Annotated in this window: 64 protein-coding genes, 1 tRNA gene and 1 pseudogene (2 of these 66 running past the window's edge); 7 read left to right on the top strand and 59 right to left on the bottom strand. The window is 68.4% G+C overall.

All coding sequences use genetic code 11. The annotated features are described in order from the left end of the window. Positions 1–291, top strand: the 3' portion of a protein-coding gene (locus CP982_RS25400; RefSeq protein WP_170316489.1) for a hypothetical protein. The gene continues 258 nt to the left of window position 1, outside the view; the window shows 291 of its 549 coding nt (coding positions 259–549); its start codon lies beyond the left edge, outside the window; it ends in the stop codon at positions 289–291. A 376-nt stretch (positions 292–667) separates the two neighbouring features. Here the strand turns inward: CP982_RS25400 and tsaE are convergent, their stop codons facing one another. The 5 genes from tsaE to CP982_RS25370 form a co-directional block, all read right to left on the bottom strand. Further along, entirely contained in the window at positions 668–1,183 is a 516-nt protein-coding gene (gene tsaE / locus CP982_RS25390) for a tRNA (adenosine(37)-N6)-threonylcarbamoyltransferase complex ATPase subunit type 1 TsaE (protein WP_150512599.1), read from the bottom strand. Positions 1,184–1,193: 10 nt separating this feature from the next. Beyond that, positions 1,194–2,393 (bottom strand): alpha/beta fold hydrolase, encoded by a 1,200-nt coding sequence (locus tag CP982_RS25385; protein ID WP_150512598.1) that lies wholly within the window; start codon positions 2,391–2,393, stop codon positions 1,194–1,196. Between the two features lie 13 nt (positions 2,394–2,406). Then, a complete protein-coding gene (gene alr / locus CP982_RS25380; RefSeq protein WP_150512597.1) occupies positions 2,407–3,564 on the bottom strand; it encodes an alanine racemase in 1,158 nt (385 codons plus the stop codon). Between the two features lie 291 nt (positions 3,565–3,855). Beyond that, entirely contained in the window at positions 3,856–5,322 is a 1,467-nt protein-coding gene (locus CP982_RS25375; protein WP_150512596.1) for an NAD(P)H-hydrate dehydratase, read from the bottom strand. Between the two features lie 75 nt (positions 5,323–5,397). Beyond that, positions 5,398–5,766 (bottom strand): holo-ACP synthase, encoded by a 369-nt coding sequence (locus tag CP982_RS25370; protein WP_150512595.1) that lies wholly within the window; start codon positions 5,764–5,766, stop codon positions 5,398–5,400. Positions 5,767–5,859: 93 nt separating this feature from the next. On the opposite strand from CP982_RS25370, the gene coaA reads away from it, so the two are divergent. Both coaA and CP982_RS25360 read left to right on the top strand, forming a co-directional pair. Continuing rightward, positions 5,860–6,858 carry a type I pantothenate kinase gene (gene coaA / locus CP982_RS25365; protein WP_150512594.1) on the top strand — a complete coding sequence of 333 codons (999 nt, stop codon included), beginning with the start codon at positions 5,860–5,862 and terminating at the stop codon, positions 6,856–6,858. A gap of 28 nt (positions 6,859–6,886) precedes the next feature. Beyond that, positions 6,887–7,837 (top strand): DUF389 domain-containing protein, encoded by a 951-nt coding sequence (locus tag CP982_RS25360; RefSeq protein ID WP_150512593.1) that lies wholly within the window; start codon positions 6,887–6,889, stop codon positions 7,835–7,837. Here CP982_RS25360 and glmM read toward each other — a convergent pair. From glmM to CP982_RS25340, 4 genes and pseudogenes are all read right to left on the bottom strand, one after another. Beyond that, positions 7,834–9,192, bottom strand: coding sequence for a phosphoglucosamine mutase (gene glmM, locus CP982_RS25355; RefSeq protein WP_150512592.1), 1,359 nt, complete (start codon positions 9,190–9,192; stop codon positions 7,834–7,836). The two genes, CP982_RS25360 and glmM, sit on opposite strands and share 4 nt — an antisense overlap. Positions 9,193–9,321: 129 nt before the next feature. Next, on the bottom strand, positions 9,322–9,837 hold the full coding sequence (rpsI, locus tag CP982_RS25350; protein ID WP_150512591.1) for a 30S ribosomal protein S9: 516 nt from the start codon (positions 9,835–9,837) through the stop codon (positions 9,322–9,324). 41 nt (positions 9,838–9,878) lie between these two features. Continuing rightward, on the bottom strand, positions 9,879–10,322 hold the full coding sequence (gene rplM / locus CP982_RS25345) for a 50S ribosomal protein L13 (RefSeq protein WP_150512590.1): 444 nt from the start codon (positions 10,320–10,322) through the stop codon (positions 9,879–9,881). Positions 10,323–10,532: 210 nt separating this feature from the next. Then, a pseudogene (locus tag CP982_RS25340) lies at positions 10,533–11,758 on the bottom strand (glycosyltransferase 87 family protein). A 74-nt stretch (positions 11,759–11,832) separates the two neighbouring features. On the opposite strand from CP982_RS25340, the gene CP982_RS25335 reads away from it, so the two are divergent. Further along, positions 11,833–12,681 (top strand): hypothetical protein, encoded by an 849-nt coding sequence (locus CP982_RS25335; RefSeq protein WP_170316488.1) that lies wholly within the window; start codon positions 11,833–11,835, stop codon positions 12,679–12,681. 21 nt (positions 12,682–12,702) lie between these two features. Here the strand turns inward: CP982_RS25335 and truA are convergent, their stop codons facing one another. From truA to CP982_RS25085, 48 genes are all read right to left on the bottom strand, one after another. Continuing rightward, on the bottom strand, positions 12,703–13,557 hold the full coding sequence (gene truA, locus CP982_RS25330; RefSeq protein WP_150512588.1) for a tRNA pseudouridine(38-40) synthase TruA: 855 nt from the start codon (positions 13,555–13,557) through the stop codon (positions 12,703–12,705). A gap of 71 nt (positions 13,558–13,628) precedes the next feature. Next, positions 13,629–14,129, bottom strand: a complete 501-nt coding sequence (rplQ, locus tag CP982_RS25325) for a 50S ribosomal protein L17 (protein WP_150512587.1) — start codon at positions 14,127–14,129, stop codon at positions 13,629–13,631. 137 nt (positions 14,130–14,266) lie between these two features. Then, positions 14,267–15,289 (bottom strand): DNA-directed RNA polymerase subunit alpha, encoded by a 1,023-nt coding sequence (locus CP982_RS25320; protein WP_016645160.1) that lies wholly within the window; start codon positions 15,287–15,289, stop codon positions 14,267–14,269. A gap of 122 nt (positions 15,290–15,411) precedes the next feature. Next, positions 15,412–15,816 (bottom strand): 30S ribosomal protein S11, encoded by a 405-nt coding sequence (gene rpsK / locus CP982_RS25315; protein WP_003948617.1) that lies wholly within the window; start codon positions 15,814–15,816, stop codon positions 15,412–15,414. 65 nt (positions 15,817–15,881) lie between these two features. Further along, on the bottom strand, positions 15,882–16,262 hold the full coding sequence (gene rpsM / locus CP982_RS25310) for a 30S ribosomal protein S13 (RefSeq protein WP_150512586.1): 381 nt from the start codon (positions 16,260–16,262) through the stop codon (positions 15,882–15,884). A 190-nt stretch (positions 16,263–16,452) separates the two neighbouring features. Continuing rightward, positions 16,453–16,566: a 50S ribosomal protein L36 gene (gene rpmJ / locus CP982_RS25305; RefSeq protein ID WP_003948619.1), complete on the bottom strand. Its 114-nt coding sequence runs from the start codon at positions 16,564–16,566 to the stop codon at positions 16,453–16,455. Between the two features lie 59 nt (positions 16,567–16,625). Then, entirely contained in the window at positions 16,626–16,847 is a 222-nt protein-coding gene (infA, locus tag CP982_RS25300; RefSeq protein WP_003948620.1) for a translation initiation factor IF-1, read from the bottom strand. A gap of 161 nt (positions 16,848–17,008) precedes the next feature. Next, positions 17,009–17,845, bottom strand: a complete 837-nt coding sequence (map, locus tag CP982_RS25295; protein WP_150512585.1) for a type I methionyl aminopeptidase — start codon at positions 17,843–17,845, stop codon at positions 17,009–17,011. Between the two features lie 150 nt (positions 17,846–17,995). Further along, positions 17,996–18,652, bottom strand: coding sequence for an adenylate kinase (locus CP982_RS25290; protein WP_150512584.1), 657 nt, complete (start codon positions 18,650–18,652; stop codon positions 17,996–17,998). Next, positions 18,652–19,965: a preprotein translocase subunit SecY gene (gene secY, locus CP982_RS25285; protein ID WP_150512583.1), complete on the bottom strand. Its 1,314-nt coding sequence runs from the start codon at positions 19,963–19,965 to the stop codon at positions 18,652–18,654. The genes CP982_RS25290 and secY overlap by 1 nt, the downstream gene beginning before the upstream one ends. A 246-nt stretch (positions 19,966–20,211) precedes the next feature. Then, the gene (gene rplO, locus CP982_RS25280) at positions 20,212–20,667 is read right to left on the bottom strand and encodes a 50S ribosomal protein L15 (protein ID WP_138961319.1); all 456 of its coding nucleotides are present in this window, start codon (positions 20,665–20,667) and stop codon (positions 20,212–20,214) included. A gap of 2 nt (positions 20,668–20,669) precedes the next feature. After that, positions 20,670–20,849, bottom strand: a complete 180-nt coding sequence (gene rpmD / locus CP982_RS25275) for a 50S ribosomal protein L30 (RefSeq protein WP_013001408.1) — start codon at positions 20,847–20,849, stop codon at positions 20,670–20,672. Between the two features lie 2 nt (positions 20,850–20,851). Next, positions 20,852–21,457, bottom strand: coding sequence for a 30S ribosomal protein S5 (gene rpsE / locus CP982_RS25270; RefSeq protein ID WP_144320461.1), 606 nt, complete (start codon positions 21,455–21,457; stop codon positions 20,852–20,854). Positions 21,458–21,497: 40 nt separating this feature from the next. Continuing rightward, a complete protein-coding gene (gene rplR / locus CP982_RS25265; protein WP_138961318.1) occupies positions 21,498–21,881 on the bottom strand; it encodes a 50S ribosomal protein L18 in 384 nt (127 codons plus the stop codon). A gap of 3 nt (positions 21,882–21,884) precedes the next feature. Next, complete coding sequence (rplF, locus tag CP982_RS25260; protein WP_030685454.1) at positions 21,885–22,424, bottom strand: 50S ribosomal protein L6; 540 nt, start codon at positions 22,422–22,424, stop codon at positions 21,885–21,887. A gap of 24 nt (positions 22,425–22,448) precedes the next feature. Continuing rightward, positions 22,449–22,847 carry a 30S ribosomal protein S8 gene (gene rpsH / locus CP982_RS25255; protein WP_018528360.1) on the bottom strand — a complete coding sequence of 133 codons (399 nt, stop codon included), beginning with the start codon at positions 22,845–22,847 and terminating at the stop codon, positions 22,449–22,451. 212 nt (positions 22,848–23,059) lie between these two features. Next, on the bottom strand, positions 23,060–23,245 hold the full coding sequence (locus CP982_RS25245) for a type Z 30S ribosomal protein S14 (protein WP_003948630.1): 186 nt from the start codon (positions 23,243–23,245) through the stop codon (positions 23,060–23,062). 5 nt (positions 23,246–23,250) lie between these two features. Continuing rightward, the gene (gene rplE, locus CP982_RS25240; RefSeq protein ID WP_030567269.1) at positions 23,251–23,808 is read right to left on the bottom strand and encodes a 50S ribosomal protein L5; all 558 of its coding nucleotides are present in this window, start codon (positions 23,806–23,808) and stop codon (positions 23,251–23,253) included. Next, the gene (gene rplX / locus CP982_RS25235) at positions 23,808–24,131 is read right to left on the bottom strand and encodes a 50S ribosomal protein L24 (protein WP_030685463.1); all 324 of its coding nucleotides are present in this window, start codon (positions 24,129–24,131) and stop codon (positions 23,808–23,810) included. The genes rplE and rplX overlap by 1 nt, the downstream gene beginning before the upstream one ends. Positions 24,132–24,133: 2 nt before the next feature. Continuing rightward, on the bottom strand, positions 24,134–24,502 hold the full coding sequence (gene rplN / locus CP982_RS25230; RefSeq protein ID WP_003974257.1) for a 50S ribosomal protein L14: 369 nt from the start codon (positions 24,500–24,502) through the stop codon (positions 24,134–24,136). 106 nt (positions 24,503–24,608) lie between these two features. Continuing rightward, the gene (gene rpsQ, locus CP982_RS25225) at positions 24,609–24,896 is read right to left on the bottom strand and encodes a 30S ribosomal protein S17 (RefSeq protein WP_016434628.1); all 288 of its coding nucleotides are present in this window, start codon (positions 24,894–24,896) and stop codon (positions 24,609–24,611) included. Further along, positions 24,896–25,120 carry a 50S ribosomal protein L29 gene (gene rpmC / locus CP982_RS25220; RefSeq protein WP_010036720.1) on the bottom strand — a complete coding sequence of 75 codons (225 nt, stop codon included), beginning with the start codon at positions 25,118–25,120 and terminating at the stop codon, positions 24,896–24,898. The genes rpsQ and rpmC overlap by 1 nt, the downstream gene beginning before the upstream one ends. Then, positions 25,120–25,539 (bottom strand): 50S ribosomal protein L16, encoded by a 420-nt coding sequence (gene rplP, locus CP982_RS25215; protein ID WP_030685469.1) that lies wholly within the window; start codon positions 25,537–25,539, stop codon positions 25,120–25,122. Before rplP ends, rpmC begins: the two co-directional genes overlap by 1 nt. A gap of 5 nt (positions 25,540–25,544) precedes the next feature. Then, positions 25,545–26,384, bottom strand: a complete 840-nt coding sequence (gene rpsC, locus CP982_RS25210; protein WP_087885483.1) for a 30S ribosomal protein S3 — start codon at positions 26,382–26,384, stop codon at positions 25,545–25,547. Next, the gene (rplV, locus tag CP982_RS25205; RefSeq protein WP_030685471.1) at positions 26,384–26,731 is read right to left on the bottom strand and encodes a 50S ribosomal protein L22; all 348 of its coding nucleotides are present in this window, start codon (positions 26,729–26,731) and stop codon (positions 26,384–26,386) included. The genes rpsC and rplV overlap by 1 nt, the downstream gene beginning before the upstream one ends. 42 nt (positions 26,732–26,773) lie before the next feature. Next, positions 26,774–27,055 carry a 30S ribosomal protein S19 gene (rpsS, locus tag CP982_RS25200; RefSeq protein ID WP_003948639.1) on the bottom strand — a complete coding sequence of 94 codons (282 nt, stop codon included), beginning with the start codon at positions 27,053–27,055 and terminating at the stop codon, positions 26,774–26,776. A gap of 12 nt (positions 27,056–27,067) precedes the next feature. Then, positions 27,068–27,904 carry a 50S ribosomal protein L2 gene (rplB, locus tag CP982_RS25195; protein WP_030685474.1) on the bottom strand — a complete coding sequence of 279 codons (837 nt, stop codon included), beginning with the start codon at positions 27,902–27,904 and terminating at the stop codon, positions 27,068–27,070. A gap of 38 nt (positions 27,905–27,942) precedes the next feature. Then, the gene (gene rplW / locus CP982_RS25190) at positions 27,943–28,359 is read right to left on the bottom strand and encodes a 50S ribosomal protein L23 (protein WP_030685476.1); all 417 of its coding nucleotides are present in this window, start codon (positions 28,357–28,359) and stop codon (positions 27,943–27,945) included. Further along, a complete protein-coding gene (gene rplD / locus CP982_RS25185; protein ID WP_144320458.1) occupies positions 28,359–29,012 on the bottom strand; it encodes a 50S ribosomal protein L4 in 654 nt (217 codons plus the stop codon). Before rplD ends, rplW begins: the two co-directional genes overlap by 1 nt. 7 nt (positions 29,013–29,019) lie before the next feature. Then, entirely contained in the window at positions 29,020–29,664 is a 645-nt protein-coding gene (gene rplC / locus CP982_RS25180) for a 50S ribosomal protein L3 (protein WP_030359023.1), read from the bottom strand. A gap of 14 nt (positions 29,665–29,678) precedes the next feature. Next, positions 29,679–29,987 (bottom strand): 30S ribosomal protein S10, encoded by a 309-nt coding sequence (gene rpsJ, locus CP982_RS25175; protein ID WP_003948644.1) that lies wholly within the window; start codon positions 29,985–29,987, stop codon positions 29,679–29,681. Between the two features lie 509 nt (positions 29,988–30,496). After that, on the bottom strand, positions 30,497–31,690 hold the full coding sequence (tuf, locus tag CP982_RS25170; RefSeq protein WP_030685484.1) for an elongation factor Tu: 1,194 nt from the start codon (positions 31,688–31,690) through the stop codon (positions 30,497–30,499). A 149-nt stretch (positions 31,691–31,839) separates the two neighbouring features. Continuing rightward, positions 31,840–33,966, bottom strand: coding sequence for an elongation factor G (gene fusA / locus CP982_RS25165; RefSeq protein WP_150512582.1), 2,127 nt, complete (start codon positions 33,964–33,966; stop codon positions 31,840–31,842). Between the two features lie 39 nt (positions 33,967–34,005). Beyond that, entirely contained in the window at positions 34,006–34,476 is a 471-nt protein-coding gene (rpsG, locus tag CP982_RS25160; RefSeq protein WP_003974303.1) for a 30S ribosomal protein S7, read from the bottom strand. Between the two features lie 2 nt (positions 34,477–34,478). Beyond that, positions 34,479–34,850 carry a 30S ribosomal protein S12 gene (gene rpsL / locus CP982_RS25155; protein ID WP_003948652.1) on the bottom strand — a complete coding sequence of 124 codons (372 nt, stop codon included), beginning with the start codon at positions 34,848–34,850 and terminating at the stop codon, positions 34,479–34,481. Positions 34,851–35,099: 249 nt separating this feature from the next. Beyond that, entirely contained in the window at positions 35,100–35,606 is a 507-nt protein-coding gene (locus CP982_RS25150; protein ID WP_229879051.1) for a DUF1707 and DUF4190 domain-containing protein, read from the bottom strand. A 117-nt stretch (positions 35,607–35,723) separates the two neighbouring features. Further along, positions 35,724–39,623: a DNA-directed RNA polymerase subunit beta' gene (locus CP982_RS25145; RefSeq protein WP_150512581.1), complete on the bottom strand. Its 3,900-nt coding sequence runs from the start codon at positions 39,621–39,623 to the stop codon at positions 35,724–35,726. A 94-nt stretch (positions 39,624–39,717) separates the two neighbouring features. Beyond that, the gene (rpoB, locus tag CP982_RS25140) at positions 39,718–43,203 is read right to left on the bottom strand and encodes a DNA-directed RNA polymerase subunit beta (RefSeq protein ID WP_150512580.1); all 3,486 of its coding nucleotides are present in this window, start codon (positions 43,201–43,203) and stop codon (positions 39,718–39,720) included. Between the two features lie 605 nt (positions 43,204–43,808). After that, positions 43,809–44,198, bottom strand: coding sequence for a 50S ribosomal protein L7/L12 (gene rplL, locus CP982_RS25130; RefSeq protein ID WP_144320454.1), 390 nt, complete (start codon positions 44,196–44,198; stop codon positions 43,809–43,811). A gap of 111 nt (positions 44,199–44,309) precedes the next feature. Continuing rightward, positions 44,310–44,837 carry a 50S ribosomal protein L10 gene (gene rplJ, locus CP982_RS25125; protein WP_150512579.1) on the bottom strand — a complete coding sequence of 176 codons (528 nt, stop codon included), beginning with the start codon at positions 44,835–44,837 and terminating at the stop codon, positions 44,310–44,312. A gap of 311 nt (positions 44,838–45,148) precedes the next feature. Then, complete coding sequence (locus tag CP982_RS25120) at positions 45,149–46,012, bottom strand: SCO4651 family lipoprotein (RefSeq protein ID WP_150512578.1); 864 nt, start codon at positions 46,010–46,012, stop codon at positions 45,149–45,151. 125 nt (positions 46,013–46,137) lie between these two features. Further along, complete coding sequence (locus CP982_RS25115) at positions 46,138–47,040, bottom strand: SCO4651 family lipoprotein (protein WP_150512577.1); 903 nt, start codon at positions 47,038–47,040, stop codon at positions 46,138–46,140. Between the two features lie 233 nt (positions 47,041–47,273). Beyond that, entirely contained in the window at positions 47,274–47,996 is a 723-nt protein-coding gene (gene rplA, locus CP982_RS25110) for a 50S ribosomal protein L1 (protein WP_150512576.1), read from the bottom strand. 79 nt (positions 47,997–48,075) lie between these two features. Continuing rightward, a complete protein-coding gene (gene rplK, locus CP982_RS25105; RefSeq protein ID WP_016645192.1) occupies positions 48,076–48,510 on the bottom strand; it encodes a 50S ribosomal protein L11 in 435 nt (144 codons plus the stop codon). A 291-nt stretch (positions 48,511–48,801) separates the two neighbouring features. After that, complete coding sequence (locus tag CP982_RS25100; RefSeq protein ID WP_150512575.1) at positions 48,802–49,329, bottom strand: hypothetical protein; 528 nt, start codon at positions 49,327–49,329, stop codon at positions 48,802–48,804. Positions 49,330–49,615: 286 nt separating this feature from the next. Next, positions 49,616–50,527, bottom strand: a complete 912-nt coding sequence (gene nusG, locus CP982_RS25095) for a transcription termination/antitermination protein NusG (RefSeq protein WP_150512574.1) — start codon at positions 50,525–50,527, stop codon at positions 49,616–49,618. Positions 50,528–50,604: 77 nt separating this feature from the next. Next, on the bottom strand, positions 50,605–50,892 hold the full coding sequence (secE, locus tag CP982_RS25090) for a preprotein translocase subunit SecE (RefSeq protein ID WP_150512573.1): 288 nt from the start codon (positions 50,890–50,892) through the stop codon (positions 50,605–50,607). Between the two features lie 107 nt (positions 50,893–50,999). After that, positions 51,000–51,072, bottom strand: a tRNA-Trp gene (locus CP982_RS25085). 202 nt (positions 51,073–51,274) lie between these two features. On the opposite strand from CP982_RS25085, the gene CP982_RS25080 reads away from it, so the two are divergent. Further along, entirely contained in the window at positions 51,275–52,501 is a 1,227-nt protein-coding gene (locus CP982_RS25080; RefSeq protein WP_030685517.1) for a pyridoxal phosphate-dependent aminotransferase, read from the top strand. A gap of 124 nt (positions 52,502–52,625) precedes the next feature. Beyond that, positions 52,626–53,645 carry an adenosine deaminase gene (locus CP982_RS25075; protein ID WP_150512572.1) on the top strand — a complete coding sequence of 340 codons (1,020 nt, stop codon included), beginning with the start codon at positions 52,626–52,628 and terminating at the stop codon, positions 53,643–53,645. Here CP982_RS25075 and CP982_RS25070 read toward each other — a convergent pair. After that, positions 53,635–54,246 carry a TetR/AcrR family transcriptional regulator gene (locus CP982_RS25070; protein ID WP_150512571.1) on the bottom strand — a complete coding sequence of 204 codons (612 nt, stop codon included), beginning with the start codon at positions 54,244–54,246 and terminating at the stop codon, positions 53,635–53,637. The genes CP982_RS25075 and CP982_RS25070 overlap by 11 nt on opposite strands. A gap of 83 nt (positions 54,247–54,329) precedes the next feature. On the opposite strand from CP982_RS25070, the gene CP982_RS25065 reads away from it, so the two are divergent. Further along, positions 54,330–54,968, top strand: coding sequence for an NAD(P)-dependent oxidoreductase (locus CP982_RS25065; protein WP_150512570.1), 639 nt, complete (start codon positions 54,330–54,332; stop codon positions 54,966–54,968). 36 nt (positions 54,969–55,004) lie between these two features. On the opposite strand, the gene CP982_RS25060 is transcribed toward CP982_RS25065, so the two are convergent. After that, positions 55,005–55,379, bottom strand: partial view of a UDP-N-acetylmuramate dehydrogenase gene (locus CP982_RS25060; RefSeq protein WP_150512569.1) — the 3' end only. The gene runs 681 nt beyond the window's last position; only the last 375 of its 1,056 coding nucleotides appear in the window; its start codon lies beyond the right edge, outside the window — the gene reads right to left on this strand; its stop codon occupies positions 55,005–55,007.

Genomic DNA, 55,379 nt, shown 5'->3' with positions numbered 1-55,379 from the left:
GCCAAGCGCACGTACCGCGTCACGCCGAGCACCGTCGACCCGGAGCCCGGCACGTACGAGGTCACGTCGCGCCAGGGTCAGGTCACCGGTTCGGACGGCAGGCAGATCGAGCACGTCGTGCGCTTCACGACGGTCGACGGCATAACGATCGGGTTCAGCGCGGCGCTCAACGGCTCCACGGAGAAGCCGGACCCCGCGAAGAAGACCGGCGGCATCCGCTCGTCCCGCGAGGACGGCAACGCGATGTGGGACTTCGCGACCATCGAGACGGCGGTAGTGGTCGTCAAGTAGCCGCTCAGGCGGCGTCCCGCCGCGGCTCGTCCACGGGGGCTTCCTGAGGCACAGGGGCGGCTGGAGGCGTGGAGACGGCGCTCGCGGCGGCGCACGACGCGAGCAGCTCACTCATCGAGCAGCTGGACGGCCGCGCCGCCGGCCCCTGCGGCCGGGGCTGTACGTCTCGTTCTGAAGCCGGCATGGACGCCTCCTGGGGCTTCGGGGGCAGACGTGGTTAGGTAGACCTAACCAGTACCGGTATCCATGTGAACACGCCCGGCACCCGCCATGCAACATCTTACCGACGCCTTGTCGGAAAATGTGGACGGAAAGAATCCCCACCAGCCGCAAAAAGGGCAAATGTAATCCCCCACTGAGGGCCGACGAACGGGCCTCAGCCGGCCAGAACGCTCAGATCGGCGTCCTGCCAGCGGACCCCGATCCCCCGCAGGGTCACCTCGCGCCCCTCGTCGGCGGTGTCTCCCACGGCCCGGTGGATGACCAGGTGCAGCCGGTCGTCCGACAGGTCCTCGACCTTGCCGTCGCCCCACTCCACGACGACCACGGAGTCCGGCAGGGACACGTCGAGGTCCAGGTCCTCCATCTCGTCGAGCCCACCGCCGAGCCGGTACGCGTCCACGTGCACCAGGGCCGGTCCCTCGCCGAGCGGCGGGTGGACGCGGGCGATGACGAACGTCGGCGAGGTGACGGCCCCGCGCACGCCCAGGCCCTCGCCGAGGCCGCGCGTCAGCGTCGTCTTGCCCGCGCCCAGCTCACCGGTGAGCATGACGAGATCGCCCGGACGCAGGATCTTGGCCAGGCGGCGGCCCAACTCACCCATCTGTTCCGGGGAGTTGACGGCGATCTTCAGGGTGGTGGCGGGGACGGCCGGGCTGTGCGGTGCTTCCATGGGACCCACGTTAACCGCTGCCGACCGCGCCCGTCCGTGCCAGCAGATCCGCCAGGCGGTCGGTCACCGCCTCGGGGTGCTCCAGCATGACCAGGTGACCGGCGTCCGGCACCAGGACGAGCTCCGCCTCCGGCAGCAGATCGGCGATCACCTCGCTGTGCTCGCTCGGCGTGACCAGGTCCTTGTCGCCCGCGAGCACGAGCACGGGCAGCTCGGTGAAGTGCTTGAGGGCGTCCGCCTTGTCGTGCTCGGTGAACGCCGGGTAGAACTCCGCGACCACGTCGATCGGCGTGGACTCGATCATGCGCTCCGCGAACCGCGCTACCGCCGGATCCACGTCCTTCGACGAGAACGAGTACCGCTTGATGATGCCCGCGAACAGGTCGGACGTGGCCCGCCGCCCCCGCTCGACGAGCTCGGCCTGCGAACCGAGCGCCCTCAGGACGCCGGGCAGCACGCGCCGCACGGCGTTCACCCCCGCCACCGGGAGCCCGAAGTTGACTTCCCCGAGCCCCCCGGCGGACGTGCCGACAAGGGCGACGCCCACCACCCGCTCCCGGATCAGCTCCGGGAACTGGTCGGCGAGGGCCATCGTCGTCATGCCGCCCATGGAGTGCCCGACGAGGACCAGCGGCCCCTCGGGCGCGGCCGCGTCGATGACGGCCTTCAGGTCCCGGCCCAGGCGGTCGATGGTGACCGGCTCGCCGTCACGGAGCTGGGCCGCGCCGCGCCCCGAGCGCCCGTGGCTGCGCTGGTCCCAGTACACGGCCCGTACGACGCCCCGCAGCGCGGCGCGCTGGAAGTGCCAGGAGTCCTGGCTGAGGCAGTAGCCGTGGCTGAACACGACGGTGACGGGAGCGGGCGCGCGCCGCCCGAAGAGCCGACGCCGCCGCGAGGCCTGGGCCCCCTCCTCACCGACCTCGTCGACTTCGAAGGCCAGCTCCGTGCCGTCGTCGGCGTACGCCTTGCCGGGCATGCCGCGCAGCGAGCCGTACGGGCCCGAGGCGTCGAGGGCGAGACGGGCCTTCTTGCGCATGCCGCGCCCGACCGTGAGCCGCTCGATGGCGACCCCGGCGGCGGCGCCCGCCGCGATGACTCCTATGGCGGCACCGGCGATCCCGGCCCGCCGCCAGGTCGTCGCCGAAGCGCCCGGCCGTCCCGCCACCGCCCCGACCACCTCGGCGGCCGCCCCCGTGCTGCCCTCGCCCACGTGCCGCTCCTCTTCAGTCGCCGGTGCCCGGCCGCTCGTTCACATAGACGCGCGGAACGCGCGCACCGATGCGGGTCACGATCTCGTACGCGATGGTGCCCGCGGCCCGCGCCCAGTCCTCGGCGGTGGGCTCCCCGCGGTCGCCGGGCCCGAAGAGCACCGCTTCCGTGCCGACCTCGGGCTCGTCCCCGCCGAGGTCCACCACGAACTGGTCCATGGCGATCCGCCCGGCGGCGGTCCGCCACTTGCCGTCGACGAGCACCGGGCCCGCGCCGGAGGCGTGCCGCGGGATCCCGTCCCCGTACCCGGCGGGCACCAGACCGAGCGTCGTCTCGCCCGCGGTGGTGTAGTGATGCCCGTAGCTCACGCCGTGGCCCGCCGGGGCGCGCTTCACGTGCGCCAGGGCCGCGGCGACGGTCATCACCGGACGGAGCCCGAAGTCCTCGGGCGTCCCGATCTCGGGGCTGGGCGAGACCCCGTACATCGCGATGCCCGGCCGCACCAGGTCGAAGTGCGTCTCGGGCAGGGTGAGCGTGGCCGGGGAATTGGCTATGTGCCGCACCTCGGGACGGACCCCCGCCTGCTCGGCGTACCCGACCATCTCCCGGAACGTACGCAGTTGCAGGGCGATCGACGGATGGCCCGGCTCGTCGGCACAGGCGAAGTGCGACCAGAGCCCGGTGACCTTCACCAGACCGTCGGCCTCCGCGCGCAGGGCCTCGCCCACGAGCTCCGGCCAGTCGTCGGGCATGCATCCGTTGCGCCCGAGCCCGGTGTCGGCCTTGAGCTGCACCCGGGCCGTACGCCCCGCGGCCCGCGCGGCGGCGACGACCTCGGCGAGCGCCCCCACCCGGCTCACCGACACGTCCACGTCGGCCTCGACGGCCTCGCGCCAGGGCGACCCCGGCGTCCACAGCCAGCACATGAGGCGCCCGCCGACACCCGCGGCACGCAGCGCGAGCGCCTCCTCGGGCGTGGCGGTCCCGATCCACTCGGCGCCCGCGTCCAGCGCGGCCTTGGCGCACGGGACCATCCCGTGCCCGTACCCGTCCGCCTTCACGACGGCCATGAACGCGGCGCCGGGCGCGTGAGCACGCAGCGTCCGCACGTTGGCCCGAAGGGCGGCGAGGTCGATCTCGGCGCGCACGCGCGGCAGTGCAGTATCAGTCATCGTCGAACAGTGTCTCAGAGCGAGCGAGAACCCCGGCGGAGAGCCACCGCACACGGGACGTACCGGACAGCTCCAGGACCGACGGAAAGCCGCCGACGAAACAGGAGGGGACGTGCCGGTATGTCCGCCCGCAGCACCCCGAGTGCACCGCGCCGGGCGGATGAACCGCCCCGCGCACATGACGGCGAGGACGGACATACCGGCGCGGCCCCGCCCCACGACATACGCCCGGCGCACCACGACGCCCCCGCGGACGCCAGCGACACAGCAACCCAGCCCCAAGCCCAGGCGCTAGCCCCGCCGCACGTCCCGCCACGCCGCCGGAAGGGCCTCCGCCACGTCCTGCGCCCCCACCGGCGCCCCCTCAGCCGCGAGCCGCCCCGCGAGCCCGTGCAGAAACGCCCCCACCGCCCCCGCGTCCCGGGCCCCGAGCCCCGCCGCGAGCAGCGCCCCGGCGAGCCCCGACAGCACGTCCCCGCTCCCCGCGGTGGCCAGCCACGCGGTCCCCGTCGGATTGACCCGTACGACGCCCCCGTCGGCCCCGGCGACCAGCGTCGTCGACCCCTTGAGCAGCACCGTGGCCGCATACCGCCCGGCCAGCTCCCGCACGGCGTCCAGACGGGAAGCCTCGACCTCCGCACGCTCCACCCCGAGCAGCGCGGCCGCCTCCCCCGCGTGCGGGGTGAGCAGCGTGGGAGCGCCCCGCTTCCGCACGGCCGAGGCGTCGGCGAGCCGCAGCCCGTCCGCGTCGATGAGCACGGGCACGTCCGCCGCGACCACGTCCCGCAGCCGCTCCCCCGCGTCCCCGTGCCCGTCCCCGAGCCCCGGCCCCACCACCCAGGCCTGCACCCGCCCGGCCTTGGGCACGGGCCCCGCGGACACCAGCGCCTCGGGGAAGCGGGCGATGACGGCGTCCGCGGCGGGCCCCACGTACCGCACGGCCCCGGCACCGCCGCGCAGCGCTCCGGCGACGGCGAGGACGGCCGCCCCCGGGTAGCGGGCAGACCCGGCGACGACACCGAGGACACCGCGCCGGTACTTGTCGCTCTCGCCGCCCGGCACCGGAAGGAGCCGCGCCACATCGGCGTACTGCGGGGCCTCCACCGCGGGCGCGTACGCGGAGAGTTCACCGCCGAGCCCGATGTCCACGAGCCGCAGGGCCCCGGCGTACTCCCGGGCGGGATCGACGAGGAGCCCCGGCTTGTAGGCCCCGAACGTCACCGTCGCGTCGGCGCGCACGGCGGCGCCGCGCACCTCGCCGGTGTCGGCGTCGACCCCGCTCGGCAGGTCGACGGCCACGACCAGGGCCCCGGACTCCTCGGCGGCGCGGGCGAGTTCGGCGGCGCCGGGACGGAGACCGCCCTTGCCGCCGATGCCGACGATCCCGTCAACAACAAGATCGGCACGCAGCACGGCACCACCGGCACCAGGCAAGTCACCCGAGCCGTCGACAACCCGCCCCCCGGCCCCCCGCAACGCCGCCACCCCACCCCCGTGCACCCGCTCGGGCGACAGCAGCACGGCCGTCACCCCGGCCCCGCGCCGCGCGAGCCGCGCCCCGGCGTAGAGCGCGTCACCCCCGTTGTCGCCGCTGCCGACGAGGAGCGCGACCCGCGCCCCGTAGACCTTGCCGAGCAGCTGCCCGCAGGCCGCGGCGAGCCCCGCGGCCGCCCGCTGCATCAGCGCTCCTTCGGGAACCCGCGCCATCAGCGCGCGCTCAGCCGCCCGTACGTCCTCCACGCGATACGCAGTACGCATCCACCAAGTCTCGCGCACCCCGCGGACCACGGCAGCAGCGCGACGGACGGCGCAACGGACGCACGACGCCCCGGCCTACCCCTCGGCGACGACCACCGCGGAGGCCACCCCCGCGTCATGGCTCAGGGACACGTGCCAGCCACGCACGCCCAGGGACTCGGCCCGCGCGGCCACCGTCCCGGAGACCCGCAGCCGGGGCTGCCCGGTCTCCTCCACGTACACCTCGGCGTCGGTCCAGCGCAGCCCGGGCGGCGCCCCCAAGGCCTTGGCCAAAGCTTCCTTGGCGGCGAACCGGGCGGCGAGCGAGGCGACACCGCGCCGCTCCCCGCCGGGCAGATACAACTCCCGCTCCACGAAGAGCCGTTCCCGCATCCCCGGCGTCCGCTCCAGGGAGGCGGCGAACCGGTCGATCTCGGCCACGTCGATGCCCACACCAATAATCACGGCGGCAGCTAACCACGGCGGCCCGGCGGCGGAGCACCACGGGGGTGACACACCCCACCCGCACGGACGTTCAAACTCCCGTAACAATGGACTGTGATCTCTTTGGTCTCCTCGCCGCCACGGGGCGCCAACCGGCACAAGCCGGAGGCGACCCCCTACGTCGACCTCACCCGTGCCGAGTGGAGCGCGCTGCGCGAAAAGACGCCGCTGCCCCTGACCGCCGCCGAGGTGGAGAAGCTGCGCGGCCTCGGCGATGTCATCGACCTCGACGAGGTGCGGGACATCTACCTCCCGCTCTCCCGTCTCCTCAACCTCTACGTGGGCGCCACCGACGGCCTGCGCGGAGCGCTCAACACCTTCCTCGGCGACACCGGCGAGAAGGGCTCGCAGTCGGGCACGCCCTTCGTCATAGGGGTCGCGGGCTCCGTCGCCGTCGGCAAGTCGACCGTCGCCCGGCTGCTCCAGGCCCTGCTCTCGCGCTGGCCCGAGCACCCGCGCGTGGAGCTGGTGACCACGGACGGCTTCCTGCTGCCCACCAAGGAGCTCCAGGCGCGCGGCCTGATGTCGCGCAAGGGCTTCCCCGAGTCGTACGACCGCAGGGCGCTCACGCGCTTCGTCGCCGACATCAAGGCGGGCAAGGACGAGGTCACCGCGCCCGTCTACTCACACCTGATCTACGACATCGTGCCCGGCCAGCGCCTCACCGTGCGCCGCCCGGACATCCTCATCGTCGAGGGTCTGAACGTGCTGCAGCCCGCCCTGCCCGGCAAGGACGGCCGCACCCGCGTCGGCCTGGCCGACTACTTCGACTTCAGCGTGTACGTCGACGCCCGCACCGAGGACATCGAGCGCTGGTACCTGAACCGGTTCCGCAAGCTGCGCGAGACCGCCTTCCAGAACCCGTCCTCGTACTTCCGCAAGTACACCCAGGTCTCCGAGGAAGAGGCGCTCGACTACGCCCGCACCACCTGGCGGACCATCAACAAGCCGAACCTGCTGGAGAACGTGGCCCCCACCCGCGGCCGCGCCACGCTCATCATCCGCAAGGGTCCCGACCACAAGGTGCGAAGGCTCAGCCTGCGCAAACTCTGACCGCCGGGCCCCGCGTTAAGGTGCGGGCATGCTCCATCTGCGGCTGATCACCCCGGCGGACCGGACCGACGCCGTGGTGCGCCTGATCGAACGGACGCCCGGTACGACGCACCTCGCCGTCGTACCGGGCGCGGCCCGCAATCCGTCGGGCGACATCGTGCTGTGCGACGTGGCCCGGGAAGCGGGCGACGAGCTGCTCGGCGGCCTGCGCGCCCTGGAGATCGACAAGCACGGCTCGATCGCCCTGGAGAACATCGACCTGTCGCTGTCGCTCCGCGCCGACAAGGCCGAGGACGAGGCGCCGGGCGAAGGCGCGGACGCGGTCCTGTGGGAGCACCTGGCGGACGCCACGCACGAGGAGTCCACGCTCTCCGTCACGTACGTCGCCTTCATCACGCTCGCCACGATGATCGCGGCCTGCGGCGTCGTCCTCGACAACGCGATCCTCATCGTGGGCGCGATGGCGGTGGGCCCGGAGTTCGGCCCGCTCGCGGGCTTCTGCACCGCGCTCGTGCGGCGCGCCCCGCGGCTCGCGCTGCGCTCCATGGTGGCGCTGATCGCGGGCTTCGCGATCGCCATGGCCGCGACGGTGGCCTTCAGCTTCTTCATGGACGCGGTGGACCTGTTCCACCAGTCGTCCCTGAAGGCCGAGCGGCCCAACACCAACTTCATCTACCGGCCCGACTGGTTCTCCTTCGTCGTGGCCGTCCTCGCGGGCGCGGCGGGCACCCTGTCCCTGACCTCGGCGAAGTCGGGCGCGCTCGTGGGCGTCGCCATCTCCGTGACGACGGTCCCCGCGGCGGCGAACGCCGCGGTGGCCTTCAGCTACGACGAGTACCGCCAGGCCTGGGGCTCCACCGAGCAGCTCCTGCTCAACCTGCTCGGCATCGTCCTCGCCGGTACGCTCACGCTGCTCGCCCAGAAGCTGCTCTGGGCGCGGCAGCGCGAACGTACCGCGAAGAAGCCCGGCATCTCCTAGCCGAGCGCGGACTTCACCACGTCCGCGAGGCGCCCGGCCACGGAACGGGCCTGCTCGATGTCGGCGGCCTCCACCATCACGCGCACCAGCGGCTCGGTGCCCGAGGGACGGAGCAGCACGCGGCCGGTCTCGCCCAGCTCGCGCTCGGCGTCGGCCACGGCGACGGCCAGCTCCGTGGAGGTCCGCACCCGGGACTTGTCCACGTCCGGCACGTTGATGAGGACCTGCGGAAGCCGCTCCATGACGGCGGCCAGGTCCTTGAGGGTGCGGCCGGTCTCGGCGACGCGGGCCGCGAGCAGCAGGCCGGTGAGCGTGCCGTCCCCGGTGGTGGCGTGGTCCAGGGCGATGACGTGCCCGGACTGCTCGCCGCCGAGGGCGTAGCCGCTGGCCTTCATCTCCTCCAGGACGTACCGGTCACCGACGGCGGTCTCGACGAACCGCAGGCCCTCGCGCTCCATGGCGAGCTTGAAGCCCAGGTTCGACATGACCGTGGCGACAACGGTGTCGCGGCGCAGCACACCGCGCTCCCGCATGCCGAGCGCGAGCACGGCGAGGATCTGGTCGCCGTCGACCTCGGCGCCCGTGTGGTCCACGGCGAGGCAGCGGTCGGCGTCGCCGTCGTGCGCGATGCCAAGGTGGGCGCCGTGCTCGACGACGGCGGCCTGGAGCTGCCCCAGATGGGTCGAGCCGCAGCCCTCGTTGATGTTCAGACCGTCGGGGGACGCGCCGATGGTGACGATCTCGGCACCGGCGCGCGCGAAGGCCTCCGGCGAGACCCGGGCGGCGGCGCCGTGCGCCTCGTCCAGGACGATCCTCAGCCCGTCGAGACGGTTCGGCAGCACCCCGATCAGATGCGCCACGTACTGGTCGAGCCCCTGGTCGTACGAGGTGACGCGGCCGACGCCCGCCCCGGTGGGCCGCTCCCAGGGGGCGCCGGTGCGGTGCTCCTCGTAGACGGACTCGATGCGGTCCTCGAGGTCGTCGGCGAGCTTGTGGCCGCCACGGGCGAAGAACTTGATGCCGTTGTCGGGCATGGCGTTGTGGCTGGCGGACAGCATCACGCCGAGGTCGGCGCCCAGCGCACCGGTGAGATGGGCCACCGCCGGGGTGGGCAGCACACCGACGCGCAGGACGTCCACACCGGCGCTCGCCAGGCCCGCGACGACCGCGGCCTCCAGGAACTCCCCGGACGCGCGCGGGTCACGCCCCACCACCGCTGTCGGGCGATGGCCCTCGAAGGTACCCGCTTCGGCGAGCACGTGTGCCGCTGCGACTGAGAGACCGAGCGCGAGCTCCGCCGTCAGATCGGCGTTGGCGACACCGCGCACGCCGTCCGTGCCGAAGAGTCGTCCCACTGCTGTCCTCCGAACATTCCGACATTCCGAGCGTCCACCCCGGATCGACGGGGCGCTGATAGACGAAACGCCCCGGCAGCACACAGGGTGCCGCCGGGGCGTTCGTGAAGTACTAGCAGGCAGCGACGATTAGCGCTTGCTGTACTGCGGGGCCTTGCGGGCCTTCTTGAGACCGGCCTTCTTGCGCTCGACCGCACGGTCGTCGCGCTTGAGGAAGCCGGCCTTCTTGAGGGCGCCGCGGTTGTTGTCCACGTCGGCCTCGTTCAGGGCGCGGGCCACGCCGAGGCGCAGGGCGCCGGCCTGACCGGAGACGCCGCCACCAGCGATGCGGGCGACGACGTCGTAGCGGCCCTCGAGCTCGAGAACCTTGAACGGCTCGTTGACTTCCTGCTGGTGCACCTTGTTGGGGAAGTAGTCCTCAAGGGTGCGACCGTTGATCTTCCACTTGCCGGTGCCCGGGACGATCCGGACGCGGGCGATGGCGTTCTTGCGACGGCCCAGGCCGGCGGCCGGCTGCGGGTCGCCGAAGCGCGCGGCGTTCGACTCCGAGGTGTACTCGCCCTCGACGGGCACCTCGGACTCGGTGGTGTAGTGCTCGATGTCGACAGTCTCGTCGATCGGCTGCTCAGCGGTGGTCTCGGCCACGATGATCCTCAGATTCTCTTCGTCTTAGGGGGTGGCCGGAGTTACTGCGCGACCTGGGTGATCTCGAACGGCTGCGGCTGCTGCGCGCCGTGCGGGTGCTGGTCACCCTTGTAGACCTTCAGCTTCGAGAGCATCTGACGGCCCAGCGAGTTCTTGGGGAGCATGCCCTTGATGGCCTTCTCGACGGCCTTCTCGGGGTTCTTCTCGAGCAGCTCGTCGTAGCGCACCGAGCGGAGGCCGCCCGGGTAGCCAGAGTGGCGGTAGGCCATCTTCTGGGTCTTCTTGTTGCCGGAGAGGTGGACCTTCTCGGCGTTGATGATGATGACGAAGTCGCCCATGTCCATGTGGGGGGCGTAAATCGGCTTGTGCTTGCCGCGCAGGAGAGAGGCGGCGGTGGTCGCCAGACGTCCCAGGACGATGTCCTGGGCGTCGATGACGTGCCACTGACGGGTCACGTCGCCGGGCTTGGGGCTGTACGTACGCACTTCGTAGCCTTCGCTTCTTCAGTGGATGGGGTCCAGACACACGGCACCCAGGAAGCGATCATGCAGCTGGGGCTCACAATGCCGGGGACGCTGCCCGTATGCGAGCCACTGGTAACTGCTCCAGGGAACCTACGTATGGGCCCTTTCGCGTGAGAACGAGGAAGCCAATACGTATCAGTCCCCGAGACTACCCGCGCCGCCCCGTATGGGTCAAAACGCGGCCCTGGAGACCGGCACCGCCGACCCCACCGCCTCGGGCGGTCCTGCCGGTCCTGCGTCATCCACAGTAACCGCCCTCGGCCGCAGACAGCACCGCGCGACCGCGAAGGCCAGCACACAGAGCGTGACGCAATCCTTGAAGGCCCGCCGCACCCCGGGCTCCAGACCCACCCACGTGAACCCGGGCACCTGCGGCACGAGGGCCACCCAGAACCCCGCCCCGCGCACCACGGCCCCCTCCTCACCCGCCCCCGCGAGCAGCAGCGGCAGCACGACGAGGAGGTAGTGGTCGTAGGAAGGACGGGACACCAGGAAGGCGGCCAGCATCAGCGCCACCGCCGTCTCCGCGACCCGCGCGGCCCCCGCGTCCCCCGCCCCCACCTGCGCCACGCACACCACACCCCCACCAGCGCCCCCGCCCCCGCCACCAGTGACGCCGCGACCCCCGGCACCCCGATCCGCGGCAGCACGGCCGCGGGCGAGGCCTCGTAGAGCCGTACGAAACTGTCGCCGCCGCGCAGCAGGAAGGGGAGCGTGCGGGTGAGGAAGCCCGCCGGGTCCGGCAGCAGCAGCGCCGCGGCGGCCGAGACCGCGACCGGCACCCCCACGGCGACGCCGAGCGCCCGCCACCGCCGCGCGAAGACGAAGAGGAGCAGCACCGGCACCAGGAGCGGCTTCACGGCCACCGCGGCCCCGATCACCGCCCCCGCCCGCCCCCACCGGCCCCGGCAGGCGCACAGCAGCGCCAGCGGCAGGGCGAGCGCCGACGCCACGGTCCAGTTCCCGAGCTCCACCAGATGCCCGAAGGGCGCGAAGCCGAGGGCGAGCCCGAGCAGACCGAGCACCGCGAAGCGACTCCGCCACGGCACCCCGTGGAGGCGCAGCGCACACCCCCAGCCACCGGCGAGCGCCCCCACCACCCCCACCGGCACCAGGACACGCACCAGCCCCTGTGGCAGCACGGCCTGGGGCAGGGCCGCGAGCACGGCCCCCGGCAGGTAGAGGAAGTGCCGGTCCGCGTACGGCGAGCGCCCTTCCAGCCACGCTCCGGCCGCCCGCGCCACGATCCCGTTGTCCATGCCGCCGTCCGGCACCCGACAGGCGACGCGCAGCACGAGCGCGCCGAGGACCACCCCGAGCACCGCCCACGCCTGCCACGCGGCGGGCCGCAGCCACCACCCCGTAACACCGGAAACATCACTTTTGCCCGCGTTCATGCGGCTCAGGCTAGGGCGAGAACCCGCCTCGGCCCCGGCTCAACATCCCCACCGCCCCGTCTAAGATGCCGCGCATGAGCTTTGGGCAAGGGGGACCTCAGTGGGGTCCGGGGGGCTCGCAGACCCCGGACTGGGCGGCACTGGCCGAAGCGTCCGAGAAGCGCGCCCGCCGCCGCAAGTGGCTCCTGATGGGCGGCGGCGCACTCGCCACCATCGGCGTCGCCACGGCCGTGGCCGTCGCCGTCGTCTCCGCCAACGGCGACGACGCCTCCGCCTCCGACAAGCCCGCGAGCGGGCTGCCCTCGTCCCCGGAGATCCCCGGCGCCTCCTCGCCCCCGGAGCCGTCCTTCGAGGCGACCACTCCCCCGCCCCCGCCGGATCCCAAGGACTACATCTCCAGCGCGGACAAGGACAAGGCGCCCCTGAGCGCCGCGATCCTCTTCCCCGGCACGAAGCTGACCTCCGGCGACAAGGTCTACAAGAAGGGCGCCACCGCCGACACCAAGCGGTGCGCCTCGGTCACCCAGCCGGTGCTCGGCCGCGTCCTCACCAAGAACAAGTGCACCGAGCTGATGCGCGTCACCTACGCCCGCGGCGGCGTCGCCGTCACCGTCGGCGTCGCGGTCTTCGACACCGAGGCCCAGGCCACCAAGGTCAAGCAGCAGGCGGACAAGGGCCTGGTCACCTCGCTGCCGGGCAAGGGCGTCGGCACGTTCTGCCGCACGACGGTCTGCCGCGGCACGTACAACGCCTACGGCCGCTACGCGTACTTCACGACGACCGGCTTCCTCGCCGCCAAGGACGTCACGAAGAAGGACCGCAAGGCGTACGAGGTCGGCGACGACCTCGCCCGCTTCGCCTTCAACCAGATCAACCGCCGCGGCGAGACCCAGGCGTCGGCCGCCGCCAACAACCCCGAATAGAACGAACGCTCTATCCGGAGCTCAGCAACATCCCGCCGACGGCAGCGATCGCTTGTTGCGCGCCTCCACGCTGCGCGCCGCGAGCAGCTCGTCCGCCGGATAGCCGACTTCCTCAAGGGTGAGCCCGTGCGGCCGCACCACGTGCACCGCCGAGTCCCGCACACCCGCCGCGAGCACCTTGCCCGGCCAGTCCGGCGGCCGGTGCCCGTCCCCCACGAACAGCATGGCCCCGACCAGGGAGCGCACCATGTTGTGGCAGAAGGCATCCGCCCGCACGGTGGCTTCAAGGATGCCGTCGGGCCGCCGCTCCCACCGCAGCTCCTGGAGCGTACGGATGGTGGTCGCGCCCTCGCGCCGCTTGCAGTACGCGGCGAAGTCGTGCTCGCCGATGAGCGCCCGCGCGGCCTCGTTCATCGCGTCCAGGTCGAGCGTCCAGTCGTGCCAAAGCACGTGCCCGCGCAGCAGCGGGTCGACGCCGCCGGGGTGGTCGGTCACGCGGTACGCGTACCGGCGCCAGATCGCCGAGAACCGCGCGTTGAACCCGGCAGGAGCCTCCTCCGCCCGCCAGATCCGCACGTCGTGCGGCAGCCGTCCGGCGAGCCGCCGCAGCAGCTTCTCGCGGTGTTCGGCCCAGGCGCTCTCCGGCAGGTCGACGTGCGCGACCTGGCCGCGCGCGTGCACCCCGCTGTCGGTCCGCCCGGCCACGGTCAGCTCGTACGTCTCACCCGACCGCGTGACCGTGCGCAGCGCGTCCTCGATCTCGCCCTGGACGGTCCGCTGACCTTCGCGCTGCTTCGCCCACCCGGAAAAGTCCCGGCCGTCGTACGACAGGTCAAGGCGCACCCGGACGAACCCGGGCTTCACTTCCTCACTCACACCGCAATCCTCTCAGGCACACGAAAGCGGGCCCGCCCCGAAGGGCGGACCCGCTTCACGAAGGCTCAGCCTCAGGCGTCCTTCGACTCCTCGGCCGGGGCCTCGACGGCCTCGTCGGACTTGGCCTCGACGGCCTCGTCCTTCTTCAGGGCGTCTTCCTTGACGGCACGCTTCGTGGCCGCCTCGGCCTCACCGGTGGCCTCCTGGGCCACGGTCAGGGCCTCCACCAGCTCGATGACGGCCATGGGCGCGTTGTCGCCACGGCGGTTACCGATCTTGGTGATACGGGTGTAGCCACCCGGGCGGTTCTCGTAGCGCGGGCCGATCTCGGCGAAGAGCGTGTGGACGACGCTCTTGTCCGTGATGATCTGGAGCACCTGACGGCGGTTGTGAAGGTCGCCCTTCTTCGCCTTGGTGACCAGACGCTCCGCGAACGGACGCAGGCGGCGGGCCTTCGCCTCGGTCGTGGTGATGCGGCCGTGCTCGAAGAGATCCTTGGCGAGGTTCGCCAGCATCAGCTTCTCGTGCGCGGCGCTGCCGCCCATACGGGCACCCTTGGTGGGCTTCGGCATGGTGTTTCTCCTTGTGTTCTGCCCCGGCCGTATCAGGTACCGAGGTCAGCGGTACCGCGCCCCGTAAGGGGCGCGGGGAACTGCGCGCGCAACCACAACGCGCGCGCAGCCGACATCAGACCGTCGGGCCCGAGCTCTCAGTACTGCTCGGTCTCGACGAACCCGGCATCCGCGTCGTCATCGGCGCCGAAGGCGTCCGCGGCGGCGGTCGGGTCGAATCCGGGCGGGCTGTCCTTGAGGGCCAGACCCATCCCGTTGAGCTTCATCTTGACCTCGTCGATGGACTTCGCGCCGAAGTTGCGGATGTCCAGGAGGTCCGCCTCGGAGCGGGCCACGAGCTCACCCACGGAGTGGATGCCCTCACGCTTGAGGCAGTTGTAGGAGCGGACCGTGAGCTCCAGCTCCTCGATCGGCAGCGCCAGATCGGCGGCGAGCGCGGCGTCCGTCGGGGACGGACCCATGTCGATGCCCTCGGCGTCGATGTTGAGCTCGCGGGCCAGACCGAACAGCTCGACCAGGGTCTTGCCGGCGGACGCCATGGCGTCGCGCGGGCGCATGGCCTGCTTGGTCTCGACGTCGACGATCAGCTTGTCGAAGTCGGTGCGCTGCTCGACTCGGGTGGCCTCGACCTTGTAGGTCACCTTGAGGACCGGCGAGTAGATGGAGTCGACCGGGATGCGGCCGATCTCCTGGCCGACCTGCTTGTTCTGCACGGCGGAGACATAGCCGCGACCGCGCTCGACGGTCAGCTCCATCTCCAGCTTGCCCTTGCCGTTGAGCGTGGCGAGGACGAGGTCGGGGTTGTGCACCTCGACACCGGCCGGGGGCGCGATGTCGGCGGCGGTGACCAGACCCGGGCCCTGCTTGCGCAGGTACATCACGACCGGCTCGTCGTGCTCCGAGGAGACGACCAGCTGCTTGATGTTGAGGATCAGGTCGGTGACGTCCTCCTTGACGCCCGGCACGGTGGTGAACTCGTGCAGGACACCGTCGATGCGGATGGACGTGACCGCCGCACCCGGGATCGAGGACAGGAGGGTCCGGCGCAGGGAGTTGCCGAGGGTGTAGCCGAAGCCCGGCTCCAGCGGCTCGATGACGAACCGGGAGCGGAACTCGTCGACGACCTCTTCGGTCAACGAGGGACGCTGAGCAATCAGCATGTTGCGATCCTTCAGTCAGGGGCACCCACTATTTGATGCCCTGATGTTGTTACAAGGGTACGGGCGATACGGCCCGTGAGAGCCGTACCGCCCGGAACCTCAAGTCAAGCGACGTACGAACGTCAGACGCGACGGCGCTTGGGCGGACGGCAGCCGTTGTGCGGCGTGGGCGTCACGTCCTGGATCGAGCCGACCTCGAGGCCCGTGGCCTGGAGGGAGCGGATCGCGGTCTCGCGGCCGGAGCCCGGACCCTTCACGAAGACGTCGACCTTGCGCATGCCGTGCTCCTGCGCGCGACGGGCAGCCGACTCGGCGGCCATCTGCGCGGCGAACGGCGTGGACTTGCGCGAGCCCTTGAAGCCGACGTGGCCGGCGGAGGCCCAGGAGATCACGTTGCCGGTCGGGTCCGTGATGGACACGATCGTGTTGTTGAACGTGCTCTTGATGTGCGCGTGGCCGTGAGCGACGTTCTTCTTTTCCTTGCGGCGCACCTTCTTGGCAGCGCCCTGACGACCCTTGGGGGGCATCTCTTACTCCTACGGGAGGTGGTCGGTCCTGCAGCGTCAGCTGTCGATAGACCGCTGAGCGAGGACTACTTCTTGCCCGGCTTCTTCTTACCGGCGATGGCGCGACGCGGGCCCTTGCGGGTGCGAGCGTTGGTGCTGGTGCGCTGACCGCGGACGGGCAGACCACGACGGTGGCGCAGACCCTGGTAGCAGCCGATCTCGACCTTGCGGCGGATGTCGGCCTGGATCTCGCGACGGAGGTCACCCTCGGTCTTGATGTTCTGGTCCACGTACTCGCGGATCTTGACGAGGTCTTCCTCGGTCAGGTCGCGAACACGGGTGTTGCGGTCGACACCAGTAGCGTCCAGCGTCTGCTGGGACAGCGTCCGGCCGACACCGAACACGTAGGTGAGGGCGACCTCGATGCGCTTGTCGCGCGGGAGGTCAACACCTTCAACGCGTGCCATTCATGGCTCCTGTGAATCTTCGGAGGTCTTCAGCAGAACCACTCCCAGCCGCCGTATGAGGTACGTACTGGGTCCCCGGCCTCCGACCGGGGGTGCCGCCCTCCATTACCTGATGGACCTGAAGAGGGACGGGCTCTGCATATGTGCTGTTACGTGCGTCGCGCGAAAATCTGCGAGTGCAGTACGTGCGTCAGCCCTGGCGCTGCTTGTGGCGCGGGTTGTCGCAAATGATCATGACCCGGCCGTGACGGCGGATCACCCTGCACTTGTCGCAGATCTTCTTGACGCTCGGCTTGACCTTCATGGGTGTGAGGTTCTCCGGGTCAGTGCCACCACCCCGCGCGAGCGGGATACAGGCAAGATCTACTTGTACCGGTAGACGATCCGGCCACGCGTCAGGTCGTACGGAGACAGCTCCACCACGACCCGGTCGTCAGGGAGGATGCGGATGTAGTGCATGCGCATCTTGCCGCTGATGTGTGCCAGGACCTGGTGGCCGTTCTGGAGCTCCACCTTGAACATGGCGTTCGGAAGAGACTCGACGACAGTGCCTTCGATCTCGATGGCACCTTGCTTCTTGGCCACGCTTCGCCCTTCGAATCGACTACCTTGATCGACTCAGTTCCCCGTATGCAGACACACGGATGCACGAGAGCCGACGCGTCAGTCTACGTCAGTGCACCCGGAAAGACGAATCGAGAAAGAATGCCCGCTCCGGAAGATCCTTAAGCAGCACCGGCGGGAGCCTAGCCCAGCGGGTCGGGCGCGGCGGTGACGCCGTACTCGGCGAGCTTCGCCTTGCCGCCGTCGGGCGCGGTCAGCACCAGCGGGCCCTGCTCGGTCAGCGCGACGGAGTGCTCCCAGTGCGAGGACCAGGTGCCGTCCGTGGTGATGACCGTCCAGTCGTCCGAAAGGACCTCGGTCTTCGCCGTGCCGAGCGACACCATCGGCTCGATCGCGAGGCAGAAGCCGGGCACCAGCTTGGGCCCGCGGCCGCGCCGCCGCTCGACGTAGTTCAGCAGGTGCGGGTCCATGTGCATCTCGGTGCCGATGCCGTGGCCGCCGTAGTCCTCGATGATTCCGTACTTGCCGGAGGCCGGACGCGGCTGGCGGCGGATGTACGTCTCGATGGCGCGGGAGACGTCGACGAGCCGGTTGCCCAGCTTCATGGCCGCGATGCCGGCCCACATCGACTCCTCGGTCACCCGGGAGAGCTCGACGAGCTCCGGAGCGTGACCGCCGCCCACGAACGCCGTGAAGGCGGCGTCGCCGTGCCAGCCGTCCACGATCGCGCCCGCGTCGATGGAGATGATGTCGCCGTCCTCCAGGACGACCTCGTCGCTCGGGATGCCGTGCACGACGACCTCGTTCTTCGAGGTGCAGATGGTCGCGGGGAAGCCGCCGTACCCGAGGAAGTTCGACTTGGCGCCGTGCTCGGCGATCACCTTGCGCGCCACGTCGTCCAGGTCCTTGGTGGTCGCGCCCGGCACCGCCGCCGCCCGCGTGGCCTGGTGGATGGCGGCGACGACAAGTCCCGCCGCACGCATCTTGGCGATCTGCTCGGGAGTCTTGATCTGCACCATGTCCGGCCTGAGCCTTTCTGAACCTACGACTACGACGTACGGCAAACGAGGAGTACTCACCACGATACGGCCGCGGCGGCGCCCCTCGCGCTCCGCCCACAGCTCGGCCGCGGCACCCGCCCGGGGTGCCGCGGCCCAGTCACAGCTGTATCAGGCGCTCTCGCCCTGCAGGGCGGACATCGCGCGCTGCGTGACCTCGTCCACCTTGCCGAGGGCCGAGATCGTGACCACCAGGCCCTGGGCCTTGTAGTGGTCGATGATCGGCTCCGTCTCGCGGTGGTAGACGTCGAGCCGCTTGCGCACGGTCTCTTCCTTGTCGTCCCCGCGCTGGTAGAGCTCGCCGCCGCAGACGTCACAGACGTCCTGCTGCTTCGGCGGGCTGTACGTCACGTGGAAGACGTGGCTGGAGTCGTTCCGGCAGATGCGGCGGCCCGCGATGCGCTTGACCACCTCGTCCTCGGGGACCTCCAGGTCGAGGACCGCGTCCAGCTTCTGGCCGTCCGCCTTGAGGGCCTCGTCCAGGGCCTCGGCCTGCGACACGTTGCGCGGGAAGCCGTCCAGCAGGAAGCCGTTCTCCGCGTCGGCCTGCGCCATGCGGTCCTTGGCCATGCCGATGGTCACCTCGTCCGGGACGAGGTTTCCGGCGTCCATGTAGGACTTGGCCAGCTTGCCGAGCTCCGTCTGCTGGCTGATGTTGGCGCGGAAGAGGTCGCCCGTGGAGATGTGCGGGATCGACAGGTTCTTGGCAAGGAACGCGGCCTGCGTTCCCTTGCCTGCACCGGGCGGCCCGACGAGGACGATTCGCATCAGCGGAGGAACCCTTCGTAGTTGCGCTGCTGGAGCTGGCTCTCGATCTGCTTCACGGTCTCCAGGCCCACACCCACGATGATGAGGATGCTCGTTCCACCGAAGGGGAAGTTCTGGTTGGCCCCGAAGCCCACCAACGCCATCGTTGGCACAAGAGCGATCAGACCCAGATACAGCGAGCCCGGCCAGGTGATCCGGTTGAGTACGTAGCTCAGGTACTCAGCGGTCGGTCGGCCAGCCCGGATGCCCGGGATGAAGCCACCATACTTCTTCATGTTGTCCGCGACTTCCTCCGGGTTGAAGGAGATCGCCACGTAGAAGAAGGCGAAGAAGACGATCAGGACGAAGTAGGTGACGATGTAAATCGGGTGGTCACCCTTGGTCAGGTTCTGCTCGATCCACGTCTTCCAGCCGGACTGACCACCGGCGAACTGGGCGACGAGCGCGGGGATGTACAGCAGCGACGAGGCGAAGATCACAGGGATGATGCCCGCCTGGTTGACCTTCAGCGGGATGTACGTCGACGTACCGCCGTAGGACCTGCGGCCGATCATGCGCTTCGCGTACTGCACCGGAATGCGGCGCTGGGCCTGCTCGACGAAGACCACCAGGCCGACCATGAACAGGCCGACGAGGATGACGGTGCCGAACTCGATCCAGCCGTCGGCCAGGGAACCCGACTTCTTGATGCCCCACAGGGCGGCGGGGAAGGTCGCGGCGATCGAGATGAACATCAGGATCGACATGCCGTTGCCGATGCCGCGGTCGGTGATGAGCTCACCGAGCCACATGACGGCGGCCGTACCGGCGGTCATGGTGATGACCATCGTGATGGTGACGAAGATCGACTGTTCGGGGACGATCTGCGAGGCGACCGAGCAGCCCTGGAACAGGGTGCCGGTGCGAGCGGTGGCCACCAGGCCGGTGCCCTGCAGGACGGCAAGGGCGATGGTCAGATAGCGCGTGTACTGCGTGATCTTGGCCGTGCCCGCCTGGCCCTCCTTCTTGAGGGCTTCCAGGCGCGGGATCACCACGGTCAACAGCTGCAAGATGATGCTCGCCGTGATGTACGGCATGATGCCGAGCGCGAAGATCGTGATCTGCAGCAGTGCGCCACCGCTGAACATGTTGACCAGGCCGAACAGGCCCTGGTTGGCGTTCGCCTGGTCAATGCACTTCTGGACATTCGTGTAGTCGACGCCCGGGATCGGGATATGCGTCCCGAGCCGGTAGATCACGATGATGCCGAGCGTGAAGAGCAGCTTCTTGCGCAGGTCGGGCGTCTTGAACGCCCGGGCGAACGCGGTGAGCACGGTGCCTCCTGCGACCCCCGCGCTACTGCGTCAGAGGTGACGGTGGTGAGTCCGACGGATAAGTACGTGTGTGTAGCTAAAAGCCAAGATCCGCCCGGTCGGTCGCGAGGACAGACCGCGCGGAAGTTAACAGTGCACGCCACCTTACCGGCGACCGTGCCCCCCTTGGAACGACCAACCGGGGATGCCCCTTTTGTGGGGCATCCCCGGTCGGGATCGCTCAAGTCATCGAGACGCCTGAGAACTTCAGACGAGCTCGGTGACGGTGCCGCCTGCGGCGGTGATCTTCTCCTTGGCGGAGCCGGAGACGGCGTCAACCGTCACCTGCAGCGCCACGGTGACCTCACCCTGGCCGAGGACCTTGACAAGGCTGTTCTTGCGAACGGCGCCCTTGGCGACCAGGTCGGCCACCGTGACCTCGCCACCCTCGGGGTAGAGGGCGGTGAGCTTGTCCAGGTTGACGACCTGGTACTCGGTCTTGAACGGGTTCTTGAAGCCCTTCAGCTTCGGGAGACGCATGTGGAGGGGCATCTGGCCACCCTCGAAGCGCTCCGGAACCTGGTAGCGGGCCTTCGTGCCCTTCGTACCACGACCGGCCGTCTTACCCTTCGACGCCTCACCACGACCGACACGGGTCTTGGCGGTCTTGGCGCCGGGGGCCGGACGGAGGTTGTGGATCTTCAGCGGGTTGTTCTCCGCCATGATCAGACCTCCTCAACCGTCACGAGGTGGCGGACGGTGTGCACCATGCCGCGGAACTCGGGGCGGTCCTCCTTGACGACCTGCGTGTTGATCCCCTTGAGACCAAGGGAACGCAGGGTGTCGCGGTGGTTCTGCTTGCTGCCGATGTACGACTTCGTCTGCGTGATCTTGAGCTGAGCCATGATTACGCACCCGCTCCCGCACGTGCACGCAGCAGAGCCGCGGGGGCGACGTCCTCGAGGGGCAGACCACGGCGAGCCGCGATCTCCTCGGGACGCTGCAGGCCCTTGAGGGCCGCCACGGTCGCGTGCACGATGTTGATCGCGTTGTCGGAGCCCAGGGACTTCGACAGGATGTCGTGAACACCGGCGCACTCGAGCACGGCACGCACGGGACCACCGGCGATAACACCGGTACCCGGCGAAGCCGGCTTGAGCAGGACGACGCCCGCGGCCTTTTCACCCGTGATCGGGTGCGGGATGGTGCCCTGGATACGGGGGACCTTGAAGAAGTGCTTCTTGGCCTCCTCAACACCCTTGGCGATGGCGGCCGGCACCTCCTTGGCCTTGCCGTAACCGACACCCACGGTGCCATCGCCATCGCCCACTACGACGAGCGCAGTGAAGCTGAAGCGACGACCACCCTTCACAACCTTGGCGACGCGGTTGATCGCGACAACGCGCTCAACGTACGCGGTCTTCTCGGCGGCAGCTGCGCCGCCGTCACGGCCCTTCCGGTCCCGCCGCTCGCCGCCACCGGCACCGCTGCCGCGGCGCTGGGGTCCAGCCATTGGATTTACCTCTCTCTTTTCCGCTAGCTACGCAGCGAGCTCAGAACTTGAGCCCGGCCTCGCGGGCGGCGTCGGCCAGGGCCGCGATGCGACCCGCGTACCGGTTACCGCCACGGTCGAACACGACAGCCTCGACACCGGCGGCCTTGGCACGCTCGGCGACCAGGGCGCCGACCTTGCCGGCCTGCGCCGACTTGTCGTCCGAGCCACCACGGATGGACGCGTCCAGGGTCGACGCCGACGCCAGGGTGTGACCCTGGATGTCGTCGATGACCTGGGCCACGATGTGGCGGTTGGAGCGCGTCACGACCAGGCGCGGACGCTCAGCCGTACCCGAGATGTGCTTACGGATCCGGATGTGACGACGCTTGATGGCAGCACGCTTGTAAGCGTCGCCCTTAGCAATCTTGACACCGTATGCCATGGCTTACTTACCCGCCTTTCCGACCTTGCGGCGGATGACTTCGCCCTCGTACTTGACGCCCTTGGCCTTGTACGGGTCAGGCTTGCGCAGCTTGCGGATGTTGGCCGCAACCTCGCCGACCTTCTGCTTGTCGATGCCCTCGACCGAGAACTTGGTCGGCGACTCGACCTTGAACGAGATGCCCTCGGGCGCCTCGACCAGGATCGGGTGGCTGTAGCCGAGCGAGAACTCCAGGTTGGAGCCCTTCGCCAGGACGCGGTAACCGACACCGCTGATCTCGAGCTTCTTCACGTAACCCTGGGTCACACCGGTGATCATGTTCGCCACCAGCGTGCGGGACAGGCCGTGCAGGGCCTTGTTCTGACGCTCGTCGTTCGGGCGGGTGACGTTCAGAACGCCGTCCTCACCCTTAGCGATCTCGATCGGCGACACGACGGTGTGGTTCAGGGTGCCCTTGGGGCCCTTCACCTGGACCGTCTGGCCGTCGATGGTGACGTCCACGCCGGCGGGAACCGTGATGGGGAGCTTGCCAATACGCGACATAGCTGTTTCCTCCGTTCCCTTCCGCTACCAGACGTAGGCGAGGACTTCCCCACCCACGCCCTTCTTGCCCGCCTGCTGGCCGGTGAGCAGACCGTGCGACGTGGAGATGATGGCCACGCCCAGGCCGCCGAGCACCTTCGGCAGGTTGGTGGACTTCGCGTACACGCGCAGACCAGGCTTCGAGATCCGCTTGATGCCCGCGATGGAGCGCTCACGGTTCGGCCCGAACTTGAGCTCGAGGACGAGGTTCTTGCCGACCTCGGCGTCCTCGACCTTCCAGCCCGTGATGAAACCCTCCTGCTGGAGGATCTCCGCGATGTGCGACTTGATCTTGCTGTGCGGCATCGCCACGGTGTCGTGGTACGCCGAGTTCGCGTTCCGCAGACGCGTAAGCATGTCTGCGATCGGATCAGTCATGGTCATGAATTGGCCTTCGGCCTCTCTCGCCGGGGTTTCCTGTCTGCGCCATCCCTCTCCCCACTCATGGGCGGGACGGGTGCGGCGCGGGGACCTACGGCGTAGTAAGTCGTACGAGGGCGGCAGGGCGCCCAACCACACAAGCCTAAGGCATGCGCGGCCGGGACCCCACCGACCTCATTGCTTACCGAGAGACTCCGGTCATCCCAACTAGGGGATTACCAGGAGCTCTTGGTCACGCCCGGCAGCTCGCCACGGTGAGCCATCTCACGAAGGCACACGCGGCACAGGCCGAACTTGCGGTACACGGAGTGCGGGCGGCCGCAGCGCTGGCAGCGGGTGTAGCCACGCACACCGAACTTGGGCTTGCGAGCAGCCTTAGCGATCAGAGCCTTCTTCGCCATCTCGCTCACGCCTCCTTGAACGGGAAGCCGAGGTGACGAAGGAGCGCGCGGCCCTCAGCGTCGTTGGTCGCCGTGGTGACCACGGTGATGTCCATACCCCGGACACGGTCGATCTTGTCCTGGTCGATCTCGTGGAACATGACCTGCTCCGTGAGACCGAAGGTGTAGTTGCCACGGCCGTCGAACTGCTTGGGGGACAGACCACGGAAGTCGCGGATACGCGGCAGCGCCAGCGACAGGGTGCGGTCCAGGAACTCCCACATGCGGTCGCCACGGAGCGTGACGTGGGCACCGATCGGCTGACCCTCGCGCAGCTTGAACTGCGCGATGGACTTGCGGGCCTTGGTGATGGCCGGCTTCTGACCGGTGATCGTGGTCAGGTCACGGACGGCACCGTCCATGAGCTTGGAGTCACGGGCGGCGTCGCCGACACCCATGTTCACCACGATCTTGACGAGGCCGGGGATCTGCATGACGTTCTCGTAGGAGAACTCTTCCTGCAGCTTCGACTTGATCTCGTCGCGGTACTTCGTCTTGAGACGCGGAGTGGTGGTGGTCGTCATCAGATGTCCTCACCCGTCCGCTTGGCAACGCGGATCTTGTTGCCCTCGTCGTCGAAGCGGTAACCGACGCGCGTGACGACCTTGTTGCCGTCCTTCTCCACGACCAGCTGGACGTTGGAGACGTGGACGGGGGCCTCGGTGGTCACGATGCCGCCGGCCTGCGAGCCGCTGGCGGTCGGGCCGGCCTTCGTGTGCTTCTTGACCCGGTTGACACCCTCGACCAGGACGCGCTCCTCGCGCGGGTAAGCGGCAATGACCTTGCCCTGCTTGCCCTTGTCCTTACCGGTGATGACCTGGACCAGGTCGCCCTTCTTGATCTTCATGCTTACAGCACCTCCGGCGCGAGCGAGATGATCTTCATGAACTTCTTCTCGCGCAGCTCACGGCCCACCGGGCCGAAGATACGGGTGCCGCGAGGGTCGCCGTCGTTCTTCAGAATGACGGCGGCGTTCTCGTCGAAGCGGATGTACGAGCCGTCCGGACGGCGGCGCTCCTTGACGGTGCGAACGATGACCGCCTTGACGACGTCACCCTTCTTCACGTTGCCACCGGGGATTGCGTCCTTGACGGTGGCGACGATGACGTCACCGATGCCCGCGTAGCGGCGACCCGAGCCACCGAGAACACGGATGGTGAGGATTTCCTTCGCACCCGTGTTGTCGGCGACGCGAAGTCGCGACTCCTGCTGGATCACGTCTATCTCCTGTGTGTCTGCCGGTTCCCGGCAGGGGCCTCGCTGTTACGAGTCCGGCCCCTGCCGAGCCTGGCGGAACTGATCCGAGGGGAAACCCCCTCGGAAATTACTTGGCCTTCTCGAGGATCTCGACGACGCGCCAGCGCTTCGTCGCGGACAGCGGCCGGGTCTCCGCGAGGAGGACACGGTCGCCGACGCCCGCAGCGTTCTGCTCGTCGTGCGCCTTGAGCTTGTTCGTACGGCGGATGACCTTGCCGTACAGCGCGTGCTTGACGCGGTCCTCGACGGCGACGACGACGGTCTTGTCCATCTTGTCGCTGACGACCAGACCCTCGCGGGTCTTGCGGAAGCCGCGCGCGGCCTTCGTCTCTTCAGTCACGTTGCTCTCGCTCATCAGGCGCTCTCCACCGTCTCGATGCCCAGCTCGCGCTCACGCATCAGGGTGTAGATCCGCGCGATGTCCTTACGGACGGCCTTGAGCCGGCCGTGGTTCTCGAGCTGACCCGTCGCCGCCTGGAAGCGGAGGTTGAACAGCTCTTCCTTGGCCTCGCGGAGCTTGTTCAGGAGCTCCTCGTTGCCCAGCTCGCGCAGCTCGGACGCCTTGGTACCGGCCGACATCACGCTTCACCTGCCTCGCGCTTGACGATCCGGCACTTCATCGGCAGCTTGTGGGCCGCACGGGTCAGCGCCTCACGGGCGATCTTCTCGTTGGGGTACGACAGCTCGAACATGACGCGTCCGGGCTTGACGTTGGCGATCCACCACTCCGGCGAACCCTTACCGGAACCCATGCGGGTCTCGGCCGGCTTCTTCGTGAGCGGACGGTCCGGGTAGATGTTGATCCAGACCTTGCCGCCACGCTTGATGTGGCGGGTCATCGCGATACGCGCGGCCTCGATCTGACGGTTGGTGACGTACGCCGGGCCCATGGCCTGGATGCCGTACTCACCGAACGCAACCTGCGTGCCACCCTTGCTCATGCCAGAGCGCTTGGGGTGGTGCTGCTTGCGGTGCTTGACCCTACGGGGGATCAGCATGTCGGTCAGGCCTCCGTTCCGGTGCTCTCAGCCGGAGCGGCAGCGGCGGCGGGAGCCTCGGCCTTGGGGGCCTCGGCAGCCGGCGCGGACTGCTGCTGCGGCTTGCGGCCGCGGCCGCCACGCTCGCCACCACGGCCACCGCGGGCCGGGCGGTCGTTGCCACCACGGGCCGGGCGGTTGCCGGCGCGGGCAGCGGCGTTCTCGGCGCGGACCTCGGCGATGTTCTTGACGTCGCCCTTGTAGATCCAGACCTTCACGCCGATGCGGCCGAAGGTCGTCTTGGCCTCGAAGAAGCCGTAGTCGACGTTCGCGCGGAGCGTGTGCAGGGGCACACGGCCCTCGCGGTAGAACTCCGAGCGGGACATCTCGGCGCCGCCGAGACGGCCACCACACTGGATCTTGATGCCCTTGGCGCCGGCCTTCATCGCCGACTGCATGCTCTTGCGCATGGCACGGCGGAAGGAGACGCGGGAGGACAGCTGCTCCGCGACGGCCTGGGCCACGAGCTGAGCGTCCGTCTCGGGGTTCTTGACCTCGAGGATGTTCAGCTGGACCTGCTTGCCCGTGAGCTTCTCGAGGTCACCGCGGATGCGGTCGGCCTCGGCGCCACGGCGGCCGATGACGATGCCGGGACGGGCGGTGTGGATGTCCACACGCACGCGGTCACGGGTGCGCTCGATCTCCACCTTCGAGATGCCGGCGCGCTCCATGCCGGACGTCATCATCCGACGGATGGCGACGTCTTCCTTGACGTAGTCCTTGTACAGCTTGTCGGCGTACCAACGCGACTTGAAGTCGGTCGTGACACCGAGCCGGAACCCGTGCGGGTTTACCTTCTGGCCCATTACCGGGTTCCTTCCTTGCTGCTGACGACCACGGTGATGTGGCTGGTCCGCTTACGGATCCGGTAGGCACGGCCCTGGGCGCGCGGACGGAACCGCTTCAGGGTCGGACCCTCGTCCACGTACGCCTCGCTGATGTACAGCGACGAGGCGTCCGTGTGGTCGTAGTTGTGCGCGGCGTTGGCGATGGCGCTGTCCAGCACCTTGCCGACCGGCACGCTGGCGGCCTGCGGGGCGAAACGCAGGACCGCCTGAGCCTCCGTGGCATCCATGCCACGGATGAGGTCCACCACGCGGCGGGCCTTCATGGGCGTGACGCGGATGTACCGCGCCTGGGCCCTGGCTTCCATGGTTGTCCCTTCGGTGTTAGTCATAGTCGATTCCACCCCGCCTTAGCGGCGCTTCGACTTCCGGTCGTCCTTGACGTGACCCCGGAAGGTGCGCGTCGGCGAGAACTCGCCGAGCTTGTGGCCGACCATCGACTCGGTGACGAACACCGGGATGTGGGTCTTGCCGTTGTGCACCGCGATCGTGTGGCCGAGCATGGCCGGGACGATCATCGAGCGGCGGGACCAGGTCTTGATGACGTTCTTGGTGCCGGCTTCGTTCTGGACATCCACCTTCTTGATCAGGTGGTCGTCGACGAAGGGCCCCTTCTTCAGGCTACGAGGCATCTCAACCCGTCCTTAGCGCTTCTTGTTCGTCTTGCGGCGGCGGACGATGTACTTGTTCGACGCCTTCTTGGGCGAACGAGTACGGCCTTCCTTCTTGCCCCAGGGCGAGACCGGGTGACGACCACCGGAGGTCTTGCCCTCACCACCACCGTGCGGGTGGTCAACCGGGTTCATCACGACACCGCGAACGGTGGGACGGACGCCCAGCCAGCGCTTGCGGCCGGCCTTACCCCAGTTGATGTTCGACTGCTCGGCGTTGCCGACCTCACCGATGGTGGCGCGGCAGCGAACGTCGACCAGACGGATCTCGCCCGACGGCATGCGCAGGTGGGCCATCGAGCCCTCCTTCGCGAGCAGCTGCACCGAGGCACCCGCGGAGCGGGCGAACTTGGCGCCGCCGCCCGGACGGAGCTCGATCGCGTGGATCGTGGTACCGACCGGGATGTTGCGCAGCGCCAGGTTGTTGCCGGGCTTGATGTCGGCGCCAGGGCCGTTCTCAACCCGGTCACCCTGCGACAGGTTGCGCGGAGCGATGATGTAGCGCTTCTCGCCGTCTGCGTAGTGCAGCAGGGCGATGCGCGCGGTGCGGTTCGGGTCGTACTCGATGTGCGCGACCTTCGCCGGCACGCCGTCCTTGTCGTGACGACGGAAGTCGATCACGCGGTAGGCGCGCTTGTGTCCGCCACCCTGGTGGCGAACGGTCACACGACCGGCGTTGTTACGGCCGCCCTTGCTGTGCAGCGGGCGGACCAGCGACTTCTCCGGCGTGGACCGCGTGACCTCGACGAAGTCGGCGACGGAGGAGCCACGGCGGCCCGGCGTCGTCGGCTTGTACTTGCGGATTCCCATTTCTCAGTCCTCGTCCGATATTCGGACCAGGGTCTCCGTTAGGAGGCCTGGCCGAAGATGTCGATACGGTCGCCCTCAGCGAGGGTCACGATCGCGCGCTTGGAGTCGGCACGCTTGCCGAAGCCCGTACGAGTGCGCTTGCGCTTGCCCTGGCGGTTGAGCGTGTTGACGCCGGTGACCTTGACCGAGAAGACCGCCTCGACGGCCTGCTTGATCTGGGTCTTGTTGGCGCCAGGCGCGACGACGAAGGTGTACTTGCCCTCGTCGAGCAGCGCGTAGCTCTTCTCGGAGACGACCGGCTTGAGGAGCACGTCACGGGGGTCCGTGAAGGACTTGCTCAGCGGCGTCTCGACGGTGTTCTTGCCCTCGGTGGCGTGGCGCTTCGCCTTGGCGACGCGCGCGGCCTTGGCGGCCTTAGCGGCCTTCGAGGCGATAGCGGGGTGACGGATAGCCATCAGGCCTCGCTCCCTTCGGTGTCAGCGGCCTTGGGGCCAGACACGAAGGACTCGAACGCGGCCTGGGTGAAGACCACGTCGTCCGAGACGAGAACGTCGTACGTGTTCAGCTGGCCCGGCTCCAGGATGTGGACCTGGGGCAGGTTGCGGGCGGACAGCAGGGCCTTCTCGTTCTCCCGCTCGATGACCAGGAGCACGTTCTTGCGCTCGCTGATCTTGCCGAGGAGAGCCTTCGCGGCCTTGGTGGAGACGTCGCCCGCGACCACGTCGGAGACGACGTGGATGCGCTCGTTGCGGGCCCGGTCGGTGAGGGCGTGGCGCAGGGCCGCGGCCTTCATCTTCTTCGGGGTCCGCTGCGAGTAGTCGCGCGGCACGGGACCGTGCACGACGCCACCACCGGCGAACTGCGGCGCACGGGTCGAACCCTGACGGGCGCGGCCGGTGCCCTTCTGGCGGTACGGCTTCTTGCCACCGCCACGGACCTCGCCGCGGGTCTTGGTCTTGTGCGTGCCCTGGCGGGCAGCGGCCAGCTGTGCGACGACGACCTGGTGGATCAGCGGAATGCTGATCTTCTCAACGTCGAAGATCTCCGCGGGGAGCTCGACGGTCCCGGCCTTGTCGCCCGCCGGCGAAAGGATGTCAATGGTGCTCATCGGTTCCTCAAGCCCCCTTGGCCGCAGTGCGGACCAGGACGAGGCCGCCGTTCGGACCGGGGACCGCGCCCTTGATGAGCAGCAGGCCCTTCTCCGCGTCAACGGCGTGGACGGTCAGGTTCTGGGTGGTGACCCGCTCGTTGCCCATGCGACCCGCCATGCGGAGGCCCTTGAACACACGGCCCGGGGTGGCGCAGCCACCGATGGAACCGGGCGAGCGGTGCTTGCGCTGGGTGCCGTGGCTGGAGCCGAGGCCACCGAAGTTGTGGCGCTTCATGACACCGGCGAAGCCCTTGCCCTTGCTCTTGCCGGTCACGTCGACCTTGACGCCCGACTCGAAGGTCTCGGCGGTCAGCTCCTGGCCGAGGGTGTACTCGCTGGCGTCAGCGGTACGGATCTCGACGAGGTGGCGACGGGGGGTCACGTCGGCCTTGGCGAAGTGACCCTTGAGGGGCTTGTTCACCTTGCGCGGGTCGATCTCGCCGAAGGCGATCTGGACCGACTCGTAGCCGTCGCTGTCATTCGTACGGACCTGGGTAACAACGCAGGGCCCGGCCTTGACCACGGTCACGGGGACGACACGGTTGTTCTCGTCCCAGACCTGGGTCATGCCGAGCTTCTCGCCCAGGATGCCCTTGATCTGCTTGGTCATCTCTTCCGTGCCTCTCAGAGCTTGATCTCGATGTCAACGCCGGCCGGAAGGTCCAGGCGCATCAGCGAGTCAACGGTCTTGGGCGTCGGGTCGAGGATGTCGATCAGGCGCTTGTGCGTGCGCATCTCGAAGTGCTCGCGCGAGTCCTTGTACTTGTGCGGCGACTTGATGACGCAGTACACGTTCTTCTCAGTGGGCAGCGGCACCGGGCCCGCGACCGACGCACCAGTACGCGTCACCGTCTCGACGATCTTCTTCGCCGAGGAGTCGATGACCTCGTGGTCGTAGGCCTTGAGCCGGATGCGGATCTTCTGTCCCGCCATGGCTACTTAGTAGTCCTTTGTCTCGAACGCTCTGGCCCCCGGAAGGCCCTCTTTTCTACTTCCTCCGACCCACGCGGTCGGGCGTGTCGCAGTCCCGCTCACACGGATCTCCCGAAGGATTTCCCTGCTAGGGGCTGCGGCCCTGGATGACCGCGGGTCCGGGGGAAGAAACCCACCGGGCGCCTGGCCGAGCCGCCGCGCCGCGCTTCCCGAAAGATTCCCGTACGTCCGCCACAGCGCTGCCTTACGGCAGATGGGGCGACGAGTACTGTGGGACTCGCTTTCAGTCCTCCCGGCGGGAGGCGCACAGCATCGGCACTCAACCGAGCAACCTGAACAGTGTGCCACACCTGGGACGACGAAGGCCAATCGGGCCGGTTGTCAAGCGGCGCGGCCGCCCCCGCCCGGCCCCGGAACGGCAAAAGACCCCACCCGCCGTAAGGCAGGTGGGGTCTTCGCTGCGCTCAGTTCAGAGCAGCCGGGTCACCCCGACCAGCAAGCAAGAGAACTTACTTGGTGATCTTGACGACCTGGCCGGCGCCGACGGTCCGGCCACCCTCACGGATGGCGAACTTCAGGCCCTCCTCCATGGCGACGGGCTGGATGAGCTCCACCTTCATCTCGGTGTTGTCACCCGGCATGACCATCTCGGTGCCCTCGGGGAGGGTCACGACGCCGGTCACGTCCGTCGTACGGAAGTAGAACTGCGGGCGGTAGTTGTTGAAGAACGGGGTGTGACGGCCACCCTCGTCCTTCGACAGGATGTACGCCTGCGCCTCGAACTCGGTGTGCGGGGTGACCGAGCCCGGCTTGATGATGACCTGGCCGCGCTCGACGTCCTCGCGCTTGATGCCGCGGAGCAGCAGACCGACGTTCTCACCGGCCTGGCCCTCGTCGAGCAGCTTGCGGAACATCTCGATGCCGGTGACCGTGGTGGTGGTCTTCTCGGTCTTGATGCCGATGATGTCGACGGTCTCGTTGACCTTCAGGACACCACGCTCGATACGACCGGTGACGACGGTGCCACGACCGGTGATCGTGAAGACGTCCTCGATCGGCATCAGGAACGGCTTGTCGACGTCACGCTCGGGCTGCGGGATGGCCTCGTCGACGGCCTTCATCAGGTCGAGGACGGACTTGCCCCACTCGGCGTCGCCCTCGAGCGCCTTGAGCGCCGAGACCTTGACGACCGGGACGTCGTCGCCCGGGAACTCGTACTCGGAGAGGAGCTCACGGACCTCGAGCTCGACGAGCTCCAGGATCTCCTCGTCGTCCACCATGTCGGCCTTGTTCAGGGCGACGACGATGTACGGAACGCCGACCTGGCGGGCCAGGAGCACGTGCTCCTTGGTCTGCGGCATCGGGCCGTCGGTGGCGGCGACCACGAGGATGGCGCCGTCCATCTGCGCGGCACCCGTGATCATGTTCTTGATGTAGTCCGCGTGACCGGGGCAGTCGACGTGGGCGTAGTGACGCGTCTCCGTCTGGTACTCGACGTGCGCGATGGAGATGGTGATACCGCGCTGACGCTCTTCGGGAGCCTTGTCGATCTGGTCGAAGGCCGAGGCCTCGTTCAGGTCGGGGTACGCGTCGTGCAGCACCTTGGTAATGGCGGCCGTGAGGGTCGTCTTACCGTGGTCAATGTGACCGATGGTGCCGATGTTGACGTGCGGCTTAGTCCGCTCGAACTTCGCCTTCGCCACTGGGGTCCTCCTGTGGAGTGGTTCTGTACGCCTTACTTCATCGGCGCCAGGTGATCTTTGCTGGGGTGCCGACCGCCGGGGCATTCCTCACGGATAGCGGGGTTTGCCCCGGCCGACGGTGTCAAGCCTAAAGCGTGTGCTCGGGTGAGCTACTCGCCCTTGGCCTTCGCGATGATCTCCTCGGCGACGTTCCGCGGAACCTCGGCGTAGGAGTCGAACTGCATCGAGTAGCTTGCGCGACCCGACGTCTTGCTGCGGAGGTCTCCGACGTAGCCGAACATCTCCGACAGCGGAACCAGGCCCTTGACGACCCGGGCGCCACTGCGCTCCTCCATGGCCTGGATCTGGCCACGGCGGGAGTTGATGTCACCGATGACGTCGCCCATGTAGTCCTCGGGCGTGGTGACCTCGACGGCCATCATCGGCTCGAGCAGCACGGGCTTGGCCTGCCGCGCGGCCTCCTTGAAGGCCTGCGAACCGGCGATCTTGAAGGCGAGCTCGGAGGAGTCGACCTCGTGGTAGGCACCGTCGAGAAGCGTGACGCGAACGCCCGTCATCTCGTAGCCCGCCAGGATGCCGAACTGCATGGCCTCCTGCGCACCCGCGTCCACCGACGGGATGTACTCCCGGGGGATGCGGCCGCCGGTGACCTTGTTCACGAACTCGTACGACGCGTCGCCGTCCACGATGGGCTCGATCGCGATCTGCACCTTGGCGAACTGACCGGTACCACCGGTCTGCTTCTTGTGGGTGTAGTCCACGCGCTCGACGGCCCGACGGATCGTCTCGCGGTACGCGACCTGCGGCTTGCCGACGTTCGCCTCGACGCGGAACTCGCGCTTCATGCGGTCGACGAGCACCTCGAGGTGAAGCTCGCCCATACCACCGATGATGGTCTGGCCGGTCTCCTCGTCCGAGTGGACCTGGAAGGAGGGGTCCTCCTCCGAGAGACGCTGGATGGCGACACCCAGCTTCTCCTGGTCGCCCTTGGACTTCGGCTCGATGGCGACCTGGATGACCGGGGCCGGGAAGTCCATGGACTCCAGGATGACCGGGGCCTTGTCGTCACAGAGCGTCTCGCCCGTGGTGGTCTGCTTCAGACCCATGACGGCGACGATGTCACCGGCGCCCACCGACTCGATCTCCTCACGCTTGTTCGCGTGCATACGGTAGATCTTGCCGATGCGCTCCTTCTTGCCCTTGACGGAGTTCAGCACGGCGGTGCCGGAGTCAAGGCGACCGGAGTAGATCCGGACGAAGGTGAGCTTGCCGAGGTGCGGGTCGCTCGCGATCTTGAACGCGAGGGCCGACAGCGGCTCGTCGTCGGACGGCTTGCGCTTGACGACCTCATCCGGGTCCTTCACGCCGTGGCCCTCGATGGCCTCGACGTCCAGGGGGGAGGGGAGGTAGCGCACGACGGCGTCGAGCAGGGGCTGAACGCCCTTGTTCTTGAACGCGGTGCCGCAGAACACGGGGGTGACGGTGGTGTCGCCGCCCTTGCCGGAGGCGATGGTGATGCGACGGATCGCCGCGTACAGCTGCTCCTCGGTGGGCTCCTGGCCCTCGAGGTACAGCTCCATCATCTGCTCGTCGTTCTCGGCGACGGCCTCGAGGAGCTTGCCGCGCCACTCGTCGGCAGCCTCGGTGTGCGTGGCCGGGATGTCGACGATGTCGTAGGCCTCGCCCATCTTGGTCTCGGCGGACCAGACGAAGGCCTTCATGGTGACGAGGTCGACGACGCCCTTGAAGTCAGCCTCTGCGCCGATGGGCAGCTGCATGACGATGGGGGTCGCACCGAGGCGGTCGACGATCATGTCGACGCAGCGGTGGAACTCGGCACCCGTGCGGTCGAGCTTGTTGACGAAGCAGATACGCGGGACGCCGTAGCGGTCCGCCTGACGCCACACGGTCTCGGACTGGGGCTCAACACCGGCGACGCCGTCGAACACCGTCACGGCACCGTCGAGCACGCGCAGCGAGCGCTCCACCTCGACGGTGAAGTCGACGTGGCCCGGGGTGTCGATGATGTTGATCGTGTGATCGACGTCGTTCAGCGGCCAGTGACAGGTGGTGGCAGCAGAGGTGATCGTGATGCCACGCTCCTGCTCCTGCTCCATCCAGTCCATCGTGGCGGCACCGTCGTGGACCTCACCGATCTTGTACGAGACACCGGTGTAGAACAGGATCCGCTCGGTGGTCGTCGTCTTGCCCGCGTCGATGTGAGCCATGATGCCGATGTTGCGCACCTTGGCCAGGTCAAGTGAAGTGGTAGCCATATCGGCTCAGTCTTCTCTCGGTCTCGATGGGGGTAGCGACTACCAGCGGTAGTGCGCGAAGGCCTTGTTGGACTCGGCCATCTTGTGGGTGTCCTCGCGCTTCTTCACAGCGGCACCGAGGCCGTTGGAGGCGTCGAGGAGCTCGTTGAGCAGGCGCTCGGTCATGGTCTTCTCGCGACGGGCGCGGGAGTAGCCCACCAGCCAGCGCAGGGCCAGCGTGTTGGCGCGACCGGGCTTGACCTCGATCGGCACCTGGTAGGTCGCACCACCGACGCGGCGGGACTTGACCTCGAGGGTCGGCTTGATGTTCTCCAGCGCGCGCTTCAGCGTGATGACCGGGTCGTTGCCGGTCTTCTCACGCAGACCCTCCATGGCGCCGTACACAATGCGCTCGGCGGTGGAGCGCTTGCCGTTCAGCAGCACCTTGTTGATGAGGGAGGTCACCAGAGGAGAGCCGTAGACCGGGTCGATGATGACCGGGCGCTTCGGGGCGGGGCCCTTACGAGGCATTCTTACTTCTCCTTCTTGGCGCCGTAGCGGCTGCGGGCCTGCTTGCGGTTCTTGACGCCCTGGGTGTCAAGGGAGCCGCGGATGATCTTGTAGCGAACACCCGGCAGGTCCTTCACACGGCCACCACGCACGAGCACGATGGAGTGCTCCTGCAGGTTGTGTCCCTCACCCGGAATGTAGGCCGTGACCTCGATGCCGGAGGTCAGACGCACACGCGCGACCTTACGGAGGGCCGAGTTCGGCTTCTTCGGGGTGGTCGTGAACACACGCGTGCAGACGCCGCGGCGCTGGGGCGAACCCTCGAGTGCGGGCGTCTTGTTCTTCTCGACCTTGTCCTGCCGGCCCTTCCGGACCAGCTGCTGGATCGTAGGCACTACTTCTCCGGTTTCTGTGTGCCGAATAGTAAAGCTAACCTGGAACGTTGCCGACCCACGCGGTCGGGTGTGTCGAATGCTGCAGACCCCCGCCAAAGGCGAGAAGGGCGCAGATTGCGGTGGCCAGATCGGACTCACGATGCGGTTGAGGACACGCGCGCGAGCCCAGGCACACCCCAGGCACAAGGTCTGAGCGTACCTACCTCATTGGCTGCGGTCAAAACAAATACCCCGCACCCCGGACGGGCTCTATCCCCCGGACGCCGCCACGACCAGGAGGAGGAGCAGCGCCCACCCCACGATCGACAGCCAGCCGAGGGCCAGGCCCGCCACCGCCTGGCCGTCGCCGCCCTCGTGGGTGCGGCGGATCTCGGCACGGGCGATGTGGCCGAGCACCACGGCGGGCACGCCCGAGGCGCCGAATGTGAAAAATGTCGCGATGCCGCAGACCATGGCGGCGGTGGCCTTGCCGTTCACGGGCGGCGCGGCCATGAAGGTGGGCACCGCGGGCGGGCCCTGCGGAAAGCCCGAAGGGCCCTGCGGCAGGTCGGCGACGAGCAGACCGAGCTCCCCCACCGTACGAGCCTGATACGCCCGCTCCACGCGGCGCTCGTACTCGTCCTGCTGGAGGCGGCCCTCGGCGAAGCCCGCGCGCAGCACATCGACCGCGCGCTCCCGGTCGGAGTGGCCCGCGAGCATCGACGGCTGCCCCTGCTGCCCCGGCCACGGCGCCGGCTGCCACGACGGATTCGTCACGAGACGCACACTCCCCCACACGACGTGTGCCTTCCATCATGCGGCAGAACGCCGCAGGGCGGCCACCCGACTCCCGTCGGATGACCGCCCTGCGGTGATGACTCGCTACTGAGGCGACTACTGGTTGTAGGGACCGTAGTCGTAGTCCTCCAGCGGAACGGCCTGGCCGGAGCCCGTGCCGAACGGCGAGTAGTCGATGTCGTCGTAGCCGACGGCCGAGTACATCGCGGCCTTGGCCTCCTCGGTCGGCTCGACCCGGATGTTGCGGTAACGGGACAGGCCCGTACCGGCCGGGATGAGCTTACCGATGATGACGTTCTCCTTGAGGCCGATGAGGCTGTCGGACTTGGCGTTGATCGCCGCATCCGTCAGGACTCGGGTCGTCTCCTGGAAGGAGGCGGCCGACAGCCAGGACTCCGTCGCGAGCGAGGCCTTGGTGATACCCATCAGCTGCGGACGGCCGGAGGCGGGGTGACCGCCCTCGGTGACCACACGACGGTTCTCGGTCTCGAACTTCGAGCGCTCGACGAGCTCGCCCGGAAGCAGCTCCGCGTCGCCGGACTCGATGATCGTCACGCGGCGGAGCATCTGCCGGATGATGATCTCGATGTGCTTGTCGTGGATCGACACGCCCTGCGAGTTGTAGACCTTCTGGACCTCGCCGACCAGGTGGACCTGGACGGCGCGCTGGCCGAGGATCCGGAGCACGTCGTGCGGGTTGGTGGCACCCACGGTGAGCTTCTGGCCCACCTCGACGTGGTCGCCCTCGCCCACCAGGAGACGGGCACGCTTCGAGATCGGGAACGCCGTCTCGTCGCTGCCGTCGTCCGGGGTGACGACGAGCTTCTTGGTCTTCTCGGTCTCCTCGATGCGGACCCGGCCCGCGGCCTCGGAGATCGGGGCGACACCCTTCGGCGTACGGGCCTCGAAGAGCTCGACGACACGGGGCAGACCCTGGGTGATGTCGTCACCGGCCACACCACCGGTGTGGAAGGTACGCATCGTCAGCTGGGTACCGGGCTCACCGATGGACTGGGCGGCGATGATGCCGACCGCCTCACCGATGTCGACCAGCTTGCCGGTGGCGAGCGAGCGGCCGTAGCAGAAGGCACAGGTGCCGACCGCCGACTCACAGGTCAGGACCGAGCGGGTCTTGACCTCCTCGACGCTGTTGGCGACCAGGGCGTCGATCAGGACGTCACCGAGGTCGACGTTGGCCGGCGCGATGACCTTGCCGTCGATGACGACGTCCTCGGCCAGCATGCGGGCGTACACGGACGTCTCGACGTTCTCCGTCTTGCGGAGCACGCCGTCCTCGCCGCGGATCGCGATCTTCAGCTTCAGACCGCGCTCGGTGCCACAGTCCTCCTCGCGAATGATCACGTCCTGGGAGACGTCGACCAGACGACGGGTGAGGTAACCGGAGTCGGCGGTACGAAGGGCCGTGTCCGCCAGACCCTTACGGGCACCGTGGGTCGAGATGAAGTACTCGAGCACGGAGAGGCCCTCACGGAAGGAGGCCTTGATCGGACGCGGGATGGTCTCGTTCTTCGCGTTCGACACCAGACCACGCATACCGGCGATCTGCCGCATCTGCATCATGTTTCCTCGGGCACCCGAGTCAACCATCATGAAGATGGGGTTGGTCTTGGGGAAGTTCGCGTTCATCGCCTCGGCGACCTCGTTGGTCGCCTTGGTCCAGATCGCGATGAGCTCCTGCGTGCGCTCTTCCTTGGTGATCAGACCGCGCTCGTACTGCTTCTGGACCTTCTCGTCCTGGGCCTCGTAGCCCGCGACGATCTCCTTCTTGGCCTCGGGGACCACGACGTCGGAGATGGCCACGGTGACGCCGGAACGGGTCGCCCAGTAGAAGCCCGCCGCCTTCAGGTTGTCGAGCGTCGCCGCCACGATGACCTTGGGGTAGCGCTCGGCGAGGTCGTTGACGATCTCGGAGAGCTGCTTCTTGCCGACGGAGTAGTCGACGAACGGGTAGTCCTCGGGCAGCAGCTCGTTGAAGAGCGCACGGCCCAGGGAGGTGCGAAGCCGGAAGCTGTCGCCCTGCTGGTACTCCTGCTCGCCCTCCTCGGCGACCGGCGGCACCCAGCCACGCGGCGGGATGGTGCCCACCGGGAAGCGGATGTCGACGGACGACTGGAGCGCGAGCTCGCCCGCGTCGAACGCCATGATCGCCTCGGCGGTGGAGCCGAACGCACGGCCCTCGCCCTTGACGTCACGCAGCTCACCGTCGGTGGTGAGGAAGAACAGACCCAGGACCATGTCCTGCGTCGGCATCGTCACCGGACGGCCGTCGGCGGGCTTGAGGATGTTGTTCGAGGACAGCATCAGGATGCGGGCCTCGGCCTGCGCCTCCGCGGAGAGCGGCAGGTGCACGGCCATCTGGTCACCGTCGAAGTCCGCGTTGAACGCGGTGCAGACGAGCGGGTGGATCTGGATGGCCTTGCCCTCGACCAGCTGCGGCTCGAAGGCCTGGATGCCGAGGCGGTGCAGCGTCGGCGCACGGTTCAGCAGCACCGGGTGCTCGGCGATGACCTCTTCGAGGACGTCGTACACGACCGTGCGGCCGCGCTCGACCATCCGCTTGGCGCTCTTGATGTTCTGCGCGTGGTTCAGGTCGACCAGGCGCTTCATCACGAACGGCTTGAAGAGCTCCAGGGCCATGGCCTTGGGCAGACCGCACTGGTGCAGCTTCAGCTGCGGACCCACGACGATCACGGAACGCGCGGAGTAGTCCACGCGCTTGCCGAGGAGGTTCTGACGGAAGCGACCCTGCTTGCCCTTCAGCATGTCGCTGAGGGACTTCAGGGGGCGGTTGCCGGGACCGGTGACCGGGCGACCACGACGGCCGTTGTCGAACAGCGCGTCGACGGCCTCCTGGAGCATGCGCTTCTCGTTGTTCACGATGATCTCGGGCGCACCGAGGTCGAGAAGGCGCTTCAGGCGGTTGTTGCGGTTGATCACGCGGCGGTACAGGTCGTTCAGGTCGGAGGTCGCGAAGCGGCCACCGTCCAGCTGCACCATCGGACGCAGGTCCGGCGGGATGACCGGCACGCAGTCCAGAACCATGCCCTTGGGGCTGTTCGAGGTCTGCAGGAACGCGGAGACGACCTTGAGGCGCTTGAGCGCACGGGTCTTCTTCTGGCCCTTGCCGGTGCGGATGATCTCGCGGAGGCGCTCGGCCTCCTCGTCGAGGTCGAAGGACTCCAGGCGCTTCTGCAGCGCCGCGGCACCCATCGAGCCGTCGAAGTACGTGCCGAAGCGGTCACGCAGCTCGCGGTAGAGCAGCTCGTCGCCCTCGAGGTCCTGGACCTTGAGGTTCTTGAAGCGCGACCAGACCTCGTCCAGACGGTCGATCTCGCGCTGCGCGCGGTCGCGCAGCTGCTTCATCTCGCGCTCGGCGCCCTCGCGCACCTTGCGGCGCACGTCGGCCTTGGCGCCCTCGGCCTCCAGCTCGGCCAGGTCGGTCTCGAGCTTCTTGGCGCGGCCTTCGAGGTCGGCGTCGCGGCGGTTCTCGATCTGCTGACGCTCCACGGAGACGTGCGCCTCCAGGGAGGGCAGATCGCGCGTGCGGCGCTCCTCGTCCACGAACGTGATCATGTACGCGGCGAAGTAGATGACCTTCTCGAGGTCCTTCGGCGCGAGGTCGAGCAGGTAGCCCAGGCGCGACGGGACACCCTTGAAGTACCAGATGTGCGTGACGGGCGCGGCCAGCTCGATGTGGCCCATCCGCTCACGACGCACCTTGGCGCGAGTGACCTCGACGCCGCAGCGCTCGCAGATGATGCCCTTGAAGCGGACACGCTTGTACTTACCGCAGTAGCACTCCCAGTCCCGGGTCGGACCGAAGATCTTCTCGCAGAAGAGTCCGTCCTTTTCGGGCTTGAGGGTGCGGTAGTTGATGGTCTCGGGCTTCTTGACCTCGCCGTGGCTCCACTGACGGATGTCGTCAGCGGTGGCCAGACCGATCCGGAGCTCATCGAAGAAGTTGACGTCGAGCACTATGCGTCAATCCCTCTCAGGGTTGTAAGTCTTAGGGGTCTGAAACGGGGGTCCTGGGGCCGGCGGGCTCATGCTTGAGCCCGCCGGACTCCCGTCAGACCTCTTCGACGCTGCTCGGCTCGCGCCGGGACAGGTCGATACCGAGCTCCTCCGCGGCGCGGAAGACGTCCTCGTCCGTGTCGCGCATCTCGATGGACATGCCGTCCGAGGACAGCACCTCCACGTTGAGGCAGAGCGACTGCATTTCCTTGATGAGCACCTTGAAGGACTCGGGAATGCCGGGCTCGGGGATGTTCTCGCCCTTGACGATGGCCTCGTAGACCTTCACGCGGCCGGTGACGTCGTCGGACTTGATCGTAAGGAGTTCCTGGAGGGCGTACGCGGCGCCGTAAGCCTCCAGCGCCCACACCTCCATCTCACCGAAGCGCTGGCCACCGAACTGAGCCTTACCACCCAGCGGCTGCTGGGTGATCATGGAGTACGGACCGGTCGAGCGGGCGTGCAGCTTGTCGTCGACCAGGTGGTGCAGCTTGAGGATGTACATGTACCCGATGGAGATCGGGTCCGGGAACGGCTCGCCGGAGCGGCCGTCGAACAGCCTCGCCTTACCGGTCGGCTGCACCATGCGGTCGCCGTCGCGGTTCGGGATGGTGTGCTGGAGCAGACCGGCCAGCTCGTCCTCGCGGGCGCCGTCGAACACCGGCGTGGCGACGTTGGTGCCCGGGGCGACCGCGTCGGCGCCGATCGCCTGCAGGCGCTCGGCCCACTCGTCGCCGAGCCCGGAGACGTCCCAGCCGCGGCTGGCGAGCCAGCCGAGGTGGATCTCCAGGACCTGTCCCGGGTTCATTCGGGACGGCACACCCAGCGGGTTCAGGATGATGTCGACCGGAGTTCCGTCCTCGAGGAACGGCATGTCCTCGATCGGAAGGATCTTCGAGATAACACCCTTGTTGCCGTGACGGCCTGCGAGCTTGTCACCGTCGGTGATCTTGCGCTTCTGGGCCACGTAGACGCGGACCAGCTGGTTCACGCCCGGGGGAAGCTCGTCGCCCTCTTCGCGGTCGAAGACGCGGACGCCGATGACCTTGCCGATCTCACCGTGCGGCACCTTCAGGGAGGTGTCGCGCACCTCGCGCGCCTTCTCACCGAAGATCGCGCGGAGCAGGCGCTCCTCCGGCGTCAGCTCGGTCTCGCCCTTGGGCGTGACCTTGCCGACGAGGATGTCGCCGGCGACGACCTCGGCACCGATGCGGATGATGCCGCGCTCGTCGAGGTCGGCGAGGACCTCCTCGGAGACGTTCGGGATGTCCCGGGTGATCTCCTCGGGGCCCAGCTTGGTGTCACGGGCGTCGACCTCGTGCTCCTCGATGTGGATCGAGGAGAGGACGTCGTCCTGCACGAGGCGCTGCGACAGGATGATCGCGTCCTCGTAGTTGTGGCCCTCCCACGGCATGAAGGCCACGAGCAGGTTCTTGCCCAGGGCCATCTCGCCTTCCTGGGTGGCGGGGCCGTCGGCGAGGACCTGGCCCTCGATGACGCGCGCGCCCTCCTCGACGATGACCTTCTGGTTCACCGAGGTGCCCTGGTTCGAGCGGGAGAACTTGGCGACGCGGTACGTGGTGTACGTGCCGTCGTCGTTCGTGACGGTGATGTAGTCCGCGGAGACCTCCTGGACCACACCCGCCTTCTCGGCCTTGATGACGTCACCGGCGTCGACGGCGCAGCGGTACTCCATGCCCGTACCGACGAGGGGGGCCTCGGCGGTGATCAGCGGCACGGCCTGGCGCATCATGTTCGCGCCCATGAGCGCGCGGTTGGCGTCGTCGTGCTCGAGGAACGGGATCATCGCGGTCGCGACCGACACCATCTGGCGCGGCGAGACGTCCATGTAGTCCACGTCCGTCGGCGCGACGTAGTCGACCTCGCCGCCGCGGCGGCGGACCAGGACGCGGGCCTCGGCGAAGCGGAGCTCCTCCGTCAGCGGCGCGTTGGCCTGCGCGATGACGAATCGGTCCTCTTCGTCGGCGGTCAGGTAGTCGACGTCGTCGGTGACCTGGCCCTCGACGACCTTGCGGTAGGGCGTCTCGATGAAGCCGAACGGGTTGATGCGGCCGTACGAGGCGAGCGAACCGATCAGACCGATGTTCGGGCCTTCGGGCGTCTCGATCGGGCACATGCGGCCGTAGTGCGAGGGGTGCACGTCACGGACCTCGAAGCCCGCCCGCTCACGGGAGAGACCACCCGGGCCGAGCGAGTTCAGACGCCGCTTGTGGGTGATGCCCGACAGCGGGTTGTTCTGGTCCATGAACTGCGACAGCTGGCTGGTGCCGAAGAACTCCTTGATGGAGGCGACGACCGGCCGGATGTTGATCAGGGTCTGCGGCGTGATCGCCTCGACGTCCTGGGTGGTCATGCGCTCGCGCACGACGCGCTCCATACGGGCGAGACCCGTACGGACCTGGTTCTGGATCAGCTCGCCGACGTTGCGGATGCGGCGGTTGCCGAAGTGGTCGATGTCGTCGGTCTCGACGACGATCGAGGCACCGCTGTCGCCCACGGTCTCGGTCTCACCGGCGTGCAGCTTCACCAGGTACTTGATCGAGGCGATGACGTCCTCGACGGTGAGGACACCGGCGTCGAGCGGGGCGTCCGCGCCCAGCTTCTTGTTCACCTTGTAGCGGCCGACCTTCGCGAGGTCGTAGCGCTTCGGGTTGAAGTACAGGTTCTCGAGCAGCGTCTGCGCGGCCTCGCGGGTCGGCGGCTCGCCCGGACGGAGCTTGCGGTAGATGTCGAGCAGCGCGTCGTCCTGGCCCTGGGTGTGGTCCTTCTCCAGGGTGGCGCGCATGGACTCGTACTCGCCGAACTCCTCGAGGATCTGCTCGGTCGTCCAGCCGAGGGCCTTGAGCAGCACGGTGACCGACTGCTTGCGCTTGCGGTCGATGCGCACGCCGACCATGTCGCGCTTGTCGATCTCCATCTCCAGCCAGGCACCCCGGGACGGGATGATCTTGACCGAGAAGATGTCCTTGTCGGACGTCTTGTCGATGGAGGAGTCGAAGTAGACGCCGGGCGAACGGACGAGCTGCGACACCACGACACGCTCGGTGCCGTTGATGACGAAGGTGCCCTTGTTCGTCATGAGCGGGAAGTCGCCCATGAAGACCGTCTGGGACTTGATCTCGCCGGTCTCGTTGTTGGTGAACTCAGCGGTGACGAAGAGCGGGGCGGCGAACGTGAAGTCGCGCTCCTTGCACTCGTCGATGGAGTTCTTCGGGGGCTCGAAGCGGTGGTCCCGGAACGTCAGGGACATCGACCCGGAGAAGTCCTCGATCGGGGAGATCTCCTCGAAGATCTCCTCCAGACCGGACTTGGTGGGGACGTCCTGTCCGGACTCCAGAGCCGCCTCGACACGAGCCTTCCACGCGTCGTTTCCGAGCAGCCAGTCGAAGCTCTCGGTTTGCAGCGCAAGAAGGTTCGGAACCTCGAGGGGCTCCTTGATCTTTGCAAAGGAGATGCGCAGCGGGGCGGTGCTGGCGCCGTTGTTCGTATTCGCGGTCGAGGCAGTGCGCGAGGCGGCCAAGAGGGGGTCCTTCCGAGGGCTCGGACTCACTACGCGCGTACCGGTCCCAGCCTTGGCACGGGGGAGAGACGGTCTTGAAGTGGCCAAAAGGCCAGGTCAGGACGGTTTCAACCCACGATGCTCAGGGATGGGCATGCCCCTGGTGACGGGCAGGAGGCAGCTAACAGGCAGCGCAAAGGGTCAGTGTAGCCACCTGGCCCACTGATGTCCAGTGCGGGTTTCTGAAGACCCTTTGTGTTCTCAACACCTGCGGCAAGCCACGTCCTCAACGCACATCGATACTGCCCTCTTCGCCGCCGATCCATGCCTCGGATGCGGATCGTTGTGACGACGCGTCCTGAGAATTGCGCGCTGCGTGCGGTTCGTCAAGGCCCCCCAGCCCTGACAGGCTCCGATTCAGGAACCTTCGGGGGTCGTCCGGAGGCACAACGAAGATCACCATACTCGCCGGTGCCGACAGTGCAAGGCAGCCGTCACGGGAATGCCGAAGGGCGACCACCCAACTGGGTGATCGCCCTTCAGTGTCTGCGCGTTACAGCGCGGGAGCCGTGTGGCCCCTCACAGGACCACGAGGCTCAGGGAGTCGCGTACGACCCCGTGAGGTGTTACTTGACCTCGACGGAGGCGCCGGCGCCCTTGAGGGCCTCGGCGGCCTTCTCCGCGGCGTCCTTGGCGACCTTCTCGAGGACCGGCTTCGGGGTGCCGTCGACGAGGTCCTTGGCCTCCTTCAGGCCCAGGGAGGTCAGCTCACGCACGACCTTGATGACCTGGATCTTCTTGTCGCCGGCACCGGTGAGGATGACGTCGAACTCGTCCTGCTCCTCCTCGGCGGCGGCAGCGGCGCCACCAGCGGCACCACCGGCGACGACGACCGGCGCGGCAGCGGCGGCGGTGACGTCGAACTTCTCCTCGAAGGCCTTCACGAACTCGGAGAGCTCGATGAGGGTCATCTCCTCGAACTGCGCGAGCAGCTCGTCCTGGGTGAGCTTCGCCATGATGGCGGTCCTTCCACTAATTCGGCAGGTGCCGGATGTACTGGTGTGGCGGGCGTACGTCTGGCCCGCTGTGACCGTCGCCGTCAGACGGCGGTCAATGTGCGAGCCGAGTTACTCGGCACCGCCCTGCTCGTCCTGCTTGGCACGGAGCGCGTCCACGGTGCGGACGAGCTTCGACGGCAGCGCCTGGAAGACAGAGGCAGCCTGAGACTGCTTGCCCTTGAAGGCACCGGCCAGCTTGGAGAGCAGAACCTCGCGGGACTCGAGGTCCGCAAGCTTCTTGATGTCGTCGGCGGACAGCGCCTTGCCGTCCAGAACGCCACCCTTGATGACAAGGGCGGGGTTCTCCTTGGCGAAGTCACGCAGACCCTTCGCCGCCTCGACCGGGTCACCGGTCACGAAGGCGACCGCCGTCGAGCCCTTGAGGTGCTCGTCCAGCGAAATCCCGGCCTCGTTGGCCGCGATCTTGGTCAGCGTGTTCTTCACCACACGGTACTGAGCGTTGTCGCCGAGAGAACGGCGGAGCTGCTTGAGCTGCGCCACGCTCAGTCCGGTGTAAGAAGTCACAACAGCAGCGTTGGAGTCGCGCAGCTTCTGCGTGATCTCCTCGACGGCTGCGACCTTGTCGGACGTCGCCATGAGCCTCGGCCTCCTTCCGGGGTGATGATCCTCGACTGACCCTTCTCGATCAGCCGCGTCGCCGGACCGCCTGAATCAGGCACAAGGAAGGGGCTCTGCACAAAACGAAACGCCCCGGCGCAGGCGCACGGGGCGTGAGCTCTACCGGACACTTGCGCGTCCAGGAGCACTTCCACGGTCACCTGCGCGGGTCGTCCGCAGTTCAGCGGATCCTTCGGCCGCCGCATACCCTCACGAGCACACGACAACGACCAGCGGTCTTTGGCTTCTCCGGAAGGTTACGCGAACGGGGGCGCGTCGAGCAAATCGGGTCAGCCCTTCGCGCCCGAGTCCTTCATCATCTGGGCGAGGTCCATGACCTGGCTCTTCGGCGGTGCCGTGACCGTCACCGGCTTGTTCACGTCGAAGAACGTGATCGTCATGTCGAACTTGCCCTTGTCGGCGTCGCCCTGGGTACGGAACTGCTTGGCCCGGTCGTCGCCGTCGATCCACATGTCCATCGAGAGCTTCTCGATGCCCATGTCCTCGAACTTCTCGATGTTCTTCGTGCGGCTCGCCCGCGTCTTCGCGTCCTCACCCTTGAGGTCCGCGCGCAGGTCGTCGAGGGTGACCGTGCCCTTGTAGTGGGTCGTCTCGACGCCGTCGACGGTCTCCTCGCCGACCTTCTTCACGTCCTTGGAGCCGGTCAGGAAGGCGGCCTCCTGGGCCGGGTTCTTCTCGGCCTGGCTGGACATGGAGGAGCCCCCGGGCTTGCCCGCGCCCTGCTTCTCCATGGCCTTGGCGTCGAACTTCATCCAGCTCTTGCCGTCCGTCTCGGCGGAGGGCTTGCCGCCGCCGAGGTACAGGCCGCCGTCGACGAGCCGGATCTCGGCCTTCTGCGCCCCCTGGTCGAGCGCGGTCATCTTCATCCGCATGGCGAGCGGCTCCGCCGTCATCGACGCCTCGGCCTTCACGCGCCCGTCACCGGGCACCTGGCCCTTCATGCGGAAGCTGAAGGACTTGAGCTCCTCGCTGTTCTTCGCGGCCTTCTGCACGGCCGCGGCCGGCGAGAGGTCGCCCCCCGCGCTGTCCGACTTCTTCTCCGTGCCGCAGCCCACCGCGCCACCGGCGAGCAGCAGGGCCGCCACGGCGGCCCCCGCCGCTCCCTTACGGCCCTTACGTACGGAAATGATCATTACCCCACCCCTAGGAACATTTGATCCATTTATTGCTGTGGGCCGAGGTTACCTGACGGACACACGCGGGGTCTCTGGGATATCTCCCGAGGTCAGAACGTGATCAGGCTGCTATCGGGGCGAGATCAGGTGGCGGGCTGCCGGTTCATCAGGTCCTTGAAGTCGGCGGTGTCGGACGCGGGCGGCTCCTCGGCGGAGACCTCGGTGCCGTAGTCGCTGTAGTACGCCGTCGCGGACAGCGCGCCGGTCTTCATCTGGCCCTTCTCGACCTTCTTGACCAGCAGGTTCTCGTCGTTGACCCAGATGTCGACGGTCTCGGTGGTGACGCCGGCCTGCTCCAGCTGCCGCTTCATGTCGGCGAGTTGGGACGCGCTGAGCCCGGAGGACTTCTCGGCGAGCGCGGCGACGTCGACAGTGCCCGAGTAGCGCGTGGTGTTCACGCCGCGGACCTTCTCCTCGCCGACCTTCTTCACGTCACCGGAGGCGAGCAGCATCTTCACCGACTGGTGCGGCGTGCTGTTCTGCATCGCGTCCTTCATGTACGCGCCCGAGCCGCCGCCTATCCGCTCCAGGTCGTCGTACGCGTACTTCACCCAGTGCTTGCCGTCGGCCTGCGCGGCGAACTGCTCGCCCATCTTGGCGTAGTACGCGTCGGGCAGATAGCGGGCCTCCATCGAGGTGCTGCCCGTCTGACGCATCGTTTCGGCGAGCTGGCCGCCGGTGTACGTGATCGTCATGTTGCCGGTGAGGCCGTCCTCCCAGCCGAGGGCGCCGCTGGCCTTCATGGACATCACGGAGCCCATGGTGGTCTCGGACTCCACCCTGGCCGAGTCCGCCTTGTCGGTGGACTTCTCGATGGTGCGCAGGGCGGCTATCGGGCTGACGCCGAGGCCGCCGCCCCCGCCCTTGCCGGAGGAGCCCTTGGAGTCGTTGTCCGAGCCGTCCGACGAGCCACAGGCGGTGATGCCGGTCAGCGCCGTCGCGGCCGCGATCGCCAGCGCCACGCGGCGTGCTGTCGTGCCGTTCATGTCGTCCCACCCCTTGCGTCCATGGAGAGTCGGCACGCTAGCGCGGCCCGCCCCCCGGCGTCCTTCGTACGTAGCCGAAATCACGTACGGCGAAGTCACTTGCGGAGAAAGCTCGTTCACGTACGGGCGAAGCCCGTTCCCCCAGCGTCTACCCGTACAACGGGACGGGTCCCGCACCACGAATGGTTGCGGGACCCGTCGGATACGCGCCAGACGCGCGGCTGCCGTCAGTGTCAGACGGCGGCCGGGTCCTCCTCGGTGAGGAGGTTGCGGGTGCGGTTGGAGTCCAGCGGAATGCCGGGGCCCATCGTGGTGGTGATGGCGGCCTTCTTGATGTACCGGCCCTTCGCGGCCGACGGCTTCAGACGGAGGACTTCCTCCAGGGCCGCGGCGTAGTTCTCCACCAGCTTGGTGTCGTCGAAGGACACCTTGCCGATGATGAAGTGCAGGTTCGAGTGCTTGTCGACGCGGAACTCGATCTTGCCGCCCTTGATGTCGTTGACAGCCTTCACGACATCGGGGGTCACGGTGCCGGTCTTCGGGTTCGGCATCAGACCACGCGGACCGAGCACGCGGCCGAGGCGGCCGACCTTGCCCATGAGGTCCGGGGTGGCGACGACGGCGTCGAAGTCCAGACGGCCCTTGGAGACCTCGTCGATCAGCTCGTCGGCGCCGACGATGTCGGCCCCGGCGGCTTCCGCGGCCGCAGCACGGTCACCGGTCGCGAAGACCAGGACCCGGGCGGTCTTACCGGTGCCGTGCGGGAGGTTCACGGTGCCACGGACCATCTGGTCGGCCTTGCGCGGGTCGACACCCAGACGGAAGGCGACCTCGACGGTGCCGTCGAACTTGGTCGCGGAGGTCTCCTTGGCGAGACGGACCGCCTCGAGCGGGGCGTAGAGCTTGTCCCGGTCGATCTTGGCGTCCGCAGCGCGGAGAGTCTTGCTGCGCTTCACTTCTACTCCTGAGGTTCAGGTTGGAGTTCGTGGTCCGGGCCGGCGCTGGCCCTGCCACTCAGGTCGTACGGGGGTGAGGTCAGCCCTCGACCGTGATGCCCATGGAGCGGGCGGTACCGGCGATGATCTTCGACGCGGCGTCCAGGTCGTTCGCGTTGAGGTCCGGCATCTTGGTGGTGGCGATCTCGCGGACCTGCGCCTCGGTGATCTTGGCGACCTTGGTCTTGTGCGGCTCGCCGGAGCCCTTCTCCACGCCCGCGGCCTTGAGGATCATCTTCGCGGCCGGCGGGGTCTTGGTGATGAAGGTGAAGGAACGGTCTTCGTAGACCGTGATCTCCACCGGGATCACCCAGCCACGCTGCGACTCGGTCGCGGCGTTGTAGGCCTTGCAGAACTCCATGATGTTCACGCCGTGCTGGCCCAGCGCGGGGCCGACAGGCGGGGCCGGGTTGGCGGCGCCGGCCTGGATCTGGAGCTTGATCAGCCCCGTGACCTTCTTCTTCTTGGGAGGCATTGCTCTCTCCGGGTCCTAGTGAGAGTGTTGAGCAGCCTCATCCGCCGTGATCCTGCGGCATTCCGCGACGACCGTCACACGATCGTCTGGATCATCTGGATAGAGGCATACCGCCCTACGATAACGGGTAACGCGCCGGGGCCCAAACCGACCCCGAGCAGGCCCGTGGGCCCGCCCCCGTGTGACGGGCCCACGGACGTGCCGCGGCCCCGCTCGACGAGGGCCGGGAGGGCGCCCCCCGCCGAGCGGGCACTTGAGAGCCGGCCCCCGCGTTCGAGGGCGGCCCCGGCCTCAGCAGCGCTTGGACGTCAGCGCCTGGCCCGGCAGCGGATCACCGGGAGCGCGCAGCTGGCCGATGGCCGCGGTGCACTCGGCGGCGGTGGCCGCGGGCAGCGACCAGAACTCCGCGCTGTTGGTGCGGTTCCACCAGTCCTGGCCGAGGATCTCGTCCCGGGTGTAGCTGTAGACGCCGGTGCTGACGTCGTAGTCCTTGATCTTGTCGCGGAAGCTCTTCCACACCCACACGTAGCCGTAGTTCTTCTTGCACGAGGGCGAGTAGAACTGCTTGACGGACGCCGCGTGCGCGCCGTTCCGGTCGATGTAGGCCGTGGTCCCGATCTGGTAGGCGTCGGCACAGACCCCCGCGGCCTGTGCCTTGGCGCTCCTCGGGTTGCCGTCCGCGGAGGGCGCCGTCGACTGGGGCGCGGCCCTGCGGGCGTCGGGCGCGGGAGCCGGGCCGGTGCCGGCGACCGCGGCACCGCCGCTGACCAGGACGAAGGCACAGGCAGAGGCGGCGATCGCGGTCTTGCGAGCTCTCATGAGGTGTCCCCTTGCTCGTGGTGAGTGAGCCCATCCGGCCATACCGCAGCAGAGCACCACAAATCGCCGCGCCAGGGGTGCAGAAATCCCCTTGGGCGTGGGTGGTGAGTCGTGGAGAGCGGCGGGAGGGCCGGGCGGTTCCGTCTATCAGGTCAGACGGCCCGACCCGCCGGATGGTTGTGGTGCGGAACACATTTGCTCCGCACAGGGGTGCGGCCGGGCATGCGACAGGGCCCCCGACCTGCGGAAGACCGCTGGTCGGGGGCCCTGTCGGAAGAGCGTCGCGTCAGTTCTTCTGGATCTGGTCGAAGCTGAGCTCGACCGGGGTCTCGCGGCCGAAGATCTCGACGAGGCCCTTGACCTTCTTCGAGTCGGCGTTGATCTCGTTGATGGTCGCCTGGAGCGTGGCGAACGGGCCGTCGGTGACGGTGACCGAGTCGCCGACCTCGAAGTCCAGGACCTCGACGGTGACCTTGCGGGCCGGAGCGGGCTTGCCCTCGGCCTCGGCGGCCTCGCGGGCGGCCTTCTCCTCGGCCTCCGGGGCGAGCATCTTGACGATCTCGTCCAGGGTCAGCGGGTACGGGTCGTAGGCGTTGCCCACGAAGCCGGTGACGCCGGGGGTGTTGCGGACGACGCCCCAGGACTCGTTCGTCAGGTCCATGCGGACCAGGACGTAGCCGGGGAGCTTGTTCTGGCGGATCGTCTTGCGGTCGCCGTTCTTGATCTGGACGACCTCTTCCTGGGGCACCTCGGCCTGGAAGATGTAGTCCTCGACGTTCAGCGAGACGGCGCGCTGCTCGAGGTTGGTCTTCACGCGGTTCTCGTAACCGGCGTAGGTGTGGATGACGTACCACTCGCCGGGCAGACCGCGCAGCTCGTCACGGAGGGCGGCGACGGGATCGACGGGCGCGGCGGGCTCCGCCTCCTCGACCTCGGCGTCGATCTCAGCCTCGGCCTCGGTCTCTTCCTCGGCGTCGTCCTCGACGAGCTCGGCGGCAGCGGCGTCCTCGTCGGTCTCCGCGACGGCCTCGGCCTCGTCGTCCTCGTGCACAGCGGCCTCTTCGGCAGCCTCACCGGCGGCGGCGTCGGCAGCCTCGACCTCGTCCGGGTCCACGGCGTCCGCCGCCTCGACGATGTCGATCTGGTCCTCCACGGACTCCGCCGACTCGATGGCGTCGTTCAGGTTCGGGTCAGACACGGTGGCTGCTTCTTCCTGGATACAAGGGGGTGGAACGCGCGAAAGGGGCGCCTGGCACGGCGCCCTTCGCTTTCGGCCTAGCCGAAGATGTACTTGATGAGGTGGCTGAAGCCGTAGTCAATCACGGTCACGAGACCGATCATGATGACGACGAAGACGATCACGACGGTGGTGTACGTCGTGAGCTGGTTCCGGGTGGGCCAGACGACCTTGCGGAGCTCGGCGACGATCTGGCGGTAGAAGAGCGCGAGACGGCCCAGGGGGCCCTTCTTGCCGCGCTTGCCGCCCTTGCGGGCCTTCTTCTGGGACTCCGGCGCCTCGTCCTGGGCATCAGGCATGTCGATGGAGCCCACGGCGTCCGTCACTCGTCCTCACCTGATTCCGGGTCGTGGCCGTGCCGCGCCCGGTTGAGCCGCACGGCGGTGCATTGCAGTACGTACATGCGCACACATCCTGGCGAAGGTGTGTGTAGCAGGGCCGGAGGGACTTGAACCCCCAACCGCTGGTTTTGGAGACCAGTGCTCTACCAATTGAGCTACGACCCTTTGATTTCCCCCAACCTACCGCATCCGACCCTGTGCACGGAGTGCGGTGGAAGGAGCGGCCGGTGAGGGCCAACGACGAGTGAGTGTACGTGGTCCGGAGCGCCCCGTCGAACAGCTCGGGTCCCGCCGGTCGATCCGGAGGTGATCACGGGTCCGGCAAACCCGTGTGCCCGGGCCCCGCGAGGTCTGGAACGATGGGCGCATGAGCGCTGTCACTCCACCCACCGAGCGCCGGGTCTCCGCCCGCATCGGCGCGATCTCCGAGTCCGCGACCCTCGCCGTCGACGCCAAGGCCAAGGCCCTCAAGGCCGCCGGGCGCCCGGTGATCGGTTTCGGCGCGGGCGAGCCCGACTTCCCGACCCCGGACTACATCGTCGAGGCGGCCGTCGAGGCCTGCAAGAACCCGAAGTACCACCGGTACACCCCGGCGGGCGGCCTGCCCGAGCTGAAGGCCGCGATCGCCGCGAAGACGCTGCGCGACTCCGGCTACGAGCCCGAGGTCTCCCAGATCCTGGTCACCAACGGCGGCAAGCAGGCCATCTACGAGGCCTTCGCCGCGATCCTCGACCCGGGCGACGAGGTCATCGTCCCGGCGCCGTACTGGACGACGTACCCGGAGTCGATCCGTCTCGCGGGCGGCGTCCCGGTCGACGTCGTCGCCGACGAGACCACCGGCTACCGCGTCTCGGTCGAGCAGCTTGAAGCCGCCCGCACGGAGAAGACCAAGGTCGTCCTCTTCGTGTCGCCGTCGAACCCGACGGGCGCGGTCTACAGCCGCGAGGACGCGGAGGCCATCGGCCGCTGGGCGCACGAGCACGGCCTGTGGGTCCTGACCGACGAGATCTACGAGCACCTGGTCTACGGGGACGCGGAGTTCACGTCCCTGCCCGCCCTGCTGCCCGAGCTGCGCGACAAGTGCATCGTGGTGAACGGCGTCGCGAAGACGTACGCGATGACCGGCTGGCGCGTGGGGTGGATCATCGGCCCGAAGGACGTGGTGAAGGCCGCGACGAACCTCCAGTCGCACGCCACCTCCAACGTCTCCAACGTCGCGCAGGCCGCCGCCATCGCCGCCGTCTCCGGCGATCTGACGGCCGTCGAGAAGATGCGCGAGGCCTTCGACCGCCGCCGCAAGACGATCGTGCGGATGCTGAACGAGATCGACGGCGTCCTCTGCCCCGAGCCCGAGGGCGCCTTCTACGCGTACCCGTCGGTGAAGGGCCTCATCGGCAAGGAGATCCGCGGCAAGCGCCCGCAGGACAGCGTCGAGCTGGCCGCGCTGATCCTCGACGAGGTCGAGGTCGCGGTCGTCCCGGGCGAGGCCTTCGGCACGCCGGGCTATCTGCGCCTGTCGTACGCCCTGGGTGACGAGGACCTCGTCGAGGGCGTCTCGCGGATCCAGAAGCTGCTGGCGGAGGCCCGCGACTGAGGCACCCGCGTGCGGCGGACCCAGTGCACCACATGGTGCGCTGGGTCCGTTTCTTCGTTCGGTGGCGTACCTCGTGGGAAAAAGCGGCTACCGGGACCGGGGGTGCGTACGGCAAGATCCTGGAATGGAGCGTGTACGAGACGTCAGCGAGCTGCCCAAAGCCCATCTGCACCTGCACTTCACCGGGTCGATGCGGCCCTCCACACTCCTGGAGCTCGCGGACAAGTACGGCGTCCACCTGCCGGCCGCGCTGACCAGCGGGACCCCGCCGAAGCTGCGCGCCACCGACGAGCGCGGCTGGTTCCGCTTCCAGCGGCTCTACGACATCGCGCGGTCCTGTCTGCGCGAGCCGGAGGACATCCAGCGGCTGGTGCGGGAGGCCGCGCAGGAGGACCTCCGGGACGGTTCCGGTTGGCTGGAGATCCAGGTCGACCCGACGTCGTACGCTCCCCGGCTCGGCGGGCTCATCCCCGCCCTGGAAGTCATCCTGGACGCCGTCGACAGCGCCTCGCGCGAGACCGGCCTCGGCATGCGCGTCCTGGTCGCCGCGAACCGCATGAAGCACCCGCTGGACGCGCGCACGCTCGCCCGGCTCGCGGTCCGGTACGCCGACCGCGGCATCGTCGGCTTCGGCCTGTCGAACGACGAGCGGCGCGGCATGGCGCGGGACTTCGACCGGGCCTTCGCCATCGCGCGGGAGGGCGGCCTCCTCGCGGCCCCGCACGGCGGCGAACTGACGGGCCCCTCCTCGGTGCGCGACTGCCTGGACGACCTGCACGCCCGGCGCATCGGCCACGGCGTGCGCGCCGCCGAGGACCCGCGGCTCCTGAAGAAGCTCGCCGAACGGGGCGTGACCTGCGAGGTGTGCCCGGCGTCGAACGTGGCGCTCGGTGTCTACGAGAAGCCCGAGGACGTGCCCCTGCGCACGCTGTACGACGCCGGGGTGCCGATGGCGCTCGGGGCCGACGACCCGCTCCTGTTCGGCTCGCGGCTCGCCGCGCAGTACGAGATCGCGCGGCACCACCACGGCTTCACCGACGCCGAACTGGCCGAGCTCGCCCGGCAGTCGGTGCGCGGCTCGGCCGCCCCCGCCGGCCTACAGGAGAAGCTGCTCGCCGGGATCGACGGGTGGATCAGCGGCTGACGCCGGCGAGGAGCGTGCGGGCGAGGCCCGCGGCGAAGGCGTCGACGGGCCGCGGGGGCCGCTTGCCGACCGTGGCGTCGTAGGCGAAGGCGCGCTGGGCGCAGGCGCCCAGGAGGAGCGAGGCCGCGGCGAAGGTGTCGGCGTCGGGGGCGATGCGGCCCGCGTCGCGCTCGGCGCGCAGATAGGCGTCCAGGGCCTCGATGGGCATGTGAGGGCCCATGCCGCGCTCGCGCATGGCGTCGTCGTGGCGGCGCTTGAGCTTCGTCTCCGCGTACAAGGAGGCGGCGACCGGGAAGCTCTGTGCGTAGAACTCGCAGGCCAGGACGGCGATCTCGGTGAGGTTCTGCTCGACGGTGCGCTCCCCCGGCTCTTCGATGAGGCGGCGCAGGAGGGGGCCGAGGCGGGGCAGCCGCTCCTGGAGGACATCGACGAACAGGTCCTCCTTGCTCGCGAAGTGCTTGTAGAGCGCGGCCTCCGAGCAGCCCGCGGCCTTCGCGATCTCCTTGGTGGTGGCCCGGGCGAGGCCGAGCGTGACCATGAGCTCGTGGGCCGCGTCGAGGATGCGTTCGCGCGTGGGCCGTTGCCGTGCCTGCTGTTCCATGAACCGTCCTACCGGGCTTGACGAGAGGGTGAGTACATACTCACCCTAGTGGTGAGTGAATACTTACCCACCTGGAGGGCGCGATGAGGATCACGGTGTTCGGGGCGAGCGGCGGCATCGGCGGGGAGATCGTCCGGCAGGGCCTCGCGGCGGGGCACGAGGTCACGGCGGTGGTGCGCGATCCGGCGCGCCTCACGGCGGCCGGGGACCGCCTGGAGGTGGTCCGGTCCGACCTCACGGACGCGAGGGAGCTGCGCGGGGCCGTGGCGGGCCGGGACGCGGTGCTCTCCGGTCTGGGGGCGCGCGGAAACGCGGACGCGCGTGCGGGCATCGCCACGCGCCTGACCGTGCCCGTGCTGCGCGCCATGGAGGCGGTGGGTGTGCGCCGCCTGCTGCTGGTGAGCGCGGCACCGCTGGGCCGGGCGGCGGAGCGCGATCCGCTCCTCGACCGCGCCACGATGGCCGTGGTGAGCAGGGTCTTCAAGGCGGTGTACGCGGATCTGCGCGCCATGGAGGGCGAGCTGGCGCGCAGCGCGACGGACTGGACGTCCGTACGTCCGCCGCGCCTCCTCGACCAGCCGCTGACGGGCACGTACCGGACGGCTGTCGGGCACAATCCGCGCAGCGCGCGGCAGATCGGCCGGGCCGACGTGGCGCACGCCATGCTGACGATGATCGACGACCCGGCGACGGTGAAGCAGGGCGTGGGCGTCGCGTACTGAACGCCGGTGGGCCCCTGGGGCCCGCCGGGGGGGGCGCTACAGGCTGACGCCCACCGTCACCGGCTCGTTGACGAGCGTGACCCCGAAGGCGTCCCGTACGCCCGCGACGACCTCGCGCGCCAGGGCGAGCAGGTCGTCCGTGGTGGCGCCGCCGCGGTTGGTGAGGGCCAGCGTGTGCTTGGTGGAGATGCGGGCGGGGCCCTGGCCGTAGCCCTTGGGGAACCCGGCCCTGTCGATGAGCCAGGCGGCGGAGGTCTTCACCCGGCCGTCGCCCGCGGGGAACGCGGGCGGCGTGACGTCCGGGCCGAGCCGGTCGGCCACGCGCGCGTGGAAGGCGGCGAACTCCTCGTCGGTGAGGATCGGGTTGGTGAAGAACGACCCGGCCGACCAGCTGTCGTGGTCCTCGGCGTC

This window comes from Streptomyces spectabilis, from assembly GCF_008704795.1.
In the GTDB taxonomy this organism is placed as follows: domain Bacteria; phylum Actinomycetota; class Actinomycetes; order Streptomycetales; family Streptomycetaceae; genus Streptomyces; species Streptomyces spectabilis.
Note: the sequence above shows the minus strand (reverse complement) of the source record. Positions and strands in the feature narration are given on the sequence as shown.

Coding starts and splice junctions, on each gene's coding strand:
- tsaE (WP_150512599.1), bottom strand. CDS start 1,183: ATGGAAGCACCGCACAGCCCGGCCGTCCCCGCCACCACCCTGAAGATC.
- alr (WP_150512597.1), bottom strand. CDS start 3,564: ATGACTGATACTGCACTGCCGCGCGTGCGCGCCGAGATCGACCTCGCC.
- CP982_RS25375 (WP_150512596.1), bottom strand. CDS start 5,322: ATGCGTACTGCGTATCGCGTGGAGGACGTACGGGCGGCTGAGCGCGCG.
- CP982_RS25360 (WP_150512593.1), top strand. CDS start 6,887: ATGCTCCATCTGCGGCTGATCACCCCGGCGGACCGGACCGACGCCGTG.
- CP982_RS25335 (WP_170316488.1), top strand. CDS start 11,833: ATGAGCTTTGGGCAAGGGGGACCTCAGTGGGGTCCGGGGGGCTCGCAG.
- rplQ (WP_150512587.1), bottom strand. CDS start 14,129: ATGCCGAAGCCCACCAAGGGTGCCCGTATGGGCGGCAGCGCCGCGCAC.
- CP982_RS25320 (WP_016645160.1), bottom strand. CDS start 15,289: ATGCTGATTGCTCAGCGTCCCTCGTTGACCGAAGAGGTCGTCGACGAG.
- rpsK (WP_003948617.1), bottom strand. CDS start 15,816: ATGCCCCCCAAGGGTCGTCAGGGCGCTGCCAAGAAGGTGCGCCGCAAG.
- rpsM (WP_150512586.1), bottom strand. CDS start 16,262: ATGGCACGCGTTGAAGGTGTTGACCTCCCGCGCGACAAGCGCATCGAG.
- rpmJ (WP_003948619.1), bottom strand. CDS start 16,566: ATGAAGGTCAAGCCGAGCGTCAAGAAGATCTGCGACAAGTGCAGGGTG.
- map (WP_150512585.1), bottom strand. CDS start 17,845: ATGGTGCAGATCAAGACTCCCGAGCAGATCGCCAAGATGCGTGCGGCG.
- CP982_RS25290 (WP_150512584.1), bottom strand. CDS start 18,652: ATGCGAATCGTCCTCGTCGGGCCGCCCGGTGCAGGCAAGGGAACGCAG.
- rplO (WP_138961319.1), bottom strand. CDS start 20,667: ATGGCGGAGAACAACCCGCTGAAGATCCACAACCTCCGTCCGGCCCCC.
- rpmD (WP_013001408.1), bottom strand. CDS start 20,849: ATGGCTCAGCTCAAGATCACGCAGACGAAGTCGTACATCGGCAGCAAG.
- rpsE (WP_144320461.1), bottom strand. CDS start 21,457: ATGGCTGGACCCCAGCGCCGCGGCAGCGGTGCCGGTGGCGGCGAGCGG.
- rplR (WP_138961318.1), bottom strand. CDS start 21,881: ATGGCATACGGTGTCAAGATTGCTAAGGGCGACGCTTACAAGCGTGCT.
- rplF (WP_030685454.1), bottom strand. CDS start 22,424: ATGTCGCGTATTGGCAAGCTCCCCATCACGGTTCCCGCCGGCGTGGAC.
- rpsH (WP_018528360.1), bottom strand. CDS start 22,847: ATGACCATGACTGATCCGATCGCAGACATGCTTACGCGTCTGCGGAAC.
- CP982_RS25245 (WP_003948630.1), bottom strand. CDS start 23,245: ATGGCGAAGAAGGCTCTGATCGCTAAGGCTGCTCGCAAGCCCAAGTTC.
- rplE (WP_030567269.1), bottom strand. CDS start 23,808: ATGACGACCACCACCACTCCGCGTCTCAAGACGAAGTACCGCGACGAG.
- rplX (WP_030685463.1), bottom strand. CDS start 24,131: ATGAAGATCAAGAAGGGCGACCTGGTCCAGGTCATCACCGGTAAGGAC.
- rpsQ (WP_016434628.1), bottom strand. CDS start 24,896: ATGAGCGAGAGCAACGTGACTGAAGAGACGAAGGCCGCGCGCGGCTTC.
- rpmC (WP_010036720.1), bottom strand. CDS start 25,120: ATGTCGGCCGGTACCAAGGCGTCCGAGCTGCGCGAGCTGGGCAACGAG.
- rplP (WP_030685469.1), bottom strand. CDS start 25,539: ATGCTGATCCCCCGTAGGGTCAAGCACCGCAAGCAGCACCACCCCAAG.
- rpsC (WP_087885483.1), bottom strand. CDS start 26,384: ATGGGCCAGAAGGTAAACCCGCACGGGTTCCGGCTCGGTGTCACGACC.
- rplV (WP_030685471.1), bottom strand. CDS start 26,731: ATGGAAGCCAGGGCCCAGGCGCGGTACATCCGCGTCACGCCCATGAAG.
- rpsS (WP_003948639.1), bottom strand. CDS start 27,055: ATGCCTCGTAGCCTGAAGAAGGGGCCCTTCGTCGACGACCACCTGATC.
- rplB (WP_030685474.1), bottom strand. CDS start 27,904: ATGGGAATCCGCAAGTACAAGCCGACGACGCCGGGCCGCCGTGGCTCC.
- rplW (WP_030685476.1), bottom strand. CDS start 28,359: ATGGCTATCCGTCACCCCGCTATCGCCTCGAAGGCCGCTAAGGCCGCC.
- rplD (WP_144320458.1), bottom strand. CDS start 29,012: ATGAGCACCATTGACATCCTTTCGCCGGCGGGCGACAAGGCCGGGACC.
- rplC (WP_030359023.1), bottom strand. CDS start 29,664: ATGACCAAGCAGATCAAGGGCATCCTGGGCGAGAAGCTCGGCATGACC.
- rpsJ (WP_003948644.1), bottom strand. CDS start 29,987: ATGGCGGGACAGAAGATCCGCATCCGGCTCAAGGCCTACGACCACGAG.
- fusA (WP_150512582.1), bottom strand. CDS start 33,966: ATGGCTACCACTTCACTTGACCTGGCCAAGGTGCGCAACATCGGCATC.
- rpsG (WP_003974303.1), bottom strand. CDS start 34,476: ATGCCTCGTAAGGGCCCCGCCCCGAAGCGCCCGGTCATCATCGACCCG.
- rplL (WP_144320454.1), bottom strand. CDS start 44,198: ATGGCGAAGCTCACCCAGGACGAGCTGCTCGCGCAGTTCGAGGAGATG.
- rplJ (WP_150512579.1), bottom strand. CDS start 44,837: ATGGCGACGTCCGACAAGGTCGCAGCCGTCGAGGAGATCACGCAGAAG.
- CP982_RS25120 (WP_150512578.1), bottom strand. CDS start 46,012: ATGATCATTTCCGTACGTAAGGGCCGTAAGGGAGCGGCGGGGGCCGCC.
- CP982_RS25115 (WP_150512577.1), bottom strand. CDS start 47,040: ATGAACGGCACGACAGCACGCCGCGTGGCGCTGGCGATCGCGGCCGCG.
- rplK (WP_016645192.1), bottom strand. CDS start 48,510: ATGCCTCCCAAGAAGAAGAAGGTCACGGGGCTGATCAAGCTCCAGATC.
- CP982_RS25100 (WP_150512575.1), bottom strand. CDS start 49,329: ATGAGAGCTCGCAAGACCGCGATCGCCGCCTCTGCCTGTGCCTTCGTC.
- CP982_RS25080 (WP_030685517.1), top strand. CDS start 51,275: ATGAGCGCTGTCACTCCACCCACCGAGCGCCGGGTCTCCGCCCGCATC.
- CP982_RS25075 (WP_150512572.1), top strand. CDS start 52,626: ATGGAGCGTGTACGAGACGTCAGCGAGCTGCCCAAAGCCCATCTGCAC.
- CP982_RS25070 (WP_150512571.1), bottom strand. CDS start 54,246: ATGGAACAGCAGGCACGGCAACGGCCCACGCGCGAACGCATCCTCGAC.
- CP982_RS25065 (WP_150512570.1), top strand. CDS start 54,330: ATGAGGATCACGGTGTTCGGGGCGAGCGGCGGCATCGGCGGGGAGATC.